This window comes from Micromonospora echinospora (assembly GCF_900091495.1).
GTDB classification, from domain to species: domain Bacteria; phylum Actinomycetota; class Actinomycetes; order Mycobacteriales; family Micromonosporaceae; genus Micromonospora; species Micromonospora echinospora.
Genome location: NZ_LT607413.1, coordinates 2,109,241 through 2,165,963, shown reverse-complemented (window position 1 = coordinate 2,165,963; position 56,723 = coordinate 2,109,241). Strand labels below are relative to the sequence as shown.

Annotated in this window: 52 protein-coding genes and 2 tRNA genes (2 of these 54 only partly in view); 33 read left to right on the top strand and 21 right to left on the bottom strand. The window is 72.1% G+C overall.

What is annotated here, in order from left to right; genetic code table 11:
- Together GA0070618_RS09900 and GA0070618_RS09895 are read left to right on the top strand one after the other, a co-directional pair.
- Positions 1-1,387: the 3' portion of a flotillin family protein gene (locus GA0070618_RS09900; protein ID WP_088981386.1), read on the top strand. 125 nt of this gene lie to the left of the window's left edge; the window shows 1,387 of its 1,512 coding nt (coding positions 126-1,512); the start codon falls outside the window, past its left edge; its stop codon occupies positions 1,385-1,387.
- 77 nt (positions 1,388-1,464) lie between these two features.
- Positions 1,465-1,887, top strand: a complete 423-nt coding sequence (locus tag GA0070618_RS09895) for a VOC family protein (RefSeq protein WP_088981385.1) — start codon at positions 1,465-1,467, stop codon at positions 1,885-1,887.
- 639 nt (positions 1,888-2,526) lie between these two features.
- Here the strand turns inward: GA0070618_RS09895 and GA0070618_RS09885 are convergent.
- Together GA0070618_RS09885 and GA0070618_RS09880 are read right to left on the bottom strand one after the other, a co-directional pair.
- Positions 2,527-3,372 (bottom strand): alpha/beta fold hydrolase, encoded by an 846-nt coding sequence (locus GA0070618_RS09885; protein WP_088981383.1) that lies wholly within the window; start codon positions 3,370-3,372, stop codon positions 2,527-2,529.
- Complete coding sequence (locus GA0070618_RS09880) at positions 3,369-4,829, bottom strand: CCA tRNA nucleotidyltransferase (protein ID WP_088981382.1); 1,461 nt, start codon at positions 4,827-4,829, stop codon at positions 3,369-3,371. Before GA0070618_RS09880 ends, GA0070618_RS09885 begins: the two co-directional genes overlap by 4 nt.
- A 124-nt stretch (positions 4,830-4,953) precedes the next feature.
- Between GA0070618_RS09880 and murJ the strand changes: the two genes are divergently transcribed.
- The 7 genes from murJ (at position 4,954) to GA0070618_RS09845 (ending at position 13,372) form a co-directional block, all read left to right on the top strand.
- A complete protein-coding gene (gene murJ, locus GA0070618_RS09875; RefSeq protein ID WP_088981381.1) occupies positions 4,954-6,696 on the top strand; it encodes a murein biosynthesis integral membrane protein MurJ in 1,743 nt (580 codons plus the stop codon).
- A gap of 429 nt (positions 6,697-7,125) precedes the next feature.
- Positions 7,126-8,733 carry a protein kinase family protein gene (locus GA0070618_RS09870; protein ID WP_088981380.1) on the top strand — a complete coding sequence of 536 codons (1,608 nt, stop codon included), beginning with the start codon at positions 7,126-7,128 and terminating at the stop codon, positions 8,731-8,733.
- 46 nt (positions 8,734-8,779) lie between these two features.
- Complete coding sequence (gene sigM, locus GA0070618_RS09865; protein ID WP_088981379.1) at positions 8,780-9,553, top strand: RNA polymerase sigma factor SigM; 774 nt, start codon at positions 8,780-8,782, stop codon at positions 9,551-9,553.
- A complete protein-coding gene (locus GA0070618_RS09860) occupies positions 9,550-10,497 on the top strand; it encodes a hypothetical protein (RefSeq protein ID WP_088981378.1) in 948 nt (315 codons plus the stop codon). Before sigM ends, GA0070618_RS09860 begins: the two co-directional genes overlap by 4 nt.
- A 180-nt stretch (positions 10,498-10,677) precedes the next feature.
- Positions 10,678-11,628: a thioredoxin-disulfide reductase gene (gene trxB / locus GA0070618_RS09855; RefSeq protein ID WP_088981377.1), complete on the top strand. Its 951-nt coding sequence runs from the start codon at positions 10,678-10,680 to the stop codon at positions 11,626-11,628.
- Between the two features lie 33 nt (positions 11,629-11,661).
- On the top strand, positions 11,662-11,985 hold the full coding sequence (trxA, locus tag GA0070618_RS09850; protein ID WP_088981376.1) for a thioredoxin: 324 nt from the start codon (positions 11,662-11,664) through the stop codon (positions 11,983-11,985).
- A 226-nt stretch (positions 11,986-12,211) separates the two neighbouring features.
- Positions 12,212-13,372: an N-acetylmuramoyl-L-alanine amidase gene (locus GA0070618_RS09845; protein WP_088981375.1), complete on the top strand. Its 1,161-nt coding sequence runs from the start codon at positions 12,212-12,214 to the stop codon at positions 13,370-13,372.
- A 34-nt stretch (positions 13,373-13,406) separates the two neighbouring features.
- Here GA0070618_RS09845 and GA0070618_RS09840 read toward each other — a convergent pair whose 3' ends face one another.
- Positions 13,407-14,069, bottom strand: a complete 663-nt coding sequence (locus tag GA0070618_RS09840) for a GNAT family N-acetyltransferase (protein ID WP_088981374.1) — start codon at positions 14,067-14,069, stop codon at positions 13,407-13,409.
- Between the two features lie 315 nt (positions 14,070-14,384).
- Between GA0070618_RS09840 and GA0070618_RS09835 the strand changes: the two genes are divergently transcribed.
- Positions 14,385-15,695 carry an aminotransferase-like domain-containing protein gene (locus tag GA0070618_RS09835; RefSeq protein ID WP_088981373.1) on the top strand — a complete coding sequence of 437 codons (1,311 nt, stop codon included), beginning with the start codon at positions 14,385-14,387 and terminating at the stop codon, positions 15,693-15,695.
- 7 nt (positions 15,696-15,702) lie between these two features.
- Positions 15,703-16,713 (top strand): D-alanine--D-alanine ligase family protein, encoded by a 1,011-nt coding sequence (locus GA0070618_RS09830; RefSeq protein ID WP_231931679.1) that lies wholly within the window; start codon positions 15,703-15,705, stop codon positions 16,711-16,713.
- A gap of 133 nt (positions 16,714-16,846) precedes the next feature.
- Here the strand turns inward: GA0070618_RS09830 and GA0070618_RS09825 are convergent, their stop codons facing one another.
- The 9 genes from GA0070618_RS09825 to rpmH all read right to left on the bottom strand — a co-directional run bounded on the left by GA0070618_RS09825 (position 16,847) and on the right by rpmH (position 24,503).
- Positions 16,847-17,644, bottom strand: a complete 798-nt coding sequence (locus GA0070618_RS09825) for a hypothetical protein (protein WP_231931678.1) — start codon at positions 17,642-17,644, stop codon at positions 16,847-16,849.
- 675 nt (positions 17,645-18,319) lie between these two features.
- A complete protein-coding gene (locus tag GA0070618_RS09815) occupies positions 18,320-19,375 on the bottom strand; it encodes a ParB/RepB/Spo0J family partition protein (protein ID WP_088981372.1) in 1,056 nt (351 codons plus the stop codon).
- Positions 19,376-19,402: 27 nt separating this feature from the next.
- Positions 19,403-20,758 carry a ParA family protein gene (locus tag GA0070618_RS35160; protein ID WP_088981371.1) on the bottom strand — a complete coding sequence of 452 codons (1,356 nt, stop codon included), beginning with the start codon at positions 20,756-20,758 and terminating at the stop codon, positions 19,403-19,405.
- 280 nt (positions 20,759-21,038) lie between these two features.
- Positions 21,039-21,737 (bottom strand): 16S rRNA (guanine(527)-N(7))-methyltransferase RsmG, encoded by a 699-nt coding sequence (rsmG, locus tag GA0070618_RS09805; protein ID WP_231931833.1) that lies wholly within the window; start codon positions 21,735-21,737, stop codon positions 21,039-21,041.
- Between the two features lie 127 nt (positions 21,738-21,864).
- Positions 21,865-22,443 carry a Jag family protein gene (locus tag GA0070618_RS09800; RefSeq protein ID WP_088981369.1) on the bottom strand — a complete coding sequence of 193 codons (579 nt, stop codon included), beginning with the start codon at positions 22,441-22,443 and terminating at the stop codon, positions 21,865-21,867.
- A 211-nt stretch (positions 22,444-22,654) separates the two neighbouring features.
- Positions 22,655-23,629 (bottom strand): membrane protein insertase YidC, encoded by a 975-nt coding sequence (gene yidC / locus GA0070618_RS09795; protein ID WP_088981368.1) that lies wholly within the window; start codon positions 23,627-23,629, stop codon positions 22,655-22,657.
- A gap of 3 nt (positions 23,630-23,632) precedes the next feature.
- Positions 23,633-23,869: a membrane protein insertion efficiency factor YidD gene (gene yidD / locus GA0070618_RS09790; protein ID WP_211296302.1), complete on the bottom strand. Its 237-nt coding sequence runs from the start codon at positions 23,867-23,869 to the stop codon at positions 23,633-23,635.
- A 44-nt stretch (positions 23,870-23,913) separates the two neighbouring features.
- Positions 23,914-24,330 carry a ribonuclease P protein component gene (rnpA, locus tag GA0070618_RS09785; RefSeq protein ID WP_088981366.1) on the bottom strand — a complete coding sequence of 139 codons (417 nt, stop codon included), beginning with the start codon at positions 24,328-24,330 and terminating at the stop codon, positions 23,914-23,916.
- 35 nt (positions 24,331-24,365) lie between these two features.
- Entirely contained in the window at positions 24,366-24,503 is a 138-nt protein-coding gene (gene rpmH, locus GA0070618_RS09780; protein ID WP_088981365.1) for a 50S ribosomal protein L34, read from the bottom strand.
- 664 nt (positions 24,504-25,167) lie between these two features.
- Between rpmH and dnaA the strand changes: the two genes are divergently transcribed.
- From dnaA to GA0070618_RS09755, 5 genes are all read left to right on the top strand, one after another.
- The gene (dnaA, locus tag GA0070618_RS09775; protein ID WP_088981364.1) at positions 25,168-26,961 is read left to right on the top strand and encodes a chromosomal replication initiator protein DnaA; all 1,794 of its coding nucleotides are present in this window, start codon (positions 25,168-25,170) and stop codon (positions 26,959-26,961) included.
- An 877-nt stretch (positions 26,962-27,838) separates the two neighbouring features.
- A complete protein-coding gene (gene dnaN, locus GA0070618_RS09770) occupies positions 27,839-28,972 on the top strand; it encodes a DNA polymerase III subunit beta (RefSeq protein WP_088981363.1) in 1,134 nt (377 codons plus the stop codon).
- Positions 28,973-29,015: 43 nt separating this feature from the next.
- Entirely contained in the window at positions 29,016-29,888 is an 873-nt protein-coding gene (gnd, locus tag GA0070618_RS09765) for a phosphogluconate dehydrogenase (NAD(+)-dependent, decarboxylating) (protein WP_088981362.1), read from the top strand.
- Positions 29,889-29,905: 17 nt separating this feature from the next.
- Positions 29,906-31,039: a DNA replication/repair protein RecF gene (gene recF / locus GA0070618_RS09760; protein WP_088981361.1), complete on the top strand. Its 1,134-nt coding sequence runs from the start codon at positions 29,906-29,908 to the stop codon at positions 31,037-31,039.
- The gene (locus GA0070618_RS09755) at positions 31,029-31,763 is read left to right on the top strand and encodes a DciA family protein (RefSeq protein WP_331253133.1); all 735 of its coding nucleotides are present in this window, start codon (positions 31,029-31,031) and stop codon (positions 31,761-31,763) included. The genes recF and GA0070618_RS09755 overlap by 11 nt, the downstream gene beginning before the upstream one ends.
- Before the next feature lie 56 nt (positions 31,764-31,819).
- Here the strand turns inward: GA0070618_RS09755 and GA0070618_RS09750 are convergent, their stop codons facing one another.
- Positions 31,820-32,374, bottom strand: coding sequence for a hypothetical protein (locus GA0070618_RS09750; protein ID WP_088981360.1), 555 nt, complete (start codon positions 32,372-32,374; stop codon positions 31,820-31,822).
- 535 nt (positions 32,375-32,909) lie between these two features.
- Here GA0070618_RS09750 and gyrB point away from each other — a divergent pair.
- From gyrB to GA0070618_RS09715, 8 genes are all read left to right on the top strand, one after another.
- On the top strand, positions 32,910-34,856 hold the full coding sequence (gyrB, locus tag GA0070618_RS09745) for a DNA topoisomerase (ATP-hydrolyzing) subunit B (protein ID WP_088981359.1): 1,947 nt from the start codon (positions 32,910-32,912) through the stop codon (positions 34,854-34,856).
- Positions 34,857-34,984: 128 nt separating this feature from the next.
- Positions 34,985-37,504, top strand: coding sequence for a DNA gyrase subunit A (gene gyrA / locus GA0070618_RS09740; protein WP_088981358.1), 2,520 nt, complete (start codon positions 34,985-34,987; stop codon positions 37,502-37,504).
- Between the two features lie 3 nt (positions 37,505-37,507).
- Positions 37,508-38,389: a DUF3566 domain-containing protein gene (locus GA0070618_RS09735; RefSeq protein WP_088981357.1), complete on the top strand. Its 882-nt coding sequence runs from the start codon at positions 37,508-37,510 to the stop codon at positions 38,387-38,389.
- A gap of 150 nt (positions 38,390-38,539) precedes the next feature.
- Positions 38,540-38,613: transfer RNA gene (locus tag GA0070618_RS09730), tRNA-Ile, on the top strand.
- A 40-nt stretch (positions 38,614-38,653) separates the two neighbouring features.
- Complete coding sequence (locus GA0070618_RS34605; protein ID WP_211296303.1) at positions 38,654-38,782, top strand: DLW-39 family protein; 129 nt, start codon at positions 38,654-38,656, stop codon at positions 38,780-38,782.
- A 33-nt stretch (positions 38,783-38,815) separates the two neighbouring features.
- Positions 38,816-38,888, top strand: a tRNA-Ala gene (locus GA0070618_RS09725).
- Between the two features lie 128 nt (positions 38,889-39,016).
- Complete coding sequence (locus GA0070618_RS09720; protein WP_143740322.1) at positions 39,017-39,511, top strand: hypothetical protein; 495 nt, start codon at positions 39,017-39,019, stop codon at positions 39,509-39,511.
- A gap of 348 nt (positions 39,512-39,859) precedes the next feature.
- Positions 39,860-40,669 carry a GNAT family N-acetyltransferase gene (locus GA0070618_RS09715; RefSeq protein WP_088981355.1) on the top strand — a complete coding sequence of 270 codons (810 nt, stop codon included), beginning with the start codon at positions 39,860-39,862 and terminating at the stop codon, positions 40,667-40,669.
- Between the two features lie 45 nt (positions 40,670-40,714).
- Here the strand turns inward: GA0070618_RS09715 and GA0070618_RS09710 are convergent, their stop codons facing one another.
- The 3 genes from GA0070618_RS09710 to GA0070618_RS09700 all read right to left on the bottom strand — a co-directional run bounded on the left by GA0070618_RS09710 (position 40,715) and on the right by GA0070618_RS09700 (position 46,440).
- Complete coding sequence (locus GA0070618_RS09710; RefSeq protein ID WP_088981354.1) at positions 40,715-41,173, bottom strand: hypothetical protein; 459 nt, start codon at positions 41,171-41,173, stop codon at positions 40,715-40,717.
- Between the two features lie 23 nt (positions 41,174-41,196).
- On the bottom strand, positions 41,197-41,838 hold the full coding sequence (locus GA0070618_RS09705; protein WP_088981353.1) for a GAP family protein: 642 nt from the start codon (positions 41,836-41,838) through the stop codon (positions 41,197-41,199).
- A 186-nt stretch (positions 41,839-42,024) separates the two neighbouring features.
- Entirely contained in the window at positions 42,025-46,440 is a 4,416-nt protein-coding gene (locus GA0070618_RS09700) for a cation-translocating P-type ATPase (RefSeq protein ID WP_088981352.1), read from the bottom strand.
- A gap of 280 nt (positions 46,441-46,720) precedes the next feature.
- On the opposite strand from GA0070618_RS09700, the gene GA0070618_RS09695 reads away from it, so the two are divergent.
- The 4 genes from GA0070618_RS09695 (at position 46,721) to GA0070618_RS09685 (ending at position 48,190) form a co-directional block, all read left to right on the top strand.
- A complete protein-coding gene (locus GA0070618_RS09695) occupies positions 46,721-46,972 on the top strand; it encodes a hypothetical protein (RefSeq protein ID WP_088981351.1) in 252 nt (83 codons plus the stop codon).
- Between the two features lie 138 nt (positions 46,973-47,110).
- A complete protein-coding gene (locus GA0070618_RS35155) occupies positions 47,111-47,236 on the top strand; it encodes a hypothetical protein (protein ID WP_269148482.1) in 126 nt (41 codons plus the stop codon).
- Between the two features lie 138 nt (positions 47,237-47,374).
- Positions 47,375-47,557 (top strand): hypothetical protein, encoded by a 183-nt coding sequence (locus tag GA0070618_RS09690; protein WP_088981350.1) that lies wholly within the window; start codon positions 47,375-47,377, stop codon positions 47,555-47,557.
- Between the two features lie 81 nt (positions 47,558-47,638).
- Positions 47,639-48,190, top strand: coding sequence for a YbaK/EbsC family protein (locus tag GA0070618_RS09685; protein ID WP_088981349.1), 552 nt, complete (start codon positions 47,639-47,641; stop codon positions 48,188-48,190).
- Between the two features lie 52 nt (positions 48,191-48,242).
- Here GA0070618_RS09685 and GA0070618_RS09680 read toward each other — a convergent pair whose 3' ends face one another.
- From GA0070618_RS09680 to GA0070618_RS09665, 4 genes are all read right to left on the bottom strand, one after another.
- Entirely contained in the window at positions 48,243-48,878 is a 636-nt protein-coding gene (locus tag GA0070618_RS09680; protein ID WP_088981348.1) for a DsbA family oxidoreductase, read from the bottom strand.
- A gap of 100 nt (positions 48,879-48,978) precedes the next feature.
- Entirely contained in the window at positions 48,979-49,407 is a 429-nt protein-coding gene (locus GA0070618_RS09675; RefSeq protein ID WP_088981347.1) for a SufE family protein, read from the bottom strand.
- A 134-nt stretch (positions 49,408-49,541) separates the two neighbouring features.
- Entirely contained in the window at positions 49,542-49,967 is a 426-nt protein-coding gene (locus GA0070618_RS09670; protein ID WP_088981346.1) for a CBS domain-containing protein, read from the bottom strand.
- Between the two features lie 58 nt (positions 49,968-50,025).
- Positions 50,026-51,792, bottom strand: a complete 1,767-nt coding sequence (locus GA0070618_RS09665) for a proline--tRNA ligase (RefSeq protein ID WP_088981345.1) — start codon at positions 51,790-51,792, stop codon at positions 50,026-50,028.
- Positions 51,793-51,955: 163 nt separating this feature from the next.
- Between GA0070618_RS09665 and GA0070618_RS09660 the strand changes: the two genes are divergently transcribed.
- The 5 genes from GA0070618_RS09660 (at position 51,956) to GA0070618_RS09640 (ending at position 56,324) form a co-directional block, all read left to right on the top strand.
- A complete protein-coding gene (locus GA0070618_RS09660; protein ID WP_088981344.1) occupies positions 51,956-52,723 on the top strand; it encodes an SGNH/GDSL hydrolase family protein in 768 nt (255 codons plus the stop codon).
- Positions 52,724-52,727: 4 nt separating this feature from the next.
- Entirely contained in the window at positions 52,728-53,177 is a 450-nt protein-coding gene (locus tag GA0070618_RS09655) for an imidazolonepropionase-like domain-containing protein (RefSeq protein ID WP_088981343.1), read from the top strand.
- Between the two features lie 86 nt (positions 53,178-53,263).
- Complete coding sequence (locus GA0070618_RS09650) at positions 53,264-54,166, top strand: sulfurtransferase (protein WP_088981342.1); 903 nt, start codon at positions 53,264-53,266, stop codon at positions 54,164-54,166.
- A 134-nt stretch (positions 54,167-54,300) separates the two neighbouring features.
- Positions 54,301-54,927, top strand: coding sequence for a TetR/AcrR family transcriptional regulator (locus GA0070618_RS09645; protein ID WP_172900274.1), 627 nt, complete (start codon positions 54,301-54,303; stop codon positions 54,925-54,927).
- Positions 54,928-54,986: 59 nt separating this feature from the next.
- Positions 54,987-56,324 carry an acetyl-CoA carboxylase biotin carboxylase subunit gene (locus tag GA0070618_RS09640; protein ID WP_088981341.1) on the top strand — a complete coding sequence of 446 codons (1,338 nt, stop codon included), beginning with the start codon at positions 54,987-54,989 and terminating at the stop codon, positions 56,322-56,324.
- Positions 56,325-56,451: 127 nt separating this feature from the next.
- Here the strand turns inward: GA0070618_RS09640 and GA0070618_RS09635 are convergent, their stop codons facing one another.
- Positions 56,452-56,723 carry the 3' portion of a hypothetical protein gene (locus GA0070618_RS09635; protein WP_088981340.1) on the bottom strand. It continues 673 nt past the right edge of the window, so 272 of the gene's 945 nt are visible here — the last part of the coding sequence; the start codon falls outside the window, past its right edge — the gene reads right to left on this strand; its stop codon occupies positions 56,452-56,454.

Genomic DNA, 56,723 nt, shown 5'->3' with positions numbered 1-56,723 from the left:
GACCACCCAGACCGCCGACGGCGGCCGGTTGACCGACAACTCCGGGCAGAAGGTCGTCCTCGGCGCGTCGGTCTTCGTCCTGCCCGTGGTGCAGAAGCTCCAGTCCCTCGACCTGTCCAGCCGGCGGATCGACGTCGGCATCAAGGGCGCGGTGAGCAAGCAGGGCATCCGCACCGACCTGCACGGCGTCGCCATCGTCAAGGTGGGCGGCACCGAGGACGCGATCCGGGCCGCCGCCCAGCGGTTCCTGCACCAGCAGGACGAGATCGAGGACTTCACCCGCGAGGTGCTGGCCGGCGCACTGCGATCGATCGTCGGTCGGCTCACCGTCGAGGAGGTCATCCGGGACCGGGCGGCCTTCGCCAGCGCGGTCGCCGAGGAGGCCGAGCACTCGATGACCAACCAGGGTCTGGTGCTGGACACCTTCCAGCTCCAGGACATCCTCGCCGAGGGGTCGTACCTCCAGGACCTGGGCCGGCCGGAGGCGGCGCGGGTGCTCAAGGACGCGTCCATCGCCGAGGCGCGGGCCCGGCAGCAGGCCGAGCAGGAGCGGTTGCTCGCCGAGGAGGTGATCGCCGAGGCGAACCGGAACCTGGCGTTGAAGCAGGCCGGCATCCAGGCCGAGATCGACGCGGCGAAGGCGAAGTCGGCGGCGGCCGGTCCGCTCGCCCAGGCCGAGCGGGACCAGGCGATCCTTACCGAGCAGCAGAAGGTGGCCGAGCGCAACGCCGAACTGAAGCAGCGCCAGCTCGACACCGAGGTCCGCAAGCCGGCCGACGCGGCCCGGTACAAGGTCGAGCAGGAGGCCGAGGCGGCGCGCAACGCGGCGGTGCTGAACGCCGACGCGCAGCGGCAGGCCACCATCGCCGCCGCCCAGGCCGCCGCCGAGCAGGCCCGGCTGACCGGTGAGGGCGAGCGGGCGCGCCGGGCCGCGCTGGCCGAGGCGAACGCGATCGAAGGTGCCAAGGAGGGCGAGGCCGAGCAGCGCCGCCGGAGCGCGATCGCCGAGGCGGTCGAGCGGGAGGGCCGCGCCGAGGCCGAGGCCATCCTGGCCAAGGGACAGGCCGAGGCCGAGGCGATGGCCCGCAAGGCCGAGGCGTTCGCCGCGTACGGCGAGGCCGCCGTGCTGGATCTGCTGGTCCGGGTGCTGCCGCAGGTAGTCGAGGCGGCCAGCGCCCCGATCGGTGCGATCGACAAGATGACCGTCATCTCCACCGACGGCGCGTCGTCGCTGACCAAGTCGGTGGCCGGGAACGTCGCCCAGGGGCTCCAGCTCGGCACCGACCTGACCGGCATCGACCTGGCCGGCCTGCTCGCCCGCCTCGGCGCGGGCCGGACCGAGAGTGCAGCACCGGTGACGACCACGGCCGTAGAGTCCGGCAAGTAGCCACAGCCCGCTTCAAGACCCCGCCCACCCGCGCTGTGGGCGGGGTCTTGTCACAACCACCTGGTACGTATCGCGGTATGGACGCTGCCGTACCTTTCCGCTCGCCCGTGGTGGTCGCCCTGCCGATCGCCGACCGGCGGGAGTCGTACCGCTTCTATCAAGAGGCGTTGGGGCTCACCGCCGTCGGTGAGCTGGCCTCCGACGGGGTGCCCGAGCCGCTGCGGTTCGTCGTCAACGAGGGTCTGCACCTCATGCTGGTGCCCAGCGGCGGGTTCGGCTGGGTGATCGGCCCCCACGAGGTCGCCCCGCGCGGGCAGAGCGAGTGCCTTCTCAACCTCAGCTTCGCCACGTCCGGCGAGGTCGACCGGGCGTTCGAGCGGGTCCGGGGCGCGGGCGCCGAGGCGGTCACCGAGCCGTCGGCGAAGCCCTGGGGGTACACCGGCGTCTTCGCCGACCCGGACGGGCATCTCTGGGAGCTGACCGCCCCGGTCGCCGACTGACACCACCCCGATCGCACCCGCCGCCTGCCGACGTGGCAGCGCGGTCGTCGAAGCCTGGGCCAGCCCCCGCGCGTCAGGGTCCGCCGTCGCGCCACGGGGCACGCGGCGGCGCGTGTGCGGAGGGACGCGACGGGGCGTGCGCGATGGGGTGCAGCGTGGCGCGGCGGGGCGCGTGCGGCGGCATCGACCGGGCGGGGTGGCTGGCTACCTCCCGGCGTCCTTTAGAGCTGCCCCGTCCGTGCGCCCAGGCTCGCACCGCCCTCGGACCCGTCGGGGCGCAGACGGCCGACCTCCATCAACCGCCGCCCACGCCTCCCCAGGCGGCCCACGGGGCCCAAGCGGCCCAGGCGGCGGCCCAGGGACTCTTGCCCCGTCTGTGCGGGCAGCTCTAAAGCGTCTGTGGAGGGATGTGTCCGGGCCGCAGAGCGGCCGATGACGACCCCGTCCACGCAGCAGCGGAACGACCGCCCGAACGCCAGGGGCCACGCCGTTGCCCGCCGGTCGATCGTCGTACGGCCGGCTGGGCTGCGGAGGCTGACCGAGGTCAGCGCCTACGCCCCGTCGGGCCCCCGACTCGGGACGGCTCGCCCCACCGGTGCTGCTCGGCCCGTCCGACCTGCCGCCGGCCGGACCGCTTCGTCACGCTTCGACCAGGGACGACAGCAGAGCCGCGGTCTCGGCCGGGCGGACCAGCACCCCGGCGTGGCTCACGTCGAGCGACCGGACGTCGAACCGGTTGTCCGGAGTCAGCGCGTCGGCCTCGGCGATGAACCGGTCCTGGAGGGCGATCGGCATGGAGCGGTCGGCGGTGAGTCGTACGTAGGTGCGCGGGATCGTGCCCCAGGTCGCCGCGTCCACCCGCTCCTCGCCGGGGTCCAGGCTCTCGTCCGGTTCCAGCGTGTTGAGGTAGCCGTAGAACTCGTCGTCGGTGCCGTCGGCCAGGGTGGCCTCGCGGAGCGTGGCGAGCAGCTTCGGATCGGCGGTACGCCAGTTGAAGCGCAGCGCGCCGAGTTCCATCGGATTCGCGGCGATCAGGTCGGCGACGTCGTGCAGTGCGCTCGACGCGTTCTCGGCCGAGGTCTGGTAACCCGCCGGGGTGTCGTCGACGCAGCACCACGCCGAGATGTAGACCAGCCGGTCCACCAGTTCCGGCGCGGCGTTGCCGACCCCGGTCAGGGTGAGGCCGCCCCGGCTGTGCCCCACCAGGATCACCGGCCCGTGCGCGCGCACCCGTCGCAGCACCTCCAGCACGTGCGCCACGTTGTCCGCGTGGCCGATGCCGGCCATCGCGCTCGGTGTGGTCGCCAGGGCGGCGAGGTCCTGCGGTGCCTGGTACGCCGCCGGGAAGGTCGCGCCGAAGCCGTGCCCGGGCAGGTCGACGGCGAGCGACCGGTGGCCGCGCAGGGCCAGCTCGCGCTGCATGGGTGCCCAGGTGAACGAGTTGCTGCCGGCGCCGTGGACGAAGACGAAGGTCGGAGCGGTCATTCGACGATGCCTTCGGCGCGGGCCCAGCGCAGCAGCTCCGCCTCGGCGGCGTCCCGGTCGAGCGGGCCGTGCTCCAGGCGGACGTCCTTGAGGTGCTTCCAGGCCCGTCCGACGACCGGCCCCGGCGGTACGCCGAGCAACTCCATGATCGCGTTGCCGTCCAGGTCGGGACGGACCCGGGCGAGGTCCTCCTCGGCCGCGATCCGGGCGATCCGCTCCTCCAGCGCGCTGTAGTCCGACGCGAGCTGGGTGGCCTTGCGCCGGTTGCGTGTGGTGCAGTCCGAGCGGGTCAGCTTGTGCAGCCGGGGCAGCAGGTCACCGGCGTCGGTGACGTACCGGCGGACGGCCGAGTCGGTCCACTCGCCCCGGCCGTAGCCGTAGAAGCGCAGGTGCAGGCCGACCAGCTTGGTGACCTGGGCGGTCACGTCCTTCGGGTAGCGCATGGCCTTCATCCGGGCCTTGGTCAGTCGTGCGCCCACCACCTCGTGGTGGTGGAAGCTGACCCGGCCGTCCGAGCCGACCGCCTTGGTCGCCGGCTTGCCCACGTCGTGCATGAGGGCGGCCATCCGGAGGACGAAGTCGCAGCCGTCGTCCTCCAGCGCGACCGCGTTGCTCACCACGGTCAGCGTGTGCTCGTAGACGTCCTTGTGCTGGGCGTGCTCGTCGATCTCCAGCTTCAGCCCGGTCAGTTCGGGCAGGAACCGCTCGGCCAGCCCGGTGTCGACCAGCAGCCGCAGCCCGGTGATCGGGTCCGCGCCGCAGAGCAGCTTGGTGAACTCGTCCCGGATCCGCTCGGCGGTGATCCGGTCCAGGTCGGCGGCCATCCGGGTCATCGCCACGCGCACGTCCGGGTGCACGGCGAACCGGAGCTGCGCGGCGAACCGCGCCGCCCGCAGCATCCGCAGCGGGTCGTCGCCGAAGGACTCCCGGGGCGTGCCCGGGGTGCGGATCACCTTCGCGGCCAGGTCGTCCAGCCCGCCGTACGGGTCGGTGAACCGGTGCTCGGGCAGGCTCACCGCCATCGCGTTGACGGTGAAGTCGCGCCGCTTCAGGTCGTCGGTCAGGTTCGTCCCGTACGCCACCACGGGGTTGCGGCTGACCTGGTCGTACGACTCGGCGCGGAAGGTGGTGATCTCCAGCCGGAGGCCGCCGCGCTGCGCGCCGATGGTGCCGAACTCGCGCCCGGTCTCCCAGATCGACTCGGCCCAGCCCTTGAGCACCGTCAGCGTCTGGTCCGGGTGGGCGTCGGTGCAGAAGTCGAGATCCTCGCCGAGCCGGCCGAGCAGGGCGTCCCGGACCGAACCACCCACCAGGTGCAGTTCGTGGCCGGCGCGGGCGAACCGACGGCCCAGCTCGTCGGCGACCGGGGAGACGCGGAGCAGTTCGGCGACGGCGTTGCGCTGCGCTGCGGTGAGCTGGCGACGGTCGGCGACGTGGGGTACGGAGGCTTCGGACATCGGAGCGCCAGCCTAGCGGTCCGGGGGGTGAACTGGTCCGCCGGGCGCGACCTGGGGACGCGTTGACTAATGTCTTGGTCGTGTACGGGCCCGTGCCCAACCATCTCGTACCCCTGGAGGCTCGATGAGCGGCGGGCTCTACCGCAGCGCGAACGCCGGCTGGGGGAACGACCACCGGCCGGACGATGCCACGTACATCTCGGCCGAACCGCTGAACCAGCCCGCGCTGGAGTCGACCGCCCCGCCGCCGGAGCAGGTGGCGGAGACCAGCGCGGCGACGAACAGCGCGGTGATGGCGATCGGCAGCCTGGTCAGCCGGGGCACCGGTTTCCTGCGCACGCTCGCGCTGACCGCCGCGCTCGGCGGCGCGCTGGTCGGTGACGCGTACACCACCGCGCAGATCCTCCCCGGGATGGTCTACGAGTTCCTCCTCGGCGGCATCCTGACCAGCGTCCTGATCCCGGTGCTGGTCCGTCGGCGCAAGGCCGACGCCGACGGCGGCCAGGCGTACGCCCAGCGGTTGCTCACCCTGGCGGTGCTCGCGCTCGGCATCGCGGTGCTGCTGGCCTTGCTCGGCGCTCCGGTACTCACCGCGCTCTACGGCAGCGACCAGTCGAGCGGGGACTATCGAGAACTGGTCACGGCGCTGTCGTACCTGATGTTGCCGATGATCTTCTTCACCGGCCTGAGCGCGTTGGTCAGCGCGGTGCTCAACACCCGGGGGCACTTCGCCGCCCCGATGTGGGCGCCGATCCTGAACAACCTGGTAGTGATCACCACCGCCGGGCTCTACATCGCCATCTTCGGCGCGGAGATCATCAAACCGGAGGAGATGACCCCCGGCCGGATCCTGCTGATCGGCGGCGGCACCCTGCTCGGGGTGGTCATCCAGTCGTTGGGACTGCTCCCGGCGCTACGCAAGGTCGGCTTCCGGTGGAAGCTCCGGTTCGACTTCCGGGCCCTGGGCCTGGCCGAGCTGGGCCGGCTCGGCGCCTGGATGTTCTGCTACGTGGCGGTCAGCCAGATCGGCCTGATCGTGCTCTTCAACCTGCTCAACCGCGCCGGGCGGGAGAACGCCGCCGGTCCGCTGATCTACAACAACGTCTTCCTGCTGCTGATGATGGCGCACGGCATCATCGCCGTGTCGATCATCACGGCGCTGATGCCCCGGATGAGCGCCGCCGCCGCCGACGGTCGCTACACCGACCTCGCCGCCGACCTGTCCCGGGGCACCCGGACCGTGTCGGCGGTGCTCGCCCCGATCGCGGTCTGCTACGCGGTGCTGGCCACCCCGCTGGCGACCACCCTGTTCCAGTACGGCGCGTTCAGCGCGGAGAACGCCGAGGCCACCTCGCTGGTGCTGCTGGTCGCCGCAGTCGCCCTGGTGCCGTTCGCGGTCAGCCAGCTCTTCACCTTCGCCTTCTACGCGCTGCCGGACACCCGCACCCCGGCCCTGATCAACATTCCGGTCGTGGCGCTGCGGATCGGCGTGCAGATCGTGCTCTTCGCCGCGTTCGTGCCGAGCTTCGCCGCCGCCGGCATGATGATCGGCAACGCGGTGTCGTACCTGGCCGCCGCGATCGCCTCGGCCTGGCTGCTGCGGCCCCGGGTGGGGCGGATCGGGCTCGGCGCGATCGTCCGTACCCTCGGCCGGGTCCTGGTCGCCGCCGCCGGGGCCGCGCTGGTCGGGCTGCTGGTGGTCTGGCTGCTGCCGGGCGACGACACGCCGAGCCGGCTGGAGGCGATCGTCCAGCTCGTGGTCGGCGGGGCGGTCATCGCCGGCACGTACCTCGGGCTGGCCATGCTGCTGCGGATCAGCGAGATCACCGAGGTGGTCGGAATGGTCCGCCGCCGACTCGGTCGGTGATCCGTCAGCCTGTGGACAGTGCGTGACGGTGGATCACCAACCTGGGGATGTACCTGTGGATAACTCAGCGAGCCACCGCTCACCTACCGGTTCGGCCTGTGGATAACCGGCCGTACGGATGAGCATGACCAGACGATCGGGGGGAATCCGTCGGCGGTCGACCCGGTCACCCGGTTTCGGCGGGCCCCTCCGGTCACCGCTTGCGGTCAGCCTTTAGATTGGCACGTACATGTGCCAGCAACGTGGCAGACAACGGTCGTAACCGGACACGCCACCCGTAACCGACACCCTGTGCGGGTACGGCGGCAAGATGACATGTCGGGGAGAGACGCAACCCAGGTAAGGTCGCTCTCGACGGGTACGGCCGCCGGCGGCGCTCCGCGTCGACGACATGAGCCGGTTCCTTGACGAGGCAGAGCGGGAAGCCACATGCCCAGCAGTTCGGGTCCATCGATCGACACGATCACCGAGGGAGGACGGGTGACCCAGGTCGGCGAGGGTCAGGAGGCGGAGGAGAGCGCTCCGTCCGTCATGACCTTCGGTGCTCCCACGGTCGGTGAGATCCTTGCCGAACGGTACGAACTGGTCGAGCACATCAACGACGACAGCGCGGGCCGGCAGGTCTGGCGTGGCGTCGACGTCATCCTGCGCCGCCCGGTCGCGGTCGTGCTGCGGCACCCCGGTGGCGACTCGGCCACCGAGATGCTCCAGGCCGCGGTCGCCGCCAGCCGCGTGATCCATCCCAACCTGGCCGGCGTCTACGACGCCATCGATGAGGCCGAGCGGGCGTACGTGGTCCGCGAGTGGGTGGACGGCCGGTCGCTGCGCGAACTGACCGCCGAGGGTCCGCTGGACCCGGCGCGGGCCACCAGCATCGGGCACGCCGTGGCCAGCGCCCTGGCCGCGGTGCACGCCACCGACATGGTGCACGGCAACGTGCACCCGGGCACCGTGATGATCAGCGACGACGGCCGGGTGGTGCTCGCCGACGCGCGGACCGACGGCGCGGACAGCCAGGAGAACGACATCCGGGCGGTCGGTGGTGTCCTCTACTTCGCGCTGACCGGGCACTGGCCGCACGCCGAGGCCCCGCTGCACGGCGCCACCGCCGGGCACGGTCGGGCCGTCATCCCGGACGCGGTCCGGGACGCCAACGGTGCTCTGGCCGCCCCCCGCCAGATCCGCGCCGGTGTGCCGGCGTACCTCGACGACCTGACCATGGACCTGCTCGACCGGCAGATCGCGCCGCCCTCCTCGGACGTCCTCACCGCCGAGCTGGCCCGGCTGGAGGTGCCCGCCGACGAGCAGTACCTCGAACAGGCCGGCCCGCTCCGGTTCACCTCCTCGGACAGCGAGGACGAGCGCACGCCGCTGTCCCCGGCCGGTGGCCGCAAGGTGGTGTTCGGCATCGCCGGCCTGCTCGTGGTGGCCCTGATCGGCCTGCTCATCGGCGTCACCACCCTGGGCGGCGGGGACGACCCCGGCGGTCAGGCCGCCAACCCGACCCCGGCGGCCAGCGACGACGCCCCCGCCCCGGCGCCGGCGGCCATCCGGACCCTGAAGCTCGGCCCCGACCAGGTCCGCGTGATCGACCCCGACAGCCGGGCCCGGGACGAGTTCGACGGTATCGAGAAGGTCGTCGACGGCGACCAGGACGAGGCGTGGCAGACCGACAGCTATTACAACGCCAAGTTCAGCAACCTCAAGGCCGGCATGGGGATCCTGATCGACCTCAAGCAGCCCCAGACGGTGAAGTCGGTGGAGGCGGTGCTGTCCAACCGCGGTGCCACCGGCCAGCTCTACGGCGGCACGGCCGACCACCCGTCCACCTCTGCCGGCGACAAGGCCCTCGTCGAGGCGTACAAGAGCAGCCAGATCGGCCCGACGCTGGAGAACCACGGCGCGAAGATGGTCTTCGACGGCTTCGAGGCCGACCAGAAGTACCAGTACCTCCTCTTCTGGGTCACCGACCTGCCGGAGGTCGACGCAGGCAGGTTCAAGCTCATCGTCCAGGAGATCACGGTCCAGGTGCAGTGAACCGGCGGCCACGGCGATCCGGCCACCCCGCGCACGGGGCGTGGCGATGACCGGGCGTGGCGCGAACGCGGGGGGCGGGCCGGCCGGTCCGCCGCCCCTGATCGCCGCCGACACCGCTGTCACCGACGCCGAACTGCTCTCCGCGCACGTCGCCGGGGACCGCGACGCCTTCACCGAGCTGTTCCGGCGGCACCGCGACCGGCTCTGGGCGGTGGCGGTCCGCACCATCGGCGACCGCGAAGAGGCGGCCGACGCCCTCCAGGACGCGCTGCTCTCCGCGCACCGCGCGGCAGCCCGGTTCCGGGGCGACTCGGCGGTCACCACCTGGCTGCACCGGATCGTGGTGAACGCCTGTCTGGACCGGATGCGACGCCGGCAGGCCCATCCCACCGTGCCGCTGCCGGACGGCAACCGCTCCGACGACCCCACGGCCACAGGCGGCATCGAGCCGGCCGCCCCCGCCCCGGACCACGACACCGCTCTGGTGGTCCGGCAGGCCCTCGGGCAGCTGCCGCCCGAGCAGCGGGCCGCCCTGATCCTGGTCGACGTGCAGGGCTACCCGGTGGCCGAGGTGGCCCGCATCCTCGACGTGGCCGAGGGCACGGTGAAGAGCCGGTGTGCCCGGGGTCGGGCGCGGCTGGCCGTCCTGCTCGGGCATCTCCGCACCGGTGCCGACGGGCCGTCGGACAGCACCGGTGGCCCCCGGCCCGGCCAGCCGGACGTGCCCGGCGTCACGAGCGGGAACCCACGAGCACCCGAGGGCGTCGGATCAGGGCCGGGGCGATCCCGGAAACACACCGACCAGAGGGAGAACACGTGACGGCCGGGCGGTTCGGGGAGGTCGACCACGACCTGCTCGCCGACTACGTCGGAGGCGCGCTGGACGGCACGCCCGACGAGGCCACGGTCGCCCGGCTGGTGACGGAGGACCCGGCCTGGGCGCAGGCGCACGACGAACTGGCCACCGCGACGGCCCGGGTCGGCACCGCGCTGGCCGGCTGGGGCGCGACGGCCCCCACCATGCCGGAGACGGTGGCCGACCGCCTCACCGCCGCGCTCGCCGGGGCCGGTCCGGCGGCACCGGCGACCGTGCCCGCCCAGGTGTCGCCGTCACCGACCAGCACGGCCAGCGTCACCTCCGGTGACGGGTCGAGTCGGACGGTGGCCGTGGTCGGCGCGTCCCCCCGCCCGACCTCACCCGGTCGTGGCCGGCGGCGCTGGTCCCGTCGGACGGCCCCGGTGCTGGTCGCCGCGGCGGCGATGGTCGCGGGCGGCTTCGGTGTCACGCAGCTCGTCGGCCTCGGAGCCGGGCAGCGGGACGCGGGCTCCGCCCCGGAGAACGCGATCGCGGGCGACGCGTCGGCCGGCGGCTTCCGGCTCGCCACCGACCCCACCCGCACCGGCACCAGCTACACCCCGGACACCGTCGGCACGGTCCCGACCGGCCCGAAGGTGCTCTCCACCGACAGCGCCAGCCCGACGGAGCAGCCCGCATCGGACCCGCGCCGGCCGCAAGGCGTCACCGACCTCGACCGGCTCACCGACCGGGCGGCGCTCGACGCCTGCCTCGGTGCGGTCGGCGCGGCGCACGGCCGGGGGCGGATCACCGTGGACCGGGTCGAGTACGCGGCGTTCCAGGGCGCACCGGCGCTGGTGGTCGGACTGGTGGACACCGAGGGTGGCCGCTGGGTCGTGGTGACCGGGCCGGACTGCGGGGTGCCGGGATCCGGCGCGGACACCCGCTACCGGGCGCAGGTAGGGTGAGGTCGCGGTCGCCGGACGTCCGACCTTCCACGTGACGTCACCCACCGGACGAGCGGACCGGGAATCCCCACTTCGTACGATGACGTTCTGGATGTCAGTCGCCGACGATGCCAGGCGTCGGTACTCGGATCGACACCGGTGCGCGCGCCGGTGTCGAACACACACACTCGGGAGACGGCAGTGGACGAGGTCCGCAACCTGATCATCATCGGCTCAGGGCCCACCGGATACACGGCGGCGGTCTACGCGGCGCGCGCCAACCTCAAGCCGCTGGTCATCGAGGGCGTGCAGTCCGGTGGCGCGCTGATGACGACCACCGAGGTGGAGAACTTCCCCGGGTTCGCCGACGGCATCCTCGGTCCCGAGCTGATGGACAACATGCGCAAGCAGGCCGAGCGGTTCGGCGCGGAGTTCCTCACCGACGACGTGACCCGGGTGGAGCTGGTCGACACCGGCACGCCGGGTTCCGGTGCGACGAGCACCGTGTGGGTCGGCGAGACCGCCTACCGGGCCCGCGCCGTCATCCTGGCCACCGGTTCGGCCTGGCGTCCGCTCGGCGTCCCCGGCGAGCAGGAGTACCTCGGCCACGGCGTGTCGTCCTGTGCCACCTGTGACGGTTTCTTCTTCCGTAACCAGCACATCGTGGTGGTCGGCGGCGGCGACTCCGCGATGGAGGAGGCGAGCTTCCTCACCCGGTTCGCCGAGTCGGTCACCATCGTGCACCGGCGTGACTCGTTCCGGGCCAGCAAGATCATGGCGGAGCGGGCGCTGAGCAACGAGAAGATCAAGGTCGAGTGGAACACCACCGTCGAGGAGATCCTCGGCGCGGACAACAAGGTGACCGGCGTCCGGTTGCGTAACGTCCACACCGGCGAGGCGAAGGTGCTCGACGTCACCGGCGTCTTCATCGCGATCGGCCACGACCCGCGCAGCGAACTCTTCCGGGGTCAGGTCGACCTCGACGACGAGGGCTACGTCCGGGTCGACGCGCCGAGCACCCGCACCAACATCCCCGGTGTCTTCGCCGCCGGCGACCTGGTCGACCACACCTACCGGCAGGCGATCACCGCCGCCGGCACCGGCTGTGCCGCCGCGCTCGACGCCGAGCGGTTCATCGCCACCCTGAGCTGACAAACCCGTAGACAGTCCCGGAGGAGGGTCATAGTGGGAACAACGACGGCGGTCACCGACGCCAACTTCGCCACTGACGTACTGAAGTCCGACAAGCCGGTACTGGTGGACTTCTGGGCCGAGTGGTGCGTGCCGTGCCGCAAGGTCGCGCCGCTGCTGGAGGAGATCGCCAGCGAGATGGGCGACCAGGTCCGGATCGTCAAGCTCAACATCGACGAGAACCCGGAAACCGCCCGGGCCTACCGGGTGATGTCGGTGCCGACCCTCACCGTGTTCAAGAACGGCGAGCCGGTGCAGTCGATCGCCGGCGCCAAGCCCAAGGGTGAGCTGGTCAAGCTGATCCAGGCCGCGCTCTGACCGACGCTTTCCGGAGCCCCGCACCCGCCCGGGTGCGGGGCTCCAGCCTTTTCCGGACCGTCGTGCGCCACACCGGACCTCCCTGGACCGGGAGGGTGGGCCGCTTCCGGCAACCGGTAACGCGGCGTCATCGGTCACGGTACGCTCCGTAAGCGTCCTCGACGAAGAGAGCCCCTGCGTACCGCGGTGGGTGGCGAGAAGTCAGCAGCCGCTAAGGGGGTCATCCGTGCGTCCGATCCGCCCCGGTGACCGGGGACCCGCCGTACGCGAGATCCGCCGGGTCCTAACCGACCTCGACCTGCTTCCCTCGGAACGGGGCGTCGACGCGTTCGACGCGGCCACCGAACGGGCCGTCCGGGCCTTCCAGCAGTCCCGTGGGCTGAGCGTGGACGGGCGGGTCGGCGCGGAGACCTGGCGGGCGCTGGACGCCGCCCGCTGGCGGCTCGGCGCCCGTACCCTCTACCACGCCGTGCCCGAGCCGATCACCGGCGAAGACGTGCGGTCGTTGCAGGAACGTCTCCTGGAGATGGGGTACGACGCCGGACGCGCCGACGCCATCTACGGCGCGCGCACCGCCCGCGCGCTCGCCCAGTTCCAGCGGGAGGTGGGACTGACCCCGGACGGTTCCTGCGGCCCGCACACGCTGGACGCGCTGCGCCGGCTCGGGCGGAAGGTCGTCGGCGGCCGTCCGCAGTGGCTACGCGAGTCCGACGCGATCCGCCAGTCCGGGCCGACGCTGGTCGGCCGGACGGTGGTCATCGACCCCGGTCACGGCGGCACGGACCCCGGTGTGGTGGTCCACGACGGGCCGTTGCGCTGGAACGAGGCGGACCTGGTGCACGACCTGGCCAGCCGGCTGGAGGGGCGGCTCGCCGCAGCGGGCGTCCGGGTGCAGCTCACCCGGGGACCGTCGCCGGGCCGGTGCCTGCCGGACACCGACCGGGCCGAACTGGCGAACTCCCTCGGCGCGGACGTGTTCATCTCCCTGCACACCGACGAGCACCACAATCCCGCCGCCGAGGGCGTCGCCACCTACCACTACGGGACGGACAACGGCGTCACCTCGGCCACCGGCGAGCGACTGGCCGGACTGGTGCAACGGGAGATCGTCGCCCGGACCGGGCTGCGGGACTGCCGCACCCACGCCAAGGCCTGGGACCTGCTCCGGCTGACCCGGATGCCGGCGGTCCGCGTCGAGGTCGGCTACCTCACCTCGCCCGAGGACCGCCACCGGCTGGTCGACCCCCGGTTCCGGGACCGGATCGTGGAGGCGATCGTCGCCGCCGTGCAGCGGATGTACTTCCCGATCGAACGGGACGTGCCGACCGGCTCGATCGACGTGAGCGAGCTGCGCGCCGTGGTGGCCGCCGGCCGCGCGCCGGAGTGACCCGGGGCCGGCACGTCGAGCCCTCCCCGGGGCGTCAGCCGGCGGTGGTGCTGGTGGCCGGACGGACCGGCCGGAGCAGGGTCTCCGGGCTCATCGAGCCGAGCAGTTTCTCCAGGGCGTACTCGACGTCGGACTTCCAGGACAGCGCGGTGCGCAGTTCCAGCCGCAGGCGCGGATAGCGCGGGTGCGGGCGTACCGTCTTGAAGCCGACGGAGAGGAAGTAGTCGGCGGGGGCGACGCAACCGCCGGAGGCCAGGTCGTCGACGTCGCCGAACTTCGCGTCCCCGAACGCCTCGATCGCCTTGATGCCCCGCTTGGTGAGATCCCGGGCGACCCCCTGCACCAGCATCCGGCCGAGCCCGCCGCCGGCGAACGAGGGAACTACGTGCGCGGTCGTCAGCAGCGCGGCGTCAGCGGAGACTGGGGAGGTGGGGAAGGCCATCGAGCGGGGCACGTACGCCGGTGGGGCGAACATCACGAAACCGGCCGGCATGCCGTCGACGTAGACGAGCTTGCCGCAGGAACCCCACTCCAGCAGGGTCTGCGAGACCCACGCCTCCTTCTCCAGGCCCGGGTCACCGGCGGCACAGGCGCGGTCGGCGGAGACCGGATCCAGCTCCCAGAAGACGCACTGCCGGCACGGACGGGGCAGGTCTTCCAGGGTGTCGAGGGTCAGGCTGACCAGACGTCGCGACATTGGCGCATCCCCACAATAGGCTTGGAGGTGACGACACCGCGGAGCACGCCGCCGCGTTTGTCCCCGACGAGCGATCGTACGCCGCAACCCGCGCCGGTGGGAGGGGACGCGCGAACACCACCCGAGGAGAGGTCGTCGCCGCAGTCCGGGATGTGGACGCCTCCTCACGTTCCATCCCCGTTCCGACCAGCACGGACTAGGATCGACCAACCGGTGTCCCGCGTCGCCAGGGGCCGTCCGGCGGGGACAGGGCGTCGCCGCGGCGGTCCACAGCCTGGGCGGGAGCCACCCGAGGGAAGCCGATGAGGTGATGTCATGACCGGCACGACGCTCGACGACTACACCGACCGGTACGCACGGCGCGTGCGGGGCATGACCGCGTCGGAGATCCGCGCGCTCTTCGCCGTCGCCAGCCGTCCCGAGGTCGTGTCGCTCGCCGGGGGTGCGCCCTACATCGCCGCGCTGCCGCTCGACGCGGTGGGCGAGATGCTCGGCCGGCTCGGCGCCGAGCACGGGACCACCACCCTCCAGTACGGCATCGGCCAGGGCCTGCCGGAGCTGCGTGAGCGGATCTGCGAGGTGATGGCCCTCTCCGGCATCGACGCCTCGTGCGGCGCCTCCCCGGAGGACGTGGTGGTGACCGTCGGCGGGCAGCAGGCCCTCGACCTGGTCGCCCGGCTCTTCCTCGACCCCGGTGACGTGGTGCTCGCCGAGGGGCCCACCTACGTCGGCGCGCTCGGGGTCTTCCAGTCCGCCCAGGCCCAGGTCGTGCACGTGCCGATGGACGACGAGGGGCTCATCCCGGAGGCGCTGGAGGCGGCCGTCGCCGACTGTGCCCGGGCCGGACGGCGGGTCAAGTTCCTCTACACCATCCCCACCTACCAGAACCCGGCCGGTGTGACGCTCAGCGAGGAACGGCGCGAGCGGGTGCTCGACATCTGCGAGCGGGCCGGTCTGCTGGTGGTCGAGGACGACCCGTACGGGCAACTCGGCTTCGAGTCGGAGGCTCCCCGGCCGCTACGTGCCCGCCGCCGCGACGGCGTCTTCTACCTGAGCACGTTCTCCAAGACGTTCGCCCCCGGGTTGCGGGTCGGCTGGATCCTCGCCCCGCACGCGGTCCGCGACAAGCTGGTCATCGCCAGCGAGGCGCAGATCCTCTGCCCCAGCGGCTACGCCCAGGCCGCCGTCTCCGCCTACCTGGGCACCATGCCCTGGCGGGAGCAGCTCAAGGTCTACCGCGAGGTCTACCGGGAGCGGCGGGACGCCATGCTCACCGCCCTGGCCGACCTGATGCCGGTCGGCACCACCTGGACCCGACCGGCCGGCGGTCTCTTCGTCTGGGCGACCCTGCCCGAAGGGCTCGACTCCAAGGCGATGATGCCCCGGGCCATCGCCGCCCGGGTGGCGTACGTGCCCGGCACCGGCTTCTACGCCGACGGCTCCGGCAGCGGTCACATGCGGCTCAACTTCTCGTTCCCCGCTCCCGAACGGATCCGGGAGGGCGTCCGCCGGCTGGCCGGCGTGATGGAGCAGGACATCGCCATGCGGCGGGTCTTCGGCCAGGTCAGCCAGCAGGGACGACGTGGGCAGGCCGGTGCGGACGCGCCCGGACCCGACTTGGCATGATCTCGGCATGCCTGCCAGCCTGACCGACCAATCCGGCTCCACCAGCTCGCCGTCGCCCGCCCCGGCCGTCGGGGAACTGCGGGTCCTCGTCCTCGCCGGGGGCCTGTCGTACGAACGCGAGGTCTCGCTGAAGTCCGGCCGCCGGGTGCTCGACGCGCTCCGCGCGGCGGGGGTGGAGGCGGACCTCCGGGACGCCGACGTCGCCCTGCTGCCCGCGCTCGCGGCCGACCCGCCGGACGCGGTGGTGATCGCGCTGCACGGCGCGACCGGTGAGGACGGCTCGCTCCGGGGCGTGCTCGACCTCTGCGGGATCCCGTACGTCGGCTGCGACGCCCGCTCCGCCCGCCTGGCATGGGACAAGCCCTCCGCCAAGACGGTGCTCCGCGAGGCGGGCATCCCCACCCCCGACTGGGTGGCCCTGCCGCACGACCGGTTCTCCGAACTGGGTGCGGTGGCCGTGCTCGACCGGATCGTCGACCGGATCGGGCTGCCGGTCATGGTGAAGCCGGCGCAGGGTGGCTCCGGGCTGGGGGCCGCCGTCGTCCGGGACGCCGCCGCGCTGCCCGCCGCGATGGTCGGCTGCTTCGCGTACGACTCGACCGCGCTGGTGGAGCGGTACGTCCCCGGGATGGACGTGGCGGTCACCGTGATCGACCTCGGGGACGGCCCCCGGGCACTGCCCGCGGTGGAGATCGTGCCGCGCAACGGTGTCTACGACTACGCGGCCCGCTACACCGCCGGCCGGACGACCTGGCACGCCCCGGCGCGGCTGGCGGACGAGGCAGCGGCCCGGGTCGCCGAGGTCGCCGTCGCCGCGCACACCGCGCTCGGACTGCGTGACCTCTCCCGGGTCGACCTCATCGTGGACGACTCCGGGCAACCGCACGTACTGGAAGTGAACGTCTCGCCGGGCATGACCGAGACCTCGCTGCTGCCGCTGGCGGTGCAGGCTGCCGGACTCGACTTCGGGCGGGTGCTCGAAGAGCTGGTGGCACAGGCCGCCGGTCGACGCCCGTAACAGTCCCCACCGATTCCCCACCACGGCATCAGGGCCGGCGCGGTCTCCCGCCCGGCCCTGATTGCTCCCGTCCGGCCCGTTCCCCCCGTCGACGAACTGGGGGCCGCTGTCGCCTTCGTCGGGCCGTTCGGGGTCAGGGGGTGACCCCCGGCCGGTCCGCCTCCTCGACGTGGGTCCGGTCCGCCGGATCGGGCTGGCCGGGATCGGTGCGGGGGGCGGGTATCCGGCCGACCGCGTCGTCGGTACTTCCGAGCGCGTCGTCGGTCTCCCCGGCCGCCTCGATGACCGAACCGACCTCGGTTTCCGGGGATCCTGACTCCTCCCGCGAGGAGTCGCTGAAACTCGCCGGCGCCTGCCACTGGATGCGGGACGGCTCGGCCAGCGGACGCCCACCGAACTCACCGAGCCAGGCCGCCACCAGGGCCAGGTTCTCCCGCCACTGCTCCTCGGAGATAGGCGGCAGGATCGAATCCCACAGGGATAGGAACGTCCCACGCAGTTGCAGCCGGCCGTACGGGCGGGCCAGGAACCACAGGTGCAGATGCGAGGATCCGTCACCCCAACGATTGACGTGCACCCGGGCCACCCCGTCCAGCGACCGGATCGCCCGTTCCAGACGCACCGTCATCACGCCCAGCTCGGCCGCGAGCAGGTTCGGCAGGTCTCCCAGGTCGAGGTGGGAGCGGGACTCCAGGATCAGCACCATCGGCAGACCCGTCGGGCGGTCCATCGCCCGGACCCGCCAGCGTTCCCCCACCCAGATGTACGCCTCGTCCGGCGCGGCACAGGCGGTGCACTCCCGGTCCGCCTCGCCCTTGCGGGGAGGCTCGACCGGAACCGGATCATCGAGCCGCTTGATGCGGAGGTCGCCCTCGAAGGGGAAGGAGGGCCACTGGGTGAAGTCCGGGACAGCAGGAGGGGTGTGGGGCACGAGGCTGACCCTAACCGAGTCCGAGACCCCCTGTCCCCACCCGAATGCGTGGTCCTCTCGACACTCGTCGTCAGGGTCCGCGCGGGGGTCTTCGCCCCGCGCCGCGCCGCCCACCGGACGCTCCGGTCGGGTCTTCGGCTCGATCCAAGGCTCCGATTTCCGGCGATCGAGGCGTACGTCACACCCGTCATCCACAGGCTGGCACGTCGTTCTACGCGCTGTTTCACGTGAAACGGGGCTGCCTGTGGATAACTCCTGTGGATATCCACCACGCGCTCCGCGTGGCTGTGGATAACCACTCATGCTCTCAGTCGCCCCGTCCGGCTGTGCCCGCTTTGCTGACCGACAGCGCTGCCGCGCGACACGACGATCCTCCGGTGCTCACCCCTCCCCGCGGGTGGCGTTTCACGTGAAACCGGCGGGCGGCGGGCGGCGGGCGGCGGGCGGCGGGCGGCGGGCGGCGGGCGGCGGGCGGCGGGCGGCGGGCGGCGGGCGGCGGGCGGCGGGCGGCGGGCGGCGGGCGGCGGGCGGCGGGCGGCGGGCGGCGGGCGGCGGGCGGCGGGCGGCGGGCGGCGGGCGGCGAAATATAGAACGACCGCGAGCCGGGTTGGGTTCCGGGTCGCGGTCGTTTCCTGTCGCGGAGGCGGGTACGTCCTCCGGTCCTGGGCGGCGGGCTCAGGCCTCCGGTTCCTCCTCCTGCCCGACGCCGATCAGCCCCACAATCCGTTCGAGGTCATCCACCGTGGCGAACTCGATCGTGATCTTGCCCTTGTTCCGGCCGATGTCCACCTTGACGCGGGTGTCGAACCGGTCGGAGAGACGGTCGGCGAGATCGGTCAGGGCGGGCGCGTGCGGCTTGGGCCGGCGCCGGGCGGCCGGCGTCTTCGTGCCCTCGTCGCTGAGTGCCAGCGAGACGATCTCCTCGGTCGCCCGCACCGAGAGGCCCTCGGCCACGATGCGCAGTGCGAGCTGCTCCTGCGCCTCGGACTCGTCGAGACTCAACAGGGCGCGGGCATGCCCGGCCGAGAGCACGCCGGCCGCCACCCGCCGTTGCACCTGCGGCGGCAGGTTCAGCAGTCGGATGGTGTTGGAGATCTGCGGACGACTCCGCCCGATGCGTCGGGCCAGTTCCTCGTGGGTGGCCCCGAACTCCTCCAGCAGTTGCTGGTACGCAGCCGCCTCTTCGAGCGGGTTGAGGTTGGCGCGGTGGATGTTCTCCAGCAGCGCGTCCCGGAGCATCGCGTCGTCCCGGGTGTCCCGGACGATCGCGGGAATGCTCTCGTGGCCGACTGCCTGGGCGGCCCGCCACCGCCGCTCGCCCATCACCAGCTCGTACTTCTCGTCGTCGAGCTGTCGGACCACGATGGGCTGGAGGAAGCCGACCTGCTCGATCGAGGTCTTCAGCTCCTCCAGCGCCTCCTCGTCGAAGACCTGCCGGGGCTGCTTCGGGTTGGGGACGATCGAGTCGACCAGGATCTCGGCGAACCGGGCTCCGGGCACCGGAGAGAGCTGGACCGTTGCCGGGGCCGCCTCCGGTGCCGGGGCGGGTGGCGCCGGCGTACCGGGGAACGGGGGCGTGCCAACGACGGCGTCGGCCGCCGCAGCCGGCCCCGCAGCCGGGGCGGCCTCCGAAGCGGGTGTCGGTGTCGGGGTCTCCGGCGTCTCCACGGGACCGGTGGGGATCAGTGCCCCCAGCCCCCGACCCAGTCCGCCACGCGGACGGTTCTTCATGCGACGCCTCCCAGCGACTTGCCCGCACTACCCATTCCGGCTCACCGGCTCCTTGACGCCACGCTCGGCGATTTCCTGCGCGGCTGCGAAGTAACTGGTGGCACCTCGTGAACCGGGATCGTAGGTCATTACCGACTGGCCGTAACTGGGGGCCTCGGAGACCCGTACGTTCCGGGGGATGACCGCCTGGAGCACCTTGTCACCGAAGTGGTTCCGGACGTCCTGCTCCACCGCGTCCGCCAGGCGGGTGCGGCGGTCGTACATGGTGAGCAGGATCGTGGAAACTTCGAGCATCGGGTTCAGGTGCTTACGAACCAGGTTGATGTTGTTGATGAGCTGGTTCAGCCCCTCCAGCGCGTAGTACTCGCACTGGATCGGGATGAGCACCTCCTGCGCGGCCACCAACGCGTTCACGGTGAGCAGGCCGAGCGACGGCGGGCAGTCGATGAAGACGTAGTCGAAGTGACCCGGGTAGGCGGCAATGGCACGGGCCAGCCTCGACTCCCGGGCCACCACCGAGACCAATTCGATCTCGGCACCCGCGAGGTCGATGGTGGCCGGCACACACCAGAGGTTCGGGATGCCCTCCACCCCCTGGGCCACCTCCTCCAGGGGCACACTGTCGATCAGGCAGTCGTACACGTCCGGTACCCCGGTGTGGTGCGGGACGTTGAGCCCGGTCGAGGCGTTGCCCTGCGGGTCCAGGTCGACCACGAGGACCCGGTTCCCGTGCAGGGCGAGCGCCACCGCCAGGTTCACCGTGGTCGTGGTCTTCCCCACGCCACCCTTCTGGTTCGCGACGCACATCACCCGGGTCCGCTCGGGGCGCGGCATGGTGACCTCGCCACTGGGATTCAGGATCTGCACGGCGCGCATAGCCTCCATAGCCAACGGTGGGTCATCCTCTTCGCGCGTCGGAGTTTCACGTGAAACGTACGCGTCGCCGACCGGTTCCCCGTACGGGGAGCCGACCGACGACGTGGGCGTGTCGATGGTGCTGAGCGGCGGACCGGAGATTGCCGCCGGACCGGGCTGGTGCGGTACCGCCGGCCCCGGAGCGGGTTCGGGAGGAGGAAGCGCGTCGACGGCTCTACGGACCGGCTCCGGGCTCACCGCAGGATCGGCCCGCCCGCCCGCCGGCTCCTGCGGCAGGGGGGCGTGGTCGGCTGTGGACCGTGCACGGCCACGGGCAGGCTCGGCTCGCCCCCCGTAGACCGCTCCGTCCCGGGGAGAGGCCGTGGCCCGGCCCACCGTTCCGACGTTCTCGTGACCGGAGACCGGCCAGGTCACCGGCTCGGTTTCACGTGAAACAGGGGCGGCCGTGGCGCGTTCTGCCCGTCGTCCGGTCACCCCGGATTCGTCGTACCTGCCGTCGTCATGCACCTGTCATCCCTGCCCGCTTCGGATGGTCGGTCCGCATACCGTCGCTGCCGCACGTGCTCCACGAAGCGTACGGCCCGGCGGGGGCGACCGGGACCCGGTACACCGGTCGACGTTCGCCCCACACTATCGACGCGCGGCCCAGCCTACGGCGGACGGGCGGAGAAGGTCCATGCCGTGGATCTCAGCCGTCGACGGTCTCGCACAGGTTTCAACGACCCAACGGAGGGCCAGGACTTCGGTCGCCCCGCAGCTTCCCGCGCCGACACCACCGAAACCAGGGTCAGCGACCCCGAGACCGGCCGCCCCGACGCTTCGCCCGGCGTGCTTTGCCCGCCGGTCCGACCACGCGTTCCCGCACGATCTCCACGACGGTCGTCGGCGGGTCGATGACGTCGACGCCGCACCGGTGCACGGTTGGTTCGCCACCGCCGAGTCGCTCCACCGTGGCCGCATGCTCGGCGATCTCGTCTGCGGCAGAGGATCCCTTCAGCGCGACGAGCCGTCCACCCCGGACGGTCAACGGCAGACACCAGGAGGCCAACCGGTCGAGCGGGGCCACCGCCCGTGCGGTGACCACGTCGGCGCTGAACGGGTCGCCGCCACCGGGGCCGGCGGCGGCTTCATCGGCCCGCCCCCGGAACACCCGGACCATCCGGGTCAGTCCGAGCCCTTCGACCGCCTCGATCAGGAAGGCGGTGCGGCGGGCGAGCGGTTCGACAAGCGTCACGCGCAGATCCGGGCGGGCGATGGCAAGCACCATGCCGGGCAGCCCCGCGCCGGATCCGACGTCGATGACCGTCGCGCCGTCGGGAATCCGTTCCGCCACCGCCGCGCAGTTGAGCAGGTGCCGGTCCCAGATGCGGGGGGCCTCCCGGGGGCCGATCAGGCCACGCAGCACCCCGTCGGTGACAAGCAGTTCGGCGTACGCGGCGGCCAGGTCGAGCCGGTCGCCAAAGAGGGACCGCGCCGCCTCCGCCAGTTCCGGCGGCAGCACCGCGTCCCGGGCGGAGGGGACGGTGGAAGAGGGTCCGGGGTCGACAGGCGACGGCCCGGGTGGCGTACCACCCGGGCCGGAAACGCCAGCCGTGGCGTCGGAGGTCACCAGGTCAGTCCGCCGGCCGGACGATGATCCGCCGGCTGGGCTCGACGCCTTCGGACTCGCTCTCCACGCCGGCCATCGCGTTCACCACGTCGTGCACGCACTTGCGCTCGAATGCGGACATCGGCTCCAGCCGGACCGGCTCGCCGTACTCCTTGACCTTCTCCACCGCGTTCTTGGCGACGGCGGCCAACTCCTTGCGGCGGTTGGCCCGGTAGCCGCCGACGTCCAGCAGCAGTCGGCTCGGCGTGCCGGTCTGCCGGAACACCGCCAGCCGGGTCAGTTCCTGGAGCGCCTCCAGGGTGGCGCCGCGCTGCCCGACCAGGTTCTGCAGGCGGGCGCCGACCACCTCGACCACCGGCCGGCCACCCGACACCAGCTCGTCGATGTCCCCGTCGTAGTCGAGGATGTCGAGCAGACCCTCGACGTAGTCCGCCGCGATCTCGCTCTGCCGGAACAGGTCGCTGTCCGCCGGGGCCTTCTTCCCGCGCGCCTCGGCCTCGGTCTCCTCGGTTTCGCTCTCCGCGATCGGAGCAGCTTTCTCGTCCGGGGACTGGTCGGCGCGGGGGATGCTGGTGTCGGTCACGGTTCATCTCCGTACTTCGTTCGGCCGGACCGTCGGGTCCGTTGGTTTCCCGGCGGCGGCGGAAGGTCTCGCCGGTGCCACCGGGCACGTCTGTACGGGCAGTGTCGCCCGTGACCGCGCGGTCGCGCGGTGGATCCGCCGACGTCGGCCGTGGGCCGGTGGTACGGATCCGGCCGCCACCGGGCGGGCCCGGTGGCGGCGCGTGGATCGGTCAGCCCTGTCGCTTGGCGGGCCGGTTCTTCTTCGGGTTGACCGGCTTGGCGCCAGGCTTCGGACCGGCGACCTTGGGGGTGGTGGGCTTCACCGGGGCCGGCGCGGGCTTGGTCCGGCCCAGGAGGGTCTTGGTCGGCTGCGCCGTGGTACGGCCGGTGGTGCCCGTCTTGCCGGCCACGGTGGGCGGCGGCGGGTACTTGCGAAGCACCCACTGCTGCTGGCCGAGGGTGAAGAGGTTGTTGGTGACCCAGTAGATGATCACACCGATCGGGAAGATCGCGCCGGAGATCAACAGCGACAGCGGGATGCCGTAGAGCATCAGTCGCTGGATCATCCGCTGCTGCGGATCCTCCGCCCACCCGGTCTTGAGGATCATCTGGCGGCTGGTCAGGTAGGTGGTGCCCATCATGACCAGGACCAGGATGCCGGCGATGACCTTGACCGTGGTGCCGTTCGCACCGAGCCGGGACAACTCCTCGGCGGTAGAGCCGAACTTGCCCGCGATCGGCGCGGTGAAGAGCGACGCCGCCGAGGCGCTCTCGAACTGCTCGACCGTCCAGCCGTACAGGGTCTTGCCCTGGTTGGCCGGGTCGAGGCGGCGGAGCACGTGGAAGAGGCCGAGGAAGACCGGGATCTGGAGGAACATCGGAAGGCAGCCCATGAGCGGGTTGGCCTTTTCCTTCCGATAGAGCTCCATCATCTCCTTCTGGAGCGTCTCCCGGTCACCCTTGTGCTTCTCCTGGAGCGCCTTGACCTGCGGCTGCAACGCCTGCATGGCCCGCTGCGACTTGATCTGCTTGACGAAGACCGGGAAGAGGATCACCCGTACGGTGACCACCAGGAAGACGATGGCCAGGATCCAGGCCCAGTTCGTGCCGGCCACCGGGCCGTCCGCCACCCCGATGGCGTCCCAGGCCGAATGCCAGGCCAGCAGGATCCACGAGATCGCGTAGTAGATCCAGTCGAGACTCAATTCTCAGGCTCCAGTCTCATCGGCGCGGCGGCCGCCCGGCTCCGGCACCGGGTCATATCCACCAGGGTGGAAGGGGTGGCAACGCAACAGCCGCCGGATCGTCAGGACGGTCCCCCGGAACGCGCCGTGCCGGGTGACGGCCTCCAGACCGTACGCGCTGCACGACGGGTAGAACCGACAGCGGGCCGGCAGTGCCGGGCTTATCCAACGACGGTACGCGATGATGGGTCCGACCAGCATCCGGGCACCGAGTGTCGGGGGCCGGGGTGTGGCGGAACTGCTGCTCACCGGGACCGCCGGCTCCGGGGCGCCCGCGCCGAGGCGACGGCCGCGTCCAGGTCGGTGCCGAGCCGGGCGTAGCTCGCCCCGGCCGCTGCGGGAAGTGCGCGTACCACGAGGGTGCTGCCGGGAGGCAGCGTGGGGAGCCGTTCCCGGACGAGGTGCCGCAGACGGCGGCGGACCCGGTTGCGGACCACCGCTGGCCCGACCGCCTTGGACACGACGAAGCCGGCGCGGGTCGGTGCGGAGGATTCCTCCGCATCAACTGCCCGCGCCGGCTCCGGCGAAGACGGTGCCTCTGACCCGGATGTCGGTGGCAGAGCCAGGTGGACGACGACCGCGCCACGGCCGGCGCGGCGCCCACCACGGATCGCTGCGGCGAAGTCGGTGCTGCGCCGCAGTCGCTGCGCGGCGGCCAGCACGACTACCCACGTCCTCCGAACGGGCCCGGCCGGCGTCAGGCCGACAGGCGGGCGCGGCCCTTGGAACGACGCGTCGAGATGATGGCGCGGCCGGCGCGGGTACGCATGCGCAGCCGGAAGCCGTGGGTCTTCGCGCGCCGGCGGTTGTTCGGCTGGAAGGTGCGCTTGCTCACGTCAGGCTCTCCGTTTTCCGTACGCCCCGCGCGGGGGACCGCTCGGGGTGTGTGGTGGTCCAGGCCGGTTGGTGGCCTACGATCGGCGCTGCCCGACGCTGCGGGACCTCGACGATGCGGGCACCACGACCGCGGACAGCAGGCACCCATCACCCTAGCAGAGGGCGACAGAGCAGCCGTTCCACCCTACGCAGGGCAGCAATGACCGTCAAACAACCCCGTCCCGCCGCGCGGCACCCCGGCGGGGGCGTCCGGCGGACGCGACGCGCCCAAGGGGGAAGCGGTGGTTTTCGCTGATGCCGACAAGGGGCACGCCGCCGGCCGGTTGAAGCGGTACGGACAACGCTGTTAGCGTGCGCGCTTGCGGTCCGGGTCGCGATCGGGTCGGAATCCGGCACCGCTGACAGGCAAGACCGGACCGGGCAATGGATCGTTCGGCACGGTGAACCCGCTTCAGCACCCGTTCAGGCAGGGGGCAGGTCCCACCCGCATTCGGCGGGCAGCCACAATCGGTCGGTACACAGGCTGTGGATAACTTGTGGATGGCGACCGGTCAGCCGTCCGGGCGGATGGAGTTTCAGCCGCTCAGACGTGGTGACGGGCCCGGGACGGCCGACTGGGGACCAGCGGCGGCCGGGAGCAGAGGCGAGGAGGTGGCACGACGGTGGCCGGAACGACCGACCTTGCCGCGGTGTGGACCGCGACGACGGACGAGCTCGCCGACGAGATCATCTCGGCTCAGCAACGTGCCTACCTGCGGCTGACCCGGCTGCGTGCGATCGTCGAGGACACCGCACTGCTCTCCGTCCCCGACGCCTTCACCCGGGACGTGATCGAGTCCCGCCTCCGTCCGGCGATCACCGAGGCCCTGAGCCGCCGGCTGGGCCGGCCGATCCAGGTGGCGGTCACCGTCCGGGTCGCCGAGGACGGCGCGGGCCGTCCGGCGGGCACCGTGTACCGCAGCGTGCCCGAGGCTGCCGCACCCGAGCTTCCCTTCCCCGGATACGACGGTGGTTCCGCCCACACCGAGGCGCCGGCCTCGTTCCGGGACGCTCCGCCGCCCGCGTTCCACCCCGACGACGAGGACGGCCCCGACCCGCAGGACCCGACCCGGGGCGGACCGGCAGGTGACGACGCCCGACGGCTGATTCCCACCAGCCGGGGCAGTCAGGAACCACTCTTCAACGCGAGCTTCGCCGAGCCGCTGCGGGGTGGGCCGCCCGGGGTGGACCGACGGGGCTACGACGACCGCGCTGACGGCCCGGACCCGGGTCGCCCGTACGACCAGCGTTACCGCGACGACGCCGGGCCGGTACGGGACCGCCTGCCCCGCGACGGCGGCACGGACAGCGGGCCGGGGCGCGGTGGCGTGGACCACCGGCCGGGTGGCCGGGACGACCGGCGGCTCCCCGGTGCGGGGGAGACCGGTGGAAACCGGCTGAACCCGAAGTACATGTTCGAGACGTTCGTCATCGGCTCGTCCAACCGGTTCGCACACGCGGCGAGCGTGGCGGTGGCCGAGTCGCCGGCCAAGGCGTACAACCCGCTGTTCATCTACGGCAGCTCGGGACTGGGCAAGACCCACCTGCTGCACGCGATCGGGCACTACGCCACGACGCTGGGCAACGCCCGCTCGGTCCGGTACGTCTCGACCGAGGAGTTCACCAACGACTTCATCAACTCGTTGCGGGACGACAAGACCAGCGCGTTCCAGCGCCGTTACCGGGACGTCGACATCCTCCTGATCGACGACATCCAGTTCCTGGAGAACCGGGAGCGGACCCAGGAGGAGTTCTTCCACACCTTCAACACCCTGCACAACGCCAACAAGCAGATCGTGATCACCTCGGACCGGTCGCCGAAGCAGCTCGCCACGCTGGAGGACCGGCTGCGGACCCGGTTCGAGTGGGGTCTGCTGGCCGACATCCAGCCGCCGGACCTGGAGACCCGGATCGCGATCCTCCAGAAGAAGGCCGCCCAGGAGCGGCTGTACGCGCCACCGGACGTGTTGGAGTTCATCGCGTCGCGGGTGTCGAACTCGATCCGGGAACTGGAGGGCGCGCTGATCCGGGTGACCGCGTTCGCCAGTCTCACCCGGTCCACGGTCGAACTCTCGCTCGCCGAGGAGGTGCTGCGGGACTTCATCCCGGACGGCGCCGGCCCGGAGATCACCGCCGACCAGATCATGGTCTCCACCGCCGACTACTTCGGCGTCAGCCTGGAGGACCTGCGCGGACATTCCCGGTCCCGGGTGCTGGTCAATGCCCGGCAGGTCGCCATGTACCTCTGTCGCGAGCTGACGGACCTCTCGCTGCCCCGGATCGGCCAGGCGTTCGGCGGGCGGGACCACACCACCGTCATGCACGCGGACCGCAAGATCCGTCAGCAGATGGCCGAACGCCGCTCGCTCTACAACCAGATCGCCGAGCTGACCAACCGGATCAAGCAGACCTCCTGAGCCCGCGCGGCCCGTCCGGCCGCCTCGGCCCGTCTCGCCCCCACCTCGGCCCCGGCCTGCCTCGCTCGTCAGCCGTCCGACGGCTGACGAGCGGTCCCGTCGCCAACGCCCGGCTGTACGGCCGGACGTTTCCGTTCCTCCACCGGACGCGGTCCCGTGCCGTTCTCCGCCCTGTCCGGGGCTGTGGACCACGCACCGGGGCGGAGCGGTGTACCCACACCCCCTCACGCCTGTCCACAGCAAGACCGACTTGTCCACAGCAAGTTATCCACAGGCAGTGGATAACTACGGTGGGCCTCGACCCGGTTACCCACAGGTTGTGGAAAAACCCTGGGGACGACACTGTGGATGGTTGTGGACAGCCCATCGGTTGTCCACCGGTTGGCGGCCACCTGTGGACGGCCTGTTGAAGGTTCTGGGGACAACGGCCGCCGGCGTCGGTCCGCTCGTCCACAGGTCTGGGGAGAAAGTCCGTGGATAACCGGTGGATAACCGGTGGACGACGGTGGACAACGAGGCCCGGGACGGCGCCTGTGGACAAGTACGCGAGTTGTACCCATGGTTCTCCACAGGTAAACCACCGGTGGATAACGCCTCTGACCTGCGAAAACGCGACTTACCCACAGTTTGCACAGGTGCGATGAAGACGATGGGTTATCTCTTTGAAGAGAACAAAAACCAATCATCACCGTTGGACTTCCTGTGGACAGGGTCGTCAGCCTCCGGCCGGAGCAGGCTCACGACCCGATCCACGGGGTCGGGCGCACAGCCGATGCCCACGCGCCCTAAGGTGCGATGGGTACCCGCACGGTCGGGCGGGACGGTGGGCAGCGGTCGGCATGAGAGAGTTGTCGCTGACGTCGACGCGGAGGCATTGATGAAGTTCCGAGTGGAGCGCGACGCGCTCGCCGAGGCTGTGGCGTGGACCGCGAAGAGCCTCCCCAACCGGCCGTCCGTACCGGTGCTCGCCGGAGTGATGCTCCGGGTCACCGACGGGAACCTGCAGGTCTCCGGCTTCGACTACGAAGTCTCCAGCCAGGTCACCGTCGAGGTGCAGGGTGACGCCGACGGCGCCGCGCTGGTCTCCGGTCGCCTGCTGGCCGAGATCACCAAGGCCCTGCCCGGCAAGCCGGTCGACATCGCCGCTGTCGGCGCGCACCTCGAACTGGTCTGCGGGAGTGCCCGGTTCACGCTGCCCACCATGCCGGTGGAGGACTACCCCGCCCTGCCGGAGATGCCGGAGAGCGCCGGCACGGTGGACGCCGCCGCCTTCGCCGCAGCGGTCGCCCAGGTCGCGGTGGCCGCCGGCCGGGACGAGACCCTGCCGATGATGACCGGCGTCCGGCTGGAGTTGAACGGCGACACCCTCGCCATGCTCGCCACCGACCGCTACCGCCTCGCCCTGCGCGAGATGCAGTGGCGTCCGGACGACGCCGGAGTCAGCATCAACGCCCTGGTCCCGGCCCGGACGCTGCACGACACCGCCAAGGCGCTCGGCCCGCTCGGCGGCGAGGTGACCCTGGCCCTGTCGCAGGGAGCGGCCGGTGAGGGCATGATCGGCTTCTCCGGCGGCACCCGCCGGACCACCAGCCGGCTGCTCGACGGCGCGAACTACCCGCCGGTCCGGTCGCTCTTCCCGCCGAGCCACAACGCCGAGGCCCGGGTGTCGGTGAGCACCCTGATCGAGGTGGTCAAGCGGGTCGCCCTGGTCGCCGAGCGGACCACTCCGGTGCTGCTCAGCTTCAGCTCGGACGGGCTGGTCGTGGAGGCCGGCGGCACCGAGGAGGCGCGGGCCAGCGAAGCCATGGACGCGACCTTCACCGGCGACGCGCTGACCGTCGGCTTCAACCCGCAGTACCTGATCGACGGCCTGGCGAACCTGGGTGCCCAGACCGCCATGCTCGCCTTCGTCGACGCGCTGAAGCCCGCCGTGATTTCTCCGGCCGGCGAGGATGGCGAGGTCATTCCGGGGTACCGGTACCTGATCATGCCGATCCGGGTCTCCCGCTGATCGCGCACACACCCCGAACCAGAACCACCGGAGGTAGGTACAGATGCAGCTCGGCCTGGTAGGACTCGGCCGCATGGGCGGCAACATGCGCGAGCGGCTGCGCGCCGCCGGGCACGAGGTGGTCGGCTTCGACCACAACGCGGAGCTGAGCGACGTCGCCTCCCTGACGGAGCTGGTCGAGAAGCTGGCGGCGCCGCGCGCCGTCTGGGTGATGGTGCCGGCCGGGGTCACCGACGCGACCATCGACGAGCTGGCCGCCCTGCTCGACTCCGGCGACATCGTCATCGACGGCGGCAACTCCCGCTTCAGCGACGACGCCCCGCGCGCCGAGCGGCTGAACGAGCAGGGCATCGGCTACCTCGACGTCGGTGTCTCCGGCGGGGTGTGGGGCCGGCAGAACGGCTACGCCCTGATGGTCGGCGGCTCGGAGGAGCACGTCGGGCGGCTGATGCCGATCTTCGAGGCGCTCAAGCCGGAGGGCGAGTTCGGCTTCGTGCACGCCGGGCCGGTCGGTGCCGGGCACTACGCGAAGATGGTGCACAACGGCATCGAGTACGGCCTGATGCACGCCTACGCCGAGGGCTACGAGCTGTTGGCCGCCTCCGAGCTGGTGACCAACGTGCCCGGGGTGTTCAAGTCCTGGCGCGAGGGCACCGTGGTCCGCTCCTGGCTGCTGGACCTGCTCGACCGGGCCCTGGACGAGGACCCGGAGCTGGCCGAGCTGAGCGGCTACACCGAGGACACCGGTGAGGGGCGCTGGACGGTCGACGAGGCGGTCCGGCTCGCCGTGCCGCTGAACGTCATCACTGCCTCGCTCTTCGCCCGGTTCGCCTCCCGCCAGGACGACTCGCCCGCGATGAAGGCCGTTGCCGCGCTGCGCCAGCAGTTCGGCGGGCACGCCGTCCGCAAGCGCTGACCGGCATCCGCTCCGCCGTGTACGTCCGCCGGCTCGAACTGGTCGACTTCCGCTCGTACGAGCGGGTCGGCGTCGACCTCGAACCGGGGGCGAACGTCCTGGTCGGGGCGAACGGGGTCGGCAAGACCAACCTCGTCGAGGCGCTCGGCTACGTGGCGACCCTGGACAGCCACCGGGTCGCCACCGACGCCCCGCTGGTGCGGCTCGGTGCCGAGTCGGCGGTGATCCGTTGCGCCGTGGTGCACGAGGGCCGGGAACTCCTGGTCGAGCTGGAGATCGTCCCGGGGAAGGCCAACCGGGCCCGGCTCGGACGGTCCCCGGCCCGACGGGCGCGGGACGTGCTCGGCGCGTTGCGGCTGGTGCTGTTCGCCCCGGAGGATCTCGAACTCGTCCGGGGCGACCCGGCCGAACGCCGCCGCTACCTCGACGACCTGCTGGTGCTCCGCCAGCCCCGGTACGCCGGGGTGCGGGCCGACTACGAGCGGGTGGTCAAGCAGCGCAACGCCCTGCTGCGTACCGCCTACCTGGCGCGCAAGACCGGCGGCACCCGGGGCGGGGACCTCTCCACCCTGGCGGTCTGGGACACCCACCTGGCCCGGCACGGCGCGGAACTGCTCGCCGGGCGGCTGGAACTGGTCGCCGCGCTCACGCCACACGTCACCAAGGCCTACGACGCGGTCGCCGCCGGGCGGGCGGAGGCCGGCATCGCGTACCGGCCGTCGGTGGAGCTGGCCGAGCCGGTGCCGGACCGGGCCACCCTCACCGAGGCGCTGACCGCCGCGCTGGCGGAGGCCCGGACCGCCGAGGTGGAGCGGGGGACCACCCTGGTCGGCCCGCACCGGGACGATCTCGTGCTCACCCTCGGCCCGCTGCCCGCCAAGGGGTACGCCAGCCACGGCGAGTCCTGGTCGTTCGCGCTCGCCCTGCGGCTGGCCGCGTACGACCTGCTCCGCTCGGACGGGATCGAGCCGGTGCTGGTGCTCGACGACGTCTTCGCCGAGTTGGACGCCGGCCGTCGGGAACGGCTGGCCGGCCTGGTCGGCGGGGCCGCACAGCTCCTGGTGACCTGTGCCGTGGACGACGACGTTCCGGTGGCCCTGCGGAGTGCCCGCTACCAGGTCGACGAGGGGACGGTACGTCGTGTCGGATGACCCGCTCCGGCCCCGTCCCGCCGCCGGCACGGCCCGGAACGCCGCCGGTCGCGCCCGCGCGGCCGGGAGCAAAGGCCAACGGGCGACCGGCCCCGGGGAGGGGGCTGGAACCCGTCCGACCGGCTCGGCGTCCGACCAGGCCGGTGGAGGCGCGGGCGACACCACGGCCGGCGCACGCCCGGCGGGAACCGGCGGGAGCGCCGGTGCCGACCTGCCGGCCGGTGCCTCCGGCCCGCAGCTGGCCCGGGCGGTGCTGGACGCGGCGAAGGCCCGCCGGGAGGCAACCACCCCCCGGCGGCGCAGCGCGGCCGGCGCGGGTGGCGACGGTCAGCGGCGGCTGCGCGGCTACTCCGGTCCGGGACCGGACCCCCGGGACCCGCAGTTGCTCGGCGCGGTGCTCAGCCGGTTGGTGAAGGCACGGGGCTGGGAGCAGCCGGCGGCGGAGGCCACCGTCTTCGGTGCGTGGGAACGGGTGGTGGGATCGGAGATCGCCCAGCACAGCCGCCCGGTGAAACTGGAGGACGGCGAGCTCACCGTCGAGGCCAGGTCGACCGCGTGGGCCACCCAGCTCCGTCTGCTGGCCGGCTCACTGCTCAAGCAGATCGCCCGTGAGGTCGGCCACAACGTGGTCCGCAAGCTGCACATCCACGGCCCGGCCGCGCCGTCCTGGTCCCGGGGGCCCCGACGCGTGCGTGGTCGCGGCCCCCGCGACACCTACGGCTGATCCGCCCCGACCGCCGCCCCGATCGGGGCGGCGGTCGGCTCATGGGGACGAACCGGTCAGGTGGCGGCGTAGACGGCGAAACCGCGTTCGGCGCAACGGCGGTAGAAGGCGGCGAGCACGGCCAGCTCGGCACAGGTGAAGTTCCACTGCGGCGGGTCGCCGGCCTCGTCGCGGAGCCCGTCGAGCCGGCTGTCGAGCCAGCGGAGCTGTTGCTCGGCGAGGCGGTTGTCGGCCAGCAGCGCCCGCAGCACGGCGCTGACCGAGTCGAAAGTGACCGGTTCACCGTGCTCGCGGTGCCGGGCGACGAAACGCTCCAGCCCGTCCGCGATCCAGCCGCAGCCGTCCGGGTCGATCACCGGGTCCTCGTCCTCGGCGGCGTTCTCCGTGGCGTAGAGCACATTTTCCAGGCCGAGCAGGAGGTCCACGAGTTCGGTGTACGCGGTCGCCCGCACCGTGCCGGTCTTGGCGATCAGCTCGGCGAGAGCCGCGGTCGGTGCGGAGATCTGGGGCATCTCCACGATCTCGCCGAAGTCCACGAACTCGGCCGGTGCCACCGGGTCGTAGAACCGGCCGGTCCGCGGCCAGACCACCGCGACGTTGTCCAGCCCCATCGGGCGTCACCTCTTAAGTGCACGTAGCCAGTTGGTCCGATCGTCCGATTCTGCCGCCTAAAGATCAAGAGCGGCACCCCGGGCGGCGCCGCCAAGGTACGGCACCGTGCGTACTCCGCGCGACCCCGGGGCGTACCCGTCGCGGGTGGTGTCGGTGGCCCGACCGTCGGCAACCGCGCCCACGATCAGGGCCGCTCGTGTAGGGGGAGTTACGGGAGGCGCGATTCGGGCCGCAGCGGAGGTCTGAGCCGCCTTCAAGGGGTGCCGAGTGGTGGTTCTGTCGGCTGCGCACAGTAGGATTGGAGGCGAGACGACGATTCTGGCGCGGAGTGACGCCACGGACCCGGCCGGGCCCCGACGTACCTGCGTCGTATCGAGTTGATCGCGATCCGCGGGCAACCGCGGCGACCGGCGTGTTCGGCCGTACCCCGGAGGTTACCTGGTGCCGGTCCCCGCGCCCGACGTCGCGTCCTGTCCGCCGAACCCGCGCCCGACGCGCCCTCCCGGCGCGGACGGCGCGAGAAAGTGGCCGAGGGTGGCAGCGCAGAACAAGCAGGAGTACGGCGCCGAGTCGATCACCGTCCTCGAAGGGCTGGAGGCGGTCCGGAAGCGGCCCGGCATGTACATCGGGTCCACCGGGGAACGTGGTCTGCACCACCTCGTGTGGGAGGTCGTCGACAACGCGGTCGACGAGGCGCTGGCGGGTCACTGCGACACCATCGACGTGGTGCTGCTGGCCGACGGTGGCGTCCGGGTCACCGACAACGGCCGGGGCTTCCCGGTCGACCTGCACCCCAAGCTGAAGAAGCCCGGCGTCGAGGTCGCGCTGACCGTGCTGCACGCCGGCGGCAAGTTCGACGGCAAGGCGTACGCGGTCTCCGGCGGTCTGCACGGCGTCGGCGTGTCCGTCGTGAACGCGCTCTCCACCCGGATGGCCGTGGAGATCCACAAGGACGGCTTCGTCTGGCGGCAGCAGTACACCGCCTCCAAGCCGAGCCCGCTGGACAAGGGCGAGACCACCGACCGCACCGGCTCGGCGGTCGCCTTCTGGCCCGACCCGGACGTCTTCGAGACGGTCGACTTCGACTTCCAGACCATCTACCGGCGGCTCCAGGAGATGGCCTTCCTGAACCGGGGCCTCACCATCCACCTCCTCGACGAGCGGGTGCCCGAGGACGAGGACGGCCGCCAGCGCGAGGTCACCTTCTGCTACAAGGGCGGCATCGCCGACTTCGTCCGGCACCTCAACGCCTCGAAGAACCCGATCCACAAGACGGTGGTCGAGTTCGCCGGCGAGGAGGAGGGCATGTCCGTCGAGATCGCCATGCAGTGGAACGAGTCCTACGGCGAGTCGGTCTACACCTTCGCGAACACCATCAACACCCATGAGGGTGGCACCCACGAGGAGGGCTTCCGCGCCGCGCTGACCAGCCTCGTCAACAAGTACGGCACCGAGAAGAAGCTGCTGAAGTCGGACGAGAAGCTCTCCGGCGAGGACATCCGCGAGGGGCTCGCCGCGATCATCTCGGTCAAGCTGGCGAACCCGCAGTTCGAGGGGCAGACCAAGACCAAGCTCGGCAACACCCCGGTGAAGAGCTTCGTCCAGCGGGTCTGCAACGAGTGGCTGGTCGACTGGTTCGACCGGAACCCGGCCGAGGCGAAGGTCATCATCACCAAGGCGTCCCAGGCCGCCCGGGCCCGGATCGCCGCGCAGCAGGCCCGGAAGCTGGCCCGCCGCAAGTCGCTGCTGGAGTCCGGCTCGATGCCGGGCAAGCTGGCCGACTGCCAGTCGACCGACCCGCGCGAGTCCGAGGTCTTCATCGTCGAGGGCGACTCGGCCGGTGGCTCGGCCAAGCAGGGACGGGACCCGCGCACCCAGGCGATCCTGCCGATCCGGGGCAAGATCCTGAACGTGGAGAAGGCCCGGATCGACCGGGTGTTGAAGAACAACGAGGTCCAGGCGCTGATCACCGCGCTGGGCACCGGCATCCACGACGACTTCGACATGGAGAAGCTGCGCTACCACAAGGTGGTGCTGATGGCCGACGCGGACGTGGACGGCCAGCACATCCAGACCCTGCTGCTCACCCTCCTGTTCCGCTTCATGCGTCCGTTGGTGGAACTGGGCCACGTGTACCTGGCTGCCCCGCCGCTCTACAAGATCAAGTGGAACAAGAAGGGCGACGACGCCCAGTACGCCTACTCCGACCGGGAACGGGACGGGCTGATCGCGCTGCGCCAGCAGAAGAAGGCGAACGCCAAGCCGGACGACATCCAGCGGTTCAAGGGTCTCGGCGAGATGAACTACCCCGAGCTGTGGGAGACCACGATGAACCCGGCGACCCGGACCCTGCGCCAGGTCACGCTCGACGACGCGGCGGTCGCCGACGAGCTGTTCAGCGTCCTGATGGGCGAGGACGTCGAGGCTCGCCGCTCGTTCATCCAGCGGAACGCCAAGGACGTGCGCTTCCTGGACATCTGATGGTCGCCGGTGGGTCGCCGGAGAGCTTCCGGGGGTTCACCCGTCCACAGAGTTATCCACAGCTTCGCCGGTATCCACAGCCGTTATCCACAGCACGAAAACGACTCTGAGTCTGATAAGGGTTAACAGTGACCGATACTCCCGAGTCCACCCCTAACGAGCCGGAGACCCCGGACGCGACCGCCGCGGTAGTGGCGCACGACCGGATCGAGCCGGTCGGCCTCGAGGTGGAGATGCAGCGCTCCTACCTCGACTACGCGATGAGCGTCATCGTCGGTCGGGCGCTGCCGGACGTGCGGGACGGGCTCAAGCCGGTCCACCGCAAGATCCTCTACGCCATGTTCGACTCCGGCTACCGGCCGGACCGCGGCTACGTGAAGTGCTCCCGCGTCGTCGGCGACGTGATGGGCCAGTTCCACCCGCACGGCGACTCGGCGATCTACGACGCGCTGGTCCGGATGGCGCAGACCTGGTCACTGCGGTACCCGCTGGTCGACGGCAACGGCAACTTCGGCTCCCCGGGCAACGACCCGGCCGCCGCGATGCGCTACACCGAGTGCAAGCTCGACCCGCTGGCGATGGAGATGCTGCGGGACATCGACGAGGACACCGTCGACCTCCAGGACAACTACGACGGGCGGGCCAAGGAGCCCACCATCCTGCCGTCGCGGATCCCGAACCTGCTGATCAACGGTTCCGAGGGCATCGCGGTCGGCATGGCCACCAAGATCCCGCCGCACAACCTGCGGGAGATCGGCGCGGCCGTCCAGTGGTGCCTGGAGCACCCGGAGGAGGACGAGGCCACCACCCTCGACGCGCTGCTGGAGATCGTGAAGGGCCCGGACTTCCCGACCCACGGCCTGATCGTCGGTACGACCGCGATCCAGGACGCGTACCGCACGGGTCGGGGCTCGATCCGGATGCGTGCCGTGGTGGAGGTCGAGGAGGACAAGCGGGGGCGTCCCTGCCTGGTCGTCAGCGAACTGCCCTACCAGGTCAACCCGGACAACCTGGCCGAGCGTATCGCCGAGCTGATCAAGGAGGGCAAGCTCGGCGGCATCGCCGACATCCGGGACGAGTCCTCCGGGCGTACCGGCATGCGGATCGTGCTGGTGCTCAAGCGCGACGCGGTCGCCAAGGTGGTGCTGAACAACCTCTACAAGCACACCCAGCTCCAGGAGACCTTCGGCGCCAACATGCTGGCGCTGGTCGACGGGGTGCCGCGCACGCTCAACCTCGCGCAGTTCATCCGCTACTACGTCGAGCACCAGATCGAGGTGATCCGGCGGCGGACGGCGTTCCGGCTGCGCAAGGCCGAGGAGCGGGCGCACATCCTTCGCGGCCTCTCCAAGGCGCTCGACGCGCTGGACGAGGTGATCGCGCTGATCCGGCGCTCGCCCACGGTCGAGGACGCCCGGCAGGGCCTGATCCGGCTGCTGACGATCGACGAGATCCAGGCCACCGCGATCCTCGACATGCAGCTGCGCCGCCTCGCCGCGCTGGAGCGGCAGCGGATCCTGGACGACCTGGCGAAGCTCGAGATCGAGATCGCGGACCTGAAGGACATCCTGGCGAAGCCGGAACGGCAGCGGCGGATCGTCTCCGAGGAGCTGGGCGAGATCGTCGCCAAGTGGGGCGACGAGCGGCGTACGAAGATCGTGCCGTTCGACGGCGAGGTCTCGATGGAGGACCTGATCGCCCGCGAGGACGTCGTGGTCACCATCACCCGGACCGGGTACGCCAAGCGGACCAAGGTCGACCTCTACCGTTCCCAGCGGCGGGGCGGCAAGGGGGTCAGCGGCGCCACGCTGCGACAGGACGACATCGTCAGCCACTTCTTCGTCTGCTCGACCCACGACTGGATCCTGTTCTTCACCAACAAGGGGCGGGTGTACCGGGCCAAGGCGTACGAGCTTCCGGAGGCCAGTAGGGTGGCCAAGGGCCAGCACGTGGCCAATCTGCTCGCCTTCCAACCGGAGGAGCAGATCGCACAGATCATTGAGATTCCGAACTACCAGGTAGCCCCCTATCTGGTACTGGCCACGAAGAACGGCCTGGTGAAGAAGACGAAGCTCGAGGAGTTCGACTCCAACCGCTCGGGCGGCATCATCGCGATCAACCTGCGCGACGAGGACGAGCTGGTCGGTGCCGCCCTGTGCGCCCCGCACGACGACCTGCTGCTGGTCTCCAAGAACGCACAGGCCATCCGGTTCAACGCGAGTGACGAGGCGCTGCGACCGATGGGGCGGGCCACCACGGGCGTGATCGGCATGCGCTTCAGTGACGAGGACGAACTGCTGGCCATGGAGGTCGTCCGGGAGGGCATGGACGTCCTGGTGGCCACGAACGGGGGATACGCGAAGCGGACCCCCATCGAGGAATACCCGGTGCAGGGCCGGGGAGGTAAGGGCGTGTTGACCGCGAAGATCACAGAACGCCGCGGGGGCCTCGTCGGCGCCGTCGTGATCAGCCCGGACGACGAGCTCTTCGCGATCACCAGCAACGGTGGCGTCATCCGAACTCCGGTGAAGCCTGTACGCCGTACGCGGGATCGGAACACAATGGGGGTCAAGCTGATGGACCTCCCGGACGGCGTAACTATCGTGGCGATTGCTCGCAATGCCGACGAGCCTGACGAACAGGACTAGTTGATGACGGAGACACAGGCGAAGTCGGGGAACAAGGGGACCTCGGCCAAACCGGTCGACGAGGATGCCGCGAAGGGCGGTGCACCCGCGTCCGGACGCGCTGCGGTGGGCCGGGCCACGGTTCCCGCTGACGCGCCTGCCCCGAAGTTCACCCGGGCTCCGGGGATGGCACCGCCGCCGGACAAGCCCACCGCCGACGAGGCGGAGAAGGGCGACCGGACCGAGGCGATCAACGTCGACGCGCCGACATCGGCCGGGGCGACACCGGTCTCCGGTGCGGCCCGTCCGGCCACGACGACACAGCCGATCCCCACAAAGGCCGCCCAGACAGCCACGACGGGCACCCAGCCGCGGGTCGGTGCCGGCACCCCGCCGGACACGGCGCGACCGGGCGTCGCCCGGCCCAACGGTGGCGGGCTGCCGCCGGGGGTCGGCGGTGCCGCGGCGGTCGGGGCGGCCCGGGTCAACGAGGCGGTACGCGCCGCGCGTAGCTCGGTCAGCTCGGCCGCCTCGCGCGGCCCCCGGCGGGCCCGGCTGAACCTCAAGCGGATCGACCCGTGGTCGGTGATGAAGTTCGCCTTCGCGGTCTCCGTGGTGCTCTTCATCGTCGTGGTGGTCGCCACGTCGGTGCTCTACCTGGCGCTCGACGCGATGGGCGTGTTCCAGAGCGTCAACGAGAGCCTGACCGACCTGGTCAGCGCCGGTGGTGGACAGGGCGCGGACGGCTTCCAGATCACCGCCAAGGGCGTGATCCTCAGCTCGGCGCTGCTCGGGCTGGTCAACGTCGTCCTGTTCACGGCGCTCGCCACGCTGGGGGCGTTCGTCTACAACGTCTGTGCCGACCTGGTCGGTGGGGTCGAACTCACTCTCGCCGAGCGGGACTGAGTCGACCCGGGAAACGCGTGACGCCGGGGCACCGCGAAAGCGGTCGCCCCGGCGTCGGTCGTCGGGGTAGGTTCGTCAACGACGGTGCGCGACGCCCGACCCCGATTTTGGGCGGGACGCACGGATGGGTTAATGTTGCTCGTCGCACACGGGGCTATAGCTCAGTCGGTTAGAGCGCAGAGCTGATAACTCTGAGGTCGCTGGTTCGATTCCAGCTAGCCCCACCGCACACCGTCGGACGGCAGTCGAGCGAGGGGACGCCCCATGGTGAAGAAGCTTCTGTTGCTGGTCGGCGTGGTTGGTGTGGCGGTTGTCGTTGCCCAGCGGATCAAGGCGTCGAACGACGAGCGCGCCCTGTGGCACGAGGCGACCACCGCTCCCGACCTTCGATAAGGCCGAACCCGGGCGGGTTGCTCCCGCCCTTTCGGGGCCCTAGCTCAACTGGCAGAGCACTGCCTTTGCAAGGCAGGGGTTAGGGGTTCGAGTCCCCTGGGCTCCACCTCACTTCCGTGCACGTCACGGGGTTTCTCTCTGTCCGGGACTGCTGCTTCCGATCGGGATTCCTCGTTCTTCGTCAGCGACCACCGCTGGAGACTGCGGCTGGACCGGTCTCGTTACGGTGTGCTCGTGGCAAATGGCACAGCTGGCTGGGGGATGAAGTTCCTGCTCTGGGTTGGGCTTCCCCTCCTTGCCCTCCTCGGACTGTCCCTCGCCGTGCCCGACGTCGCCTCGGCCTGGCAGGCGAAGTCCGGTGACGGCACGGCGGGCACCTTCATCGCGCGCTACGAGACGTGCGGCCGCAACTGCACCTGGCACGGCGACTTCGTCCCGGACGAGGGTGGAACGCCGCGTAGCGACGTCATCGTCTACGACGGGCCGGATGAGCTGACCGCAGGGGCCACCGTGGCGGCCCGCGACACCGGCGCCCGCAGGGGTGTCTTCGCTGCCCAGGGCGGCAGCACCTGGCTGCTCTTCACCGGGCTCGCCGTGGCCGGCGCACTTGCCGCGATCGGCTGGGTGGTCTTTCTGGTCTACCGAATAAGCAGAACCGTTGCCAAGGCCTGGCACCTGGCGACGCCGGACGCCCGTCACCGCGACAGGAACGGCACCCAACTCCCCTGAGCTTCACCAGCAGAAGTCGGCCGCCGCCGGGCGGAGGGTGTCCTGGTCGGACGCTGTGGAGCTGCCCCGTCTGTGCTAGCGGATCGGATCGGCGTGCGCGGTGCGAGGCTGTGGCCGCGTGGCTGACCGTCCCGGTGCCGTCGGTGCTGGAGATCACGGGTGCCCCGTTGGTGCGGGCAGCTCCACAGCACGCTCGGGGTGACACGACCACCCGGTGACCGGGATGGTTCCCCGTCCCTTCGCGGGGGCAGTCCGGTGCTGCATGTGGGGAACCTCGTCGGTGCGACGCGCGCGACCGCTGCCGCCCTCTCCGATGGAGTCCGACCGTACGGCCACTACGCTCGCGCGATGCCGGTACGCCCAGATCCAGAGGACCGCGCCGACTCGTTGCTCGTCGCCGACGACGGCACGGAACTGGCCCGGATGCGCCTTCGTGACGAGGCGGGAAAGCGCGTCGCAACTGCGGTCAGCCCGCTGCCCGGGACGGTGCGGAGCCAGCTTGCCGAGCAGGTGCGCCGCGATCTCGCCGGCTACCGGCTGGAAACGTCGGACGATGGCCTGGTGGCGGTATTGGTGGCCGGCGGTGTCGAGTTGCACCGGGCCGCGACCGACATGCGTCACGGTCTGACCCGGGTGCCCGCGCCGGTGGCGTTGCCTGCCGGATGGTCCCTGGGCAGTCCGGGCTGGGACGACGACCTGGCCGAAGGACTGGCAGCGGCGTACGGCCCGGACCATCCGGACGGTCGGTGGCAGGCCCGGCACACCGAGCAGGTTCGGGCGATGTTCGACGGTGGCGAGCCGGTACCGCCGCTGCTGGCGGCCTCGGCCCGGCTGGTGGATCCCGACGGACGCAGCGCCGGCCACGTCCTGTGCGCCGGACCGGTGCCGTGGACCGACGACGCCTGCGCCTGGATCGTCAACCTCGCCGTGACGCCCCGCGCGCAGGGTCGTGGATTCGGGCGGACTCTGCTCACGCACGCGTTGCGCGGTGCGCACGAGGCAGGGCTGCCGGCGGTCGGCCTGTCGGTGGCGGACGGCAACCCCGCACGCCGGATCTACGACAGCGCGGGTTTCCGCCCGCTCGTCCGAGTGTTCTCGGTGCTCCTGCCCGCGCCCTCGGAACTGCCGCTGTCCGTCCCCGCCGAGCGATCGTCGTGAGAGCTCCCGGCCGTCCGGCCGCTACCCGCAGCCGAACTCGGTCGCTCACCGGCCGCCGGTGAAGTGGGTCGCGGGTACGAAGACCCGATGACCGGACGGATAGGAGAGCCACACGCCGTCGGCGGTCCACTCGACGGTCAGCTCGGTCGGGTCCATGCCCGTCGCGTCGAGGCGGACCCGGTGTCCGTAGCTGCCGCCCGGATCGCGACCCAGGACGACCGCGTAGTGGTTGACGGCGGAGGAGACGTCCTGCGACGGCCGGACCGCCGCGATCGGCGCGCGGACGTGCGTCAGCACGGCGAAGTGCGCCGAACCGTCGGCGTACACGACCTCCGGCGGTTGGTCGACGACCCGGACGACCATCGTCCGGGGCCACCACAGGACGACGGCGGCGGCCACGACGCCGCAGGCGAGGGCCAGGACGACCGCCGTCCGCAGGGAGTGTCGACGTCGGTCTCGGCCGACCGGAGTCGGTGTCCCGTTCGGATCCGCGAGGTCGTTCATTCCGCCGAGTATCGCCGCACACGTCAACCGACCGACTTGACCAGGTCGCGGACCACGGTGGCGAGGAAGACCAGGATGACCGCCTCGCTGACCACCCATGCGTGTGTCTCGGCCCAGTCGCGGATCCTCGGCAGCACGGCCACGGCACGCCGACCCAGGAGGACCGAGGCCAGCAGCGGCAGCGCGAGCAGCAGCAGCGTCAAGCCGGCGAACGGCAGCAGATGCCACCACGGCCGGTGGTGACCGGCCAGGCTCGCCGCCACGGTCAGCATGGTGGCCTCGTCGGTGGGCATGGCGGCGAGGAGCAGGAAGCCCAGCCCGAACGCGAGCCGGGGACCGGCCTCCGCCAGCCGACCCATCCACCTCGGCCGCCGGCCGCGCCGGACGTAGACCGCCGGGATCAGCGCCACCAGCACGACCAGGACCACCCAGTCGAGGAGGCGACGGGCGCCGTCGTCCCCGCCCGGCACGTCGACGGTTCGTCGTACGGCGTGGAAGACGACGTACCAGAACCCGAGCCCGACGAGCAGGGCGAACCCGGCGCCCAGGACGAAGGCCAGCGAGGCGCGGCGGGCGTTCCGACCGGAGGCGAGGAAGACCGCGCTGATGATCTGCGGGCCGGCGACCATCACCAGGGCGAGCGGCAGGACGCTCAGCAGATCCACGGTTCGCCCCCTTCGGCACCATTCTGGCCGGGGCGGACCGGTCCGGACGCCGATTCGCGCGAGGCGTCCGAGCATCCCGTCACGGTACGAGCGGCGGCCGGCCCGGCCAACCGGATTGTCTGCGAGCAGGTCCGGTACGTCGTGCATGGCTCGGGGTGGCCGGGCTGACCCGGCGATCGGAGACCGTCAGGACGGTGGCCGGGGCAGGCGGTCCACCAGCCTGCTGAGGGTGCCGTTGCCGAGGGTGGCCCCGATCGCGGAGCCTGCGGCGATGGTCCAGCCGACCGGTCCGAGCGGTGTGCAGCCGAAGAACTGGCTGACCCCGGGGGTCTGCACCACGGCGACCAGCGCGCCGACCGAGGCCGCGGTGGAGGCGAGCACCGTCGGACTGGTGCCCCCGGCGAGGACGGTCTGTCCGAGCTGGGTGCCGACCAGGGAGGCGAGGGCCACCGTGCCGGCCCGCCGTTGGCTGCCCGTCCAGCGGGCGAGTGTCCAGCCGGCGGTCGCGCCGAGGGTGGTGGCGGCGGCCCGCAGCCCGATCTCCCGGTTCAGGGTCTCCCCGAGGGAGGTGTCCGGTCCCTCGCGCAGCAGGTGGTCGCCGTGGTGGGAGCCCGGTGGTCGGACCGCGATGGCCATCGCCGGCACCAGGTCGGTGAGGAGATTGACCAGGAGCAGTTGCCGGCCGGTGAGCGCGGACCGGCCGGTCGCGGCGGCGGTGAGCACGCTGAACGCGATCTCGCCCAGGTTGCCGCCGACCAGGATGCTCAGCGCGTGGCGGACCGAGGACCACATGGCCCGCCCCTCGACCAGGGTGGCGATGATGGTCTCCAGGCGGTCGTCGGTGACCACCAGGTCGGCGGCGGCCTTGGCGGCCGGGGTGCCCCGCTGGCCGAGGGCGATGCCGACGTCGGCGAGGCGGATCGCGGGGGCGTCGTTCGCGCCGTCCCCGGTCATCGCGACGACCCGGCCGCACTTCTGGAGCGCCTGGATGATCCGTACCTTGTGGGTCGGGGTGCAGCGGGCGACCACGTCGGTGCGGGCGAGGCGGGCGGCGAGCGCCTCGTCGTCGAGCTGGTCCAGTTCGGCGGCGGTGACCACCCGCTGTTCGCTGTCGGTGCTGATGATCGAGGCGATGGCCTCGGCGGTAGCCGGATGGTCGCCGGTGATCATGATGGTGTGCACGCCGGCCTGCCGGATCCGGTGCACGGCTGGCGCGGCGCTCTCCCGCACCCCGTCGGCGAGGGTCAGGTAGCCCACGAAGACCAGCTCACGTACCTCGTCGTCGGTGACCTCCCGGTCGGTCATCCGCCGCTCGGCGAGCGCGAGCACCCGGTGTCCGGCTCCGGCCCGTTCGGCCAGGGCATCCTGCAAGCGGGTCCGGTCGGCGTCGTCCAGGGACCGCTCGGTGCCGTCGCCGGACCGGCGGGTGGCACAGCGGGGCAGCACCCGCTCCGGCGCGCCCTTCACGCTCAGCAGCAGGCCGTCGTCGGTCTCGCCCAGGGTGGCGTGGTAGCCGCGGGACGGCTCGAACGGCAGCCCGCCGACGGACCGCCAGCCGCCGGCCCCGATCTGCTCGACCACCCCGTCGAGGGGCCGGGAGCCGGTGCGGATCGCCCGGTCGGTCTGCTCCGGCAGTTCCGCCGGGTCGGCCGAGTCCGGGGTGGCCCGCAGCGCCGCCGCGAGCGTGGCCCGTAGGGCAGGTGTCCCGTCGAGCTGGTCCACCGGGGCGTACCGGTCGCCGTCGCCGACCCCGGCGAGGCGGAGGTGTCCCTCGGTGAGGGTGCCGGTCTTGTCGAAGCAGAGCACGTCCACCCGGCCCAGCGCCTCGATGGTGCGCGGGTTGCGGACCAGCGCGCCGTGCTCGGCGAGCCGCCGGGCCGCGGCGAGCTGTGCGGCGCTGACCAGGAACGGCAGCCCCTCCGGCACCGACGCGACGGCCAGGTTCGCGGCGGTCGCCGCCGTCTCGGCCAGCGGTACGCCCCGCAGCAGCCCCGCCCCGGCCACCGCGATCGCCGAGGTGGCGGCGAGGGGGAGCGCCGCACGGGTCAGGCGGCCGAGCCGGGCCTCCACCCCGCCGGCCGGCGCTCCCTGCCGGGCCAGCGCGAGGCTCCGTCCCGCCTCGGTGTCGGCCCCGGTGGCGACCACCACGGCGGTGCCGTGCCCGGCGGCGACGGTGCTGCCCTCGTAGAGCATCGAGCGCCGGTCGGCGACCGCGGCGGCCACCACCGGTCGGTCGGTCTTGGCCACCGGCAGCGACTCCCCGGTCAGCGACGACTCGTCGGCCTCCAACCCGACCGACTCCAGGATCCGGCAGTCGGCGGGTACCGCGTCCCCGGATTCGAGCAGGACCACGTCTCCGACGACCAGGTCGTCGGCGGCCACCACCTGCTCGGCGCCGGCACGCCGGACCCGGGCGGTCACCGAGGTCCGGGCGAGCAGTTCGGCCAGGGACCGCTCGGTGTTGCGCTGGTGCACCGCCCCGATCAGGGCGGACCCGCCGACGACCCCACCGACCAGGGCGGCGTCGACGATCGACCCGAACGCCGCGGAGAGAGCCGCCCCGGCGGCGAGAACCGGGGTGAGCGGGTTGGCGAGCTCGTCGACCAGTGCCCGGAGCAGACTGCCGTCGTCGGTGCCCTTCCCAGTGCCCTGGCGCCGCCGGCTGGCCGCCTCGGCCGCGTCGAGTCCGTCCCGGGTGGTGCCGAGACTGTCGAGGACCACGTCGACCGGCATCAGGTGCCAGGCGGTGAGCGCCGGGGCCGGCGTGTCCGTCCGGTCGGGTAGTCGTCGGGCCCGCCAGACCCCGTGCGCGAAGGCCAGCGCGGCTGCGCCGTTCACGGCGGCGAGGGCCCGGCCGGGCAGGAGCTCCCGGTCGGCGGTGAACGCCCCGAGCGCGGCGAGCCCGGCACCCGCCTCGGCGAGGCGGATGTTCTGCCGGCTCATCCCGCGGGCCACCCCGGTCGCCTCGACGACCAACGCGCAGGTCCGCAGGTCGGCGCCGACGAGCAGGTGCGCGCCCCACGGCGGCGGGTCGTCGGGACCACCCGTGCCGAGGCCGCAGTCGGAGGCGCCGAGCGCCGCCCGGTCGGCGGACACCAGCATCACCACCGCACCGTCGAACTGGAGGGCCCGTACCGTCTCGGCGAGACGTGGTCCACCGGGAAGGGCGGCGTCGGCGAAGGCGTACCGCTGGGCGGCGTCGCCGCTCACCACCACCCGCAGACCGGCCTGCCGGGCGGCGACCGACAACGCGTCGACGCCCGGTGCCGGCTCGGGCTCGACCCGCAGCACCGCCGCCAGGGACTCCCCCTCGGCCAGCCCGAGCAGCAGACCACCGCCGTCGCGGAGCCGCCGGCTGGCGTCGGTGTCCCCCGGATCGCGTACGTCGAGCCGGTCCAGCGGCGCGAGTCGCCAGCCGTCCCCCTCCTGGCACCGTCGTGGTGCGTCCGGGTCGAACAGGGCGAAGGCGCGGGTGGCGACCTCCTCCTCGTCCCTGGTGGCCAGCGGGGCCAGGTCGACCAGCGCTCCCCGGTCGGATCCGAGCACGGCCGTGTCCAGGACGAGGGTGTCGATCCGGTCGAGTTCCCGCAGCACGCCACGGTCCATCGCGATGACGCCCCGGCGGGCCAGGATCCGGCCGAGTTGCGCGGCATACCCCTCGCGGCCGGAGCCGGGGGCCTTCGGCAGGGAGGCGAGGGCCAGCGCGGCGGCCCGCTTCCCGCCCACCGCGGGCAGCGCCGCCGCCCCGGCCGCCGCCCCGGCGAGGAGCACCCGGTTGACGTACCGCTCGACGGGCCCGTCCGGTTTGGCGCGCGGCCGGTCGTGGGTGGGCGCGCGGGCGACGGCCCGGTCCGGGTCGCCGGTGAGCTGTGGCTCGGCGCGTTTCCAGGCGTTCTGCTGGGCGCGGGCCTCGCCCCACTGGACGACCCGCTGCGCGCCGTCGAGCACCAGGCTGGTCCAACCGCCGGAAAGCCCCTGCACCACCGCCTCGGCGAGCGGGAAGACCAGATCGGCCCGGGGGTCCGCGCGCAGGCCCCGGTCGGCCAGGGCGTGCAGCTTCGGGTGCAGGTCGACCGCCGCGAGGAACCCGGCGGCCTCACCGGGCAGCGGGGTGAACGGCAGGATCCGGGTGGCGGCGGAGAGGGTCAGGCCGAGGACGTCGGAGGCGAGCGCGCCGAGCGTGCGGGGGGTCTGCGGGCCCTCCTCGGGCGGGTGTGGCGGCGGGATGTCCGGGTCGGGTTCGTGGTCGCTGCGACGCTCCACCCGATCGATCGTCCGGACCAGGTCACGGAGCCGGGGCTCCGGCTCCTCGACGGCCACCACCACCCGGCCGGACGGCGCGTTGACCCGGGCCCAACTCACCCCGGGAAGCTTCTCCAGCGCCTTCTCGACCTGGCGGGCCAGCCGGTCGCCGCCGTCCTGGCAGACCCCGTGCACCTCGATGTGGTGTCGTCCGGGTCGGGACCAGACCCGGCGGGAGGTGAGGCCGGCGGTCCGGGCCAGGCGGACAGCCGCCGTACCCGCGTTCCGGGAGGCGTCGCCGACCAGTCGGGGCACGACAGGGGGAAGGACCCGGCCGGCGATCCGGCCCAGCGGGATCATCCGGCGGTACGACCGGCCGGGAGCCGGTCCGGTCCCCCGTCGCCGTCGTGCAGGTCGTACGCCATCTCGCCTCCCACGCCTCGCTCCGCGTGGCCTGGCTTCCCGCCCTTCGGCCCGTCATGCCCCGCGCCGAGAGGTTTTTCCGGCCGGATCGGGATTGACGGGCGGAGCGCGTCCCGGAACCTGGCAGGAGGTGCCGTGCGCTGCCGGTGTGGCGGCATGAACCGGGGCGGGGGTGGAATGCCCTGCTCGACAGCAGAGCCGACGCGGGGAGGCGGAGATGAGAGCACCAGCCCGGCACGAGGCGCGTGAGCGGGTCCGCTCGTACGAGCGACGAGTGGACGTCCCGCTGCTCGGTGAGGTGACGCTGCCGCCGGACAAGGTCGCCTACTACGCGGGAGTGGGCGTGCTGGCCGCGCTCCAGGTGATCGAGTGGCCGCTGGCCCTGGTCATCACCGCCGGTCACCTCCTGGCCGACCAGCACCTGTCCGGGCTGGCGCGGGGCGTGGGGGAGGCGATGGAGACGGCCTGACGGGAACGCCACGGCTGCGGCGTGGGCGACGGCCGGACGTGGCGACCGGTGACGGGAAGCGAGATCCGGGTCGCGGCGGGTTGACCTGAAGTCGGGTTGAGGACACAGGATGGGTGCTGCTGCCCGCGGATATTCGCTGTGTTCGCCGCCGCCTGGGTCGTACCGTCGCTGGTCGGACCAGCCCTGGCCGGACTGGTCGTGCGCACCGGCCGGGCCTGCGGGGCCGCGGCGAGCGCCGCACTGCCGCACGACGGGGGGCAGTAGCGCGGTCCGCTCGCCGTGGTTCTCGTGGTCGGCGCGCTGATCGCCGGACGGGTCGTGCCGGCCACCGCCTGACACCCGTCCGGGGGACGCTGGCCGGATGAACCCGTTCCCGACTCACGTTCGCCCTACCGTGGCCGCATGCTCACCATGGCCTTCGTCACGATCCTGTACGTCGCTGGCTTCGTCTTCCTCTACGGCGTGATCCGCATTGCCGTCCGGCACGCCCTGGAGGACCTGGACGCCCGCCGCGCGGAGACGCTGCGACCCGGCCCGCCACAGGAACGGCCCTTCGCGCCGGAGAGGTTCCTCGCCGGCAACTGACCGCGAGCGGGTGGGCCACGGCCCCGCCCAGCCGGCCCCGGCAGGTGTTTCCGCTGGCCGGGTGCGAGGATCGCCGGTGTGATGGGAACGCTGAAGACCGAGCCCGCCCGCACCCGGCCGGATCTGCTCGCGCCGCCGGTCGCCACCGCGATCGGACGGTGGACCGCCGACGGTCCGGTCGACCCGGTGGACGTGCTGGTCGCACCGATCGACGCGACGCTCGCCGACACCGCTGCCTTCTGCGCCGCGTACGAGGTGGGGCTGGACGAGTCCGCCAACTGCGTGGTGGTGGCCGGCAAACGGGAGGGCAGCGTCCGCTACGCGGCGTGTGTCGTCCTCGCCGCCACCCGGGTCGACGTCAACGGCGTGGCCCGGCGGGCGCTGGACGTGCGTAAGGCGAGCTTCGCCCCGATGGCCGACGCGGTCGACCTGACCGGCATGGAGTACGGCGGCATCACCCCGATCGGGCTGCCCGAGGGGTGGCCGGTGCTGGTGGACAGCCGGGTGGTCGCCGTTCCGTACGTGATCGTCGGGTCGGGCGTCCGACACAGCAAGATCGCGTTGCCGGGGGCCGCGCTCGGTGCCCTGCCTCACGCGCAGGTGATCGAGGGGCTGGCCAGGCCTGTCGAGTGATCAGCGCTGATCGATGTTGTTGCACGTGAAACATTGGTGCGGGTGGCTCCGGTCAGTCGGCTGACGACTCCCGGCGTGCCACCTCGGCCAGGGCGGCGAGGAGGGTCTCCGGCTCCTGGGCGCCGCTGACCGCGTACTTGCCGGCGAGGACAAAGGTCGGCACGCTGGTCACCCCGATGCTCCGGGCCTCGGTCAGCTCCGCGCGCAGTTCGGCGACCCCGGCGTCCGAGTCGAGGTAGTCGCGGACCTCGGTGGCGTCCAGGTCGACCGTGGTGGCGAGCGAGGCCAGGGCGGAGCGCGAGCCGATGTCGACGCCGTCGGTGAAGTGGGCCCGGAAGAGGGCTTCGATCATGTCCGCCGCCCGGCCCTGGCCGTCGGCGAATCGGATCAGCCGGTGCGCGTCGAACGTGTTCGCGGTGACCGCCCGGTCGAAGTCCAGCTTCAGTCCCACCCCGGCGGCCACCCCGGCGACGTGGTCGGCCATCTGCCGGGCCCGGTCCACCCCGCCGAACTTTGCGCCCAGCCCCTCGATCAGCGGCCGGGGCTCGGACACCGGACTCGGGTCGAGCTGGAACGGCCGGTAGCGGAGGGTCACCTCGCCCTCGTATGCCGCCAGTGCCTGCTCCAGCCGGCGCTTCCCGACGTAGCACCAGGGGCAGACCACGTCGGCGTAGACCTCGATCTCCATGCCCCGGGTCAACCCGCCGTCCGGCGGATCTGTTCCCGGAACCGGGACCGGTGGTCAGCTTCCGCAGTGTCACTGCTCCTCGGGCGAGCGCGGAACCGCCTCAGTCGACCTGTTCGCGGACCTGCCGCTTGAGCCGGGCCAGGATCGCCGTGCCGCCGCGTACCCGCAGCGGGCTGATCGCCTGGGCGAGCCCCATCCGCTGGTACAGGTCGTCCGGGACGGCGAGCACCTCGTCCGCGCTGGCCCCGGCCAGTCCCTCGGCCAGGATGCCGGCGAAGGCCCGGGTGGTGGGAGCCTCCGGCGGGCAGTCGAAAAGGGTGGTCACCGTCCGGTCCGGGGCGACCCGGGCTCGGAGGAAGAACGGTGTCTGGCACTCCGGCACCTGCTCCATACCCTCGTGGCCCACCTGGTCGGGCGGGAGCGGAGGGATGACGTCGGCGAACTCCAACAGCATCTCGAGCACCACCTCGCGTGGGGCGGCGGCGAACTCGTCGACGATCTCGGCCAGCCTGGCCGGCATCTCGGGCATCCCGCCAGGCTACCGGCGTGGTCGTGGCGTTGCCGGCGTGGTCGCGCAACCCCGCCGGCGTGGTTGCAGGGGACCCCTCCTCGGCAGAAAACGGTAGGAGGGGTCCCCTGCAACCACCTCACACCACAACCACCTCACACCACCGGCGCCTTCTCGCTGATCTCACTGAGCGCCGAGTTCGGATCCAGCTGCATCGCCAGGTCACCGAGGGAGACGATGCCGACCAGCTTGCGGTCGGTGTCGCAGACCAGGATCCGCCGGACGCCCCGGTCACGCATCAGGGCCGCCGCCTCGGCCGTCGAACAGTGCTGCTCGATCATCACCACCTCACGAGTGATGATCGAGCCGATCGTGGTGGTCGCCGGATCGCTGCGTTCGGCCACCGCGCGGACCACGATGTCCCGGTCGGTGAGCATCCCGGCGAGGGTGGCGCCGTCGGTGACCACCACGTCGCCGATGTCCGCCTCCTTCATCACCCTGGCCGCCTCGTCCAGGGGCGTCTCCGTCGACAGGTAGACAACCTGTCGGGTCATCACGTCACTGACCCGGTAACCGGACATCGAGAGCCTCCGAGGATTGACCCAGCAGATGTCACAGCGGTACCCAGTGGCGGCGTTGCTACACCAGGTCGGGCGGTATCGCGGCGAGTCCGGTGAGCGCGGTGGTCAACTCGACCACCGGCAGCTCCGTACGGTCGCCGCGTGCGCGGTCGCGCAGCTCCACGTACCCGTCGGCGAGACGACGGCCGACCACCACGGTGCGCGGGATGCCGATCAGCTCGGCGTCGGTGAACTTCACCCCGGCCGAGACGTGCGTACGGTCGTCGACCAGCACCCGCAGGCCGGCGGCGGCGAGGCGTCCGCCCAGGTCGAGCGCCGCGTCGAGCTGCGGTCCCTTCCCGGCCGCCACCAGGTGTACGTCGCACGGCGCGACCGCCATCGGCCAGCACAGTCCCCGCTCGTCGTGGTGCTGTTCGGCGATGGTGGCGACCAGCCGGGAGATCCCGATGCCGTAGCAGCCCATCAGCGGCCGGACCGGTTTGCCGGCCGGACCGAGCACGTCCACCGCGAACACGTCGGTGAACCGGCGACCGAGCTGGAAGACGTGCCCGATCTCGATGCCCCGGCGCATGCTCAGCTGCCCGTCCGGACAGGCCGGGCAGGGGTCGCCGGGGCGTACGTCCGCCGCCTCGACCGTGCCGTCGGGGACGAAGTCGCGGCCACAGACGACGTCGACCGCGTGCCGGCCCGGCTCGTTGGCCCCGGTCAGCCAGGCGGTGCCGGGCACCACCCGGGGGTCGACCAGGTAGCGGAGCCCGAGTTTCGCCATGACCTGCGGGCCGATGTAGCCCCGGACCAGCTCCGGCCGGTCGGCGAAGCCGTCGAAGACGGTGACCGTCGCCGGGTGCAGTGCCGCACCGACCCGTTTGAGGTCCACCTCGCGGTCCCCGGGCACCCCTACCACCAACAGTTCCGCCTCGTCCGCGCCGGGACGGCGGACCGAGAGCACGACGTTCTTCAGCGTGTCGGCGGCGGTCCAGTCGTCCCGGCCACCGAGGCGGCGGGTGTTGGCCAGGTCGACCAGGGCGGCGATGGTCGGGGTGTCCGGAGTGTCGTGGACGGTGGCGGGCGGGTGCGCGTCCGGGTCGCCGGCCGGCGGGGCGGGCGTGGTCACCGCCTCGGTGTTGGCCGCGTAGTCGCAGGTGGTGCAGGCGACGTAGCTGTCCTCGCCGACCGGCGTGGCGGCGAGGAACTCCTCCGAAGCGGAACCCCCCATCGCCCCGGACATCGCGGTGACCACGGTGTACTCCAGCCCCAGCCGGTCGAAGACCCGCTGGTACGCCGCCCGGTGCCGGGCGTACGCCTCGCGCAGGCCCGACTCGTCCAGGTCGAACGAGTAGGCGTCCTTCATCAGGAACTCGCGCCCGCGCAGCAGGCCGGCCCGGGGCCGGGCCTCGTCCCGGAACTTGGTCTGGATCTGGAAGAGCGTCACCGGGAAGTCCCGGTACGAGGTGAACAGGTCCTTGACCAGCAGCGCGGCCAGTTCCTCGTGGGTCGGGCCGAGCAGGTGCGGCGCGCCGCGCCGGTCGGTCAGGGTGAAGATGTCGTCGCCGTACTCGGTCCACCGCCCGCTGGCCTGGTACGGCTCGGCCGGCAGCAGTGCCGGGAAGTGCACCTCCTGGCCGCCGATCGCGGTCATCTCGGACCGGACGATCTCGGTGACCCGGTCCAGGACGAGCTTGCCGAGGGGCAGCCAGGTGTAGCCGCCCGGCGCGGCCCGGCGGACGTAGCCGGCGCGCAGCAGGAGCCGGTGACTCGGCACCTCCGCGTCCGCCGGGTCCTCCCGCAGGGTCCGCAGCAGCAGGGTCGACATCCGCAACATCATGGGCGCAGCGTACGACGGAGGGTCGGCCCGTCCATCCGAATTGTCGGGTGCGGTGGCCCACGTTCGGGCCCACGTCGATGCCGTGCCCGGTACGGACGGTGCGAGACTGGTTGCCGCTGTGACACCGGGACTCGACGACACCGGGACGACGGGGAGGGACGACGTGCGCTGGCGCAGCTTCGTGGCGGTGGGAGACAGCTTCACCGAGGGCATGGACGACGCGTACCCGGACGGCACCTACCGGGGCTGGGCGGACCTGGTGGCCACCCGGCTCGCCGCCGAGGCCGGTCCCGACTTCCGCTACGCCAACCTCGCCGTCCGGGGCAAGCTCTTCCCGCAGGTGGTGGCGGACCAGGTGCCCGCCGCGCTGGCGATGCGCCCGGACCTGGTCAGCTTCGCGGCCGGCGGTAACGACGTGCTTCGTCGCGGCTTCGACCCGGAGGCGCTGGTCAGCCGCTTCGACGACATGGTCCGGCAGTTGCGGGCCGACGGCGCGGACGTGCTGCTGTTCCGGTTCGCCGACGTGATGGCCCGGTTGCCCGGCCAGCGCATGGTCGCGCCCCGGGTGCAGCTGCTCAACCGGGCGGTCGGTGAGACCGCCGAGCGGCACGGCGCGATCCTGGTCGACCTGTACGCCGACGACACCTACCTCAATCCGCTGCTCTGGAGCACCGACCGGCTGCACCTGTCGGCGGCCGGGCACCGGCGGGTGGCCGGGCAGGTGCTGACCGCGCTCGGGGTCGGCTGCGACGAGGAGTGGCTGCTCGTACCCCCGCATCCGGAGCCGACGCCGTGGCTGGCCGCCCGCGCGGCCGACCTGCGTTGGGCCGGCCGGCACCTGGCCCCGTGGATCAGGCGGCGGTTGACCGGCCGGTCCTCGGGTGACCTCGTGACGGCGAAGCGGCCGCAGCTCGGCCCGATCGCGGACTGACGTCGTGGCGACCACCATCCACGCGGCCACCCTGCTGCGACACGGTTCCGACGGTGGACCGGTGGCGGGCTGGGCCGTCGTGGTGAGCGGGGACCGGATCGCCGCCGTCGGGCCGGTCGACGACGTGCTCGGGGCACACCCGGGGGCCCGGGTACGGCGCTGGGCCGGCACGCTCGGACCGGGCCGCGTGCACCCCGGCCCGCTCCCGCCGGCGGCGACCCCCCGGGAACGGGTGCACGCGCTGTTCCGGCTCGGGGTGACCGCCGTGCTGGCGGCCCAGATCGACGAGCCCGGCCTGCGGGCCGTGGTCGAGCGGAGTGACGTGGCGGTGCTGGCCGACACCCGGCCGGTGACGCTGGCCCCGGGCGGGCGGGCCGACCTGGCCGTCCTGACCGACGACGGCCGGTGCGTCGCCACCGTGGTCGCCGGGCGACTGGTGCACCGGCGGGCCTGAACCGGCGCACCGGCGGGCCGAGCCGGCGCACCACGGGCGGATCTGTTTCCGCGCCGTTCGTCCGGATCGGGCGTACCTTGGGGCTCATGGCTGTGCCGAGCGACCCGAACCCCCGTCTTCAGTCGTACGCCGACCCGCAGCGTCTCGTCACCACCGAGTGGCTCGCCGAACACCTGGGCACCGACGGCCTGGTCGTGGTGGAGTCCGACGAGGACGTGCTCCTCTACGACACCGGCCACATCCCCGGGGCAGTCAAGATCGACTGGCACCTGGAGTTGAACGACCAGGTCACCCGGGACTACCTCGACGCCAAGAGCTTCGCCGAGCTGTGCGCCGCCAAGGGCATCGGCCGGGACGACACCGTGGTCTTCTACGGGGACAACTTCAACTGGTGGGCGGCGTACGCCCTCTGGGTCTTCTCCCTGTTCGGCCATCGGGACGTCCGCCTGCTCGACGGGGGACGGCAGAAGTGGATCGCCGAGGGACGCGAGACGACCCGGGACAAGGTGACCCGGCCCCGGGCCGAGTACCCGGTGCCCACCCGGGACGACGCGCCGGTCCGGGCGTTCCGCGAGCAGGTGATGGCGCACGTGGCGGCCGGCCGGCCGCTGGTCGACGTCCGGTCCCCCGGCGAGTACACCGGCGAGATGCTGCACATGCCGGACTATCCGCAGGAGGGCGCGCTGCGCGGCGGGCACATCCCCGGCGCGGTGAACAAGCCGTGGAAGTCGGCGGCGAACGAGGACGGGACCTTCCGGTCCCCCGAGGAGCTGCGCGCGATCTACACCGACCAGTTGGGGCTGAGCCCGGACGACGACGTCATCGCGTACTGCCGGATCGGCGAGCGGTCCAGCCACACCTGGTTCGTGCTGCGGCACCTGCTCGGCTATCCGCAGGTGCGCAACTACGACGGATCGTGGACCGAGTGGGGCAACCTGGTCCGGGCACCCGTCGTCCGGGGCGACCAGCCCGGCGGCCTCAACCCGTGACGGTCCCCCGGCCGGCGGCACCACGGCCGGGGGGACAGCCACGGCGGGGCGGGACCGGCTCGTGGCCAGCCACGCCGCCGGCCCGGGTGAACCGGCGGATCCGCCGGCGGTTGACATCGGATTACGCTTGCCGGGTGACGGTGGAGCAACAGGCGGCGCGCGGCGGGACGAACGGCACGACGGGCACGGGCCGGCGGCGGTCCCGCCGGGACGAGATCCTGGACATCGCGGTCGGCCTCTTCGCCGCCCGGGGGTACCACGGCGTCTCGATGGACGACATCGGCGCGGCGGCGGGGGTGACCGGGCCGGCCCTCTACCACCACTTCGCCGGCAAGGAGGCGATGCTGGCCGCCGCTCTCATCCCGGTCAGCGAGGGGCTGCTCGCCGGTGGCCGGGAACGGGCCGGCGGTCACCCCGACGACCCGCGTGCCGTGCTGGAGTCGCTGATCGACTTCCACGTGGACTTCGCGCTGGCCCATCCCGCGGTGATCGCGCTGCACCTGAACGAGTTGGACCGCCTCCCCGACGAGCCCCGGCGGACGATCCGCCGGTTGCAGCGCCTCTACGTGGAGGAGTGGGTGAACGTGCTGACCACGCTCCACCCCGGCCTGCCGGACGGGGAGGCCCGGGTGCTCGCCCACGCCGCGTTCGGCCTGATGAACTCGACCCCCTTCCTCGGCGGCGAGGTGGACCGGCACCGCCGGGCCGAGCTGCTGCGCGGCGCGACGCTCGGCGCGCTGCTCGCGCGCACCGACTCGTAGGAGACGGCCGGTACGTGGTTTCCTGACAACGTCCACCACCCCAGGACGTTGGAGGAAACATGATCGAGTCGCTGCTGGTCGCCAACCGCGGCGAGATCGCCCGCCGGATCATCCGTACCGCGAAGCGGCTCGGGATCCGGACGGTGGCGGTCCACTCGGAGGCGGACGCGGGACTCCCGTTCGTCACCGAGGCCGACGAGGCGGTGTGCGTGGGACCGGCCAACCCGGCCCAGAGCTACCGCAACGTCGAGGCGATCCTCGCCGCCGCCAAGTCCACCGGCGTGCAGGCGATCCACCCCGGCTACGGCTTCCTGTCGGAGAACGCCGCCTTCGCCCGTACGGTCGAGGAGAACGGGCTGATCTGGGTCGGACCCGGCGCGGATGCGATCACCGCGATGGGCGACAAGATCAACGCCCGGAACCTGATGGCGGCGGCCGGCGTTCCGGTCGCGCCCGGCACCACCGACCCGGCGGCCGACCTCGACGCGGCGGTGGCCGCCGCGGCGGAGATCGGCTACCCGGTCATGGTCAAGGCCGCAGCCGGTGGCGGCGGCATGGGCATGGGCGTGGCGACCGACGAGACCGCGCTGCGCACCGAGTACGACAAGGTGCGGAGCTTCGCCGAGCGGATGTTCGGCGACGGCTCGGTGCTCATCGAGCGGTACTTCCCCCGGGTCCGCCACGTCGAGGTGCAGATCCTCGGCCTGGCCGACGGCCGGGTGGTCGCCCTCGGCGAGCGGGAGTGCTCGGTGCAGCGGCGCAACCAGAAGCTGGTCGAGGAGTCCCCCTCCCCGGCGGTCTCCCCGGAGCTGCGGGAACGGTTCCTCGCCGCAGCGGTCCGCGCCGGCGAGGCGGTCGGCTACCGCAACGCGGGCACGGTCGAGTGCCTCCTGGATCCCGCTTCGAACGAGTTCTTCTTCCTGGAGATGAACACCCGACTCCAGGTCGAGCACCCGGTGACCGAACTGGTCTACGGCATCGACCTGGTCGAGGAGCAGCTCCGGGTCGCCGCCGGCCTCGCGCCGACCTTCGACCCGGACGCGCTCACCCCGGGCGGGCACGCCATCGAGCTGCGGATCAACGCCGAGGACCCGAAGCGCTTCCTGCCCGGCCCGGGGGTGGTCAGCACCTGGACCGAGCCGACCGGTGCGGGCGTCCGCGTCGACTCCGGCTACGTCGCCGGTAACACGGTCACCCCGTTCTACGACTCCCTGATGGCGAAGCTGATCGTCTTCGGCGCGGACCGGGCCGAGGCGATCGAGCGGGCCCGTACGGCGGTCGCCGGTTTCGAGGTCGTCGGCCCGAAGTGCAACCTGCCCTTCTTCGCCGAACTGCTGGAGAACGCCGAGTTCGTCTCCGGCGACTACGACACCGGCATCGTCGGGCGCATGCGCTGACCGAACCGGTCGTGCCGACAGGTCACCGGTTCCCCGGTCGGGCCGCTCGCCCGCCGGGGACCGGTGACCGCCCTCAAGCCGGTGGCCGCCCTCAAGCCGGTGGCCGCCCTCAAGCCGGTGGCCGCCCTCAAGCCGGTGGCCGACGCCAAGCGGTGTTCGGCGCGGGGGTCCGCCCGGTTCCCGGCTGCGGGAAGCGGTCGGTCGGGCGTGGCGACGGGGTGTGGCGGTCGACCGGGCCAGCGGTCTTCCGGGGCCCGTCGTGCCCGAAACCCTCCAACCAGAAGGTCACCCCGGCGGCGCCGGACGACCGGGGAGCCACCAGGTCGGCCCGGCTCGGTTTCCGGCGCACCGGAGGGTCTCCGTCCAGCCCGGTCGGGTGGCCGAAGTGCCCCTCGTTCC

What these genes read in the sequence shown, in the direction of transcription:
- GA0070618_RS09895 (WP_088981385.1), top strand. Translation starts at nt 1,465, where the DNA reads ATGGACGCTGCCGTACCTTTCCGCTCGCCCGTGGTGGTCGCCCTGCCG.
- GA0070618_RS09885 (WP_088981383.1), bottom strand. Translation starts at nt 3,372, where the DNA reads ATGACCGCTCCGACCTTCGTCTTCGTCCACGGCGCCGGCAGCAACTCG.
- GA0070618_RS09880 (WP_088981382.1), bottom strand. Translation starts at nt 4,829, where the DNA reads ATGTCCGAAGCCTCCGTACCCCACGTCGCCGACCGTCGCCAGCTCACC.
- murJ (WP_088981381.1), top strand. Translation starts at nt 4,954, where the DNA reads ATGAGCGGCGGGCTCTACCGCAGCGCGAACGCCGGCTGGGGGAACGAC.
- GA0070618_RS09870 (WP_088981380.1), top strand. Translation starts at nt 7,126, where the DNA reads ATGCCCAGCAGTTCGGGTCCATCGATCGACACGATCACCGAGGGAGGA.
- sigM (WP_088981379.1), top strand. Translation starts at nt 8,780, where the DNA reads ATGACCGGGCGTGGCGCGAACGCGGGGGGCGGGCCGGCCGGTCCGCCG.
- GA0070618_RS09840 (WP_088981374.1), bottom strand. Translation starts at nt 14,069, where the DNA reads ATGTCGCGACGTCTGGTCAGCCTGACCCTCGACACCCTGGAAGACCTG.
- GA0070618_RS09835 (WP_088981373.1), top strand. Translation starts at nt 14,385, where the DNA reads ATGACCGGCACGACGCTCGACGACTACACCGACCGGTACGCACGGCGC.
- GA0070618_RS09830 (WP_231931679.1), top strand. Translation starts at nt 15,703, where the DNA reads ATGCCTGCCAGCCTGACCGACCAATCCGGCTCCACCAGCTCGCCGTCG.
- GA0070618_RS09815 (WP_088981372.1), bottom strand. Translation starts at nt 19,375, where the DNA reads ATGAAGAACCGTCCGCGTGGCGGACTGGGTCGGGGGCTGGGGGCACTG.
- yidD (WP_211296302.1), bottom strand. Translation starts at nt 23,869, where the DNA reads ATGCTGGTCGGACCCATCATCGCGTACCGTCGTTGGATAAGCCCGGCA.
- dnaN (WP_088981363.1), top strand. Translation starts at nt 27,839, where the DNA reads ATGAAGTTCCGAGTGGAGCGCGACGCGCTCGCCGAGGCTGTGGCGTGG.
- gnd (WP_088981362.1), top strand. Translation starts at nt 29,016, where the DNA reads ATGCAGCTCGGCCTGGTAGGACTCGGCCGCATGGGCGGCAACATGCGC.
- GA0070618_RS09750 (WP_088981360.1), bottom strand. Translation starts at nt 32,374, where the DNA reads ATGGGGCTGGACAACGTCGCGGTGGTCTGGCCGCGGACCGGCCGGTTC.
- GA0070618_RS09735 (WP_088981357.1), top strand. Translation starts at nt 37,508, where the DNA reads ATGACGGAGACACAGGCGAAGTCGGGGAACAAGGGGACCTCGGCCAAA.
- GA0070618_RS34605 (WP_211296303.1), top strand. Translation starts at nt 38,654, where the DNA reads ATGGTGAAGAAGCTTCTGTTGCTGGTCGGCGTGGTTGGTGTGGCGGTT.
- GA0070618_RS09715 (WP_088981355.1), top strand. Translation starts at nt 39,860, where the DNA reads ATGCCGGTACGCCCAGATCCAGAGGACCGCGCCGACTCGTTGCTCGTC.
- GA0070618_RS09710 (WP_088981354.1), bottom strand. Translation starts at nt 41,173, where the DNA reads ATGAACGACCTCGCGGATCCGAACGGGACACCGACTCCGGTCGGCCGA.
- GA0070618_RS09700 (WP_088981352.1), bottom strand. Translation starts at nt 46,440, where the DNA reads ATGATCCCGCTGGGCCGGATCGCCGGCCGGGTCCTTCCCCCTGTCGTG.
- GA0070618_RS09695 (WP_088981351.1), top strand. Translation starts at nt 46,721, where the DNA reads ATGAGAGCACCAGCCCGGCACGAGGCGCGTGAGCGGGTCCGCTCGTAC.
- GA0070618_RS09690 (WP_088981350.1), top strand. Translation starts at nt 47,375, where the DNA reads ATGCTCACCATGGCCTTCGTCACGATCCTGTACGTCGCTGGCTTCGTC.
- GA0070618_RS09685 (WP_088981349.1), top strand. Translation starts at nt 47,639, where the DNA reads ATGGGAACGCTGAAGACCGAGCCCGCCCGCACCCGGCCGGATCTGCTC.
- GA0070618_RS09680 (WP_088981348.1), bottom strand. Translation starts at nt 48,878, where the DNA reads ATGGAGATCGAGGTCTACGCCGACGTGGTCTGCCCCTGGTGCTACGTC.
- GA0070618_RS09675 (WP_088981347.1), bottom strand. Translation starts at nt 49,407, where the DNA reads ATGCCCGAGATGCCGGCCAGGCTGGCCGAGATCGTCGACGAGTTCGCC.
- GA0070618_RS09670 (WP_088981346.1), bottom strand. Translation starts at nt 49,967, where the DNA reads ATGTCCGGTTACCGGGTCAGTGACGTGATGACCCGACAGGTTGTCTAC.
- GA0070618_RS09665 (WP_088981345.1), bottom strand. Translation starts at nt 51,792, where the DNA reads ATGATGTTGCGGATGTCGACCCTGCTGCTGCGGACCCTGCGGGAGGAC.
- GA0070618_RS09650 (WP_088981342.1), top strand. Translation starts at nt 53,264, where the DNA reads ATGGCTGTGCCGAGCGACCCGAACCCCCGTCTTCAGTCGTACGCCGAC.
- GA0070618_RS09640 (WP_088981341.1), top strand. Translation starts at nt 54,987, where the DNA reads ATGATCGAGTCGCTGCTGGTCGCCAACCGCGGCGAGATCGCCCGCCGG.